We start from the raw sequence: 56,271 nt of genomic DNA, 5'->3' as shown, positions 1-56,271 counted from the left end.
TTGGCGCCCTGAGCTTCCTCGAAGAGCACCGCCGCCCGCGCCCCGAAGAGCAGCATTTCGAGATCACCCTGCAGAACCGCAACGCGACGCTATTCCCTGCCGAGATCTCGGCGGACCGTGCCGATGCGGAAAACGCGCTTTATGTCTTCTACATTCGCGACATCTCGAACTGGAAGGAAGCCGAGGAACAGCTGACCGACGCACGCGACCGTGCACTGGCCGGCGAACGCACGAAGTCGGAATTCCTCGCGGTGATGAGCCACGAGATGCGCACCCCGCTGAACGGTCTTCTTGGCGCGATGCAATTAATGCGCGACCACAGCCTGTCGGCCCGGCAGACCGATCTGCTCGACCGCATGCAAAGCTCGGGCCGGCTGCTGCTGGAACTGGTCAACGACGTGCTTGACCTCGCGAAGTTCGAGGCTGGCAAGATGAAGGCCGACGAGGCGCCCTTCTCGATAAACCGTCTGCTCAGCGGGCTGGTCGAAACCGCGCAGCCTCTGGCGCAGACCTATGGCAACGAATTGCACTGGCGCTGGTGCGGCCCCGAAGGCGATGGCGCCATCGGCGATGCGCGGCGACTGCGGCAGGTGCTGCTGAACCTTGTCGGCAACGCGTTGAAATTCACCCGCGACGGCTCTGTCGAGATCGAGGTCGAATACCTCGATGCGGCCCGCTCCGAAGTGGAGTTCCGGGTGATCGACAACGGTATCGGCATCGCCGAGAAGGACCTCGCGCGTATCTTTCAGGACTTCGAGACGCTGGATTCCTCCTATGCGCGTGAATCCGGCGGCACCGGCCTTGGCCTTGGGATCGCCCGGCGCTTCATGCGCCTGATGGGCGGCGAGATCGGCGCCGAGAGCGAACCCGGCGAGGGCAGCCTGTTCTGGATCCGCGTGCCGCTCGAACCGGCGCCCGAATACGATGCCGACCCCGAAGAGCCCAGCACCTGCCCCGACAAGCCGCAGCGCCCGCTTGACGTGCTGCTGGTCGAGGACAACGAGATCAACCGCTTCATCGTGCGCGAAATGCTCGAAACCGAGGGGCACACGGTCAGCATCGCAGAAAACGGCCAGACCGGTGTGGATTGCGCCGCGCTGCGCCGGTTCGATGTGATCTTGATGGACATTTCGATGCCGGTGATGGACGGCACCACTGCCACCAGCCACATCCGCAGTTCCGGCGGCGCCTCTGCCGAGGTGCCGATCATTGCCCTCACCGCTCACGCGTTGCCCGAGGAACGCGCGCGCTTCCACAAGGTCGGCATGACCGCCTGCCTGACAAAGCCGATCGACAGGCCTTTGCTGATGCGCACGCTCGCCGAGGTGACGGGCAGCGACAATGAAACCGACGTGCCCTGCGATCCCGACATTTCTGCACCGGCTCCAGCCAAACTGCAGCAAGAAGCTCCCGCAAACTCCGAGATCGCACCAAAGCCCGCCGCTCCGGCGGCGCAGCCAGCGACCGACCTGCTCGACGAGGCGCGGCTCAATGCCTTCCTGACCGAGATTCCCCGTGCCGCTGCGGGCAAGCTGCTGGATCGTTTCTTCGCCGAAATGGACCAGACCATCGAAGCGCTGGCCGAAACCGCACCCGACGATCCCGATCTTGCGCCGGTCGCGCACCAATGCGCCGGGTCCTGCGGCCCCTTCGGCGTCGAGGCGCTGCGCCGCGCGCTTGGCCGTGTCGAGACGCAGGTGAAGATGGGAGAGCAGCCCACGCCCGAGGAATTGGCCGCGCTGCGCACGCTCTGGCGCGACAGCCGGGCGGCGCTGGAGGCGCGGCTGGAAGCCGCCTGACACCGCCGCGACGACCGCACAGCACAGCAAATGCGGCGGCCATTGGGCCGCCGCATTTCTTTTTCGCCTCAATCGCTTAAGCTCAATAATCCGACTCACCGGAGCCGCTGTTTCGGCGTCTTGGCGGGTCGCCCCGCGCTGAACCCTACCCGGACGGATAGGGCTCTCACCGCTTGCCCCATTCTCCTCCCCTCCGGAGCGGAGGACAGCCCCCACCCTGCCCCGCTACAAGAGGGCATGGGCCGGTGGTTGCCCAGTGATCTGTTTAACGAGTTTTCACCCGGTCCTGTTCGCAGAGAAGGTTGTTCGAAGATGCCCCGTTTTTCCGTCGTCATTCCCTGCTTCAACGCCGCAGACACCATCGCGGACACGCTCGACAGCCTTCTGGCTCAGACCGAGGGCGATTGGGAGGCGCTGATCATCGACGACGGGTCGACCGATGACACCCGCTTGATCGTCGCCGCGATGGCCGGGATCGACTTGCGGTTTCGCCTGATGAAGAACAGCGGCGTCGGCCCCAGCGCGGCGCGCAACATGGCGCTGGCCGAGGCCGATGGCGAGATCATCGCCTTCCTCGACGCCGACGACACCTGGCATCCGGAAAAGCTTGAACGTCTCGACGCGGTTTTCGACGACGAGGGCATCGACGCCTGCCACGCCCGTGTGGCGATGTACCACGGCCAGAAACGCATCGGCCTTTCGGTCAAGCCCGAAGCGTCACTTACGGTCGACGCGCTGCTGAGCGACGATCCCGTGTGCACCCTCTCGAACGTGGCGATCCGCCTCGAGAGCTTCCTGTCCAGCGGCGGGTTCAACACCGACATGGTGCACAATGCCGACCTTGAGTGGCTGATCCGTCTGGTCGGCGATGGCGCCTCGGTCATTGGTCTGGATGAAGTGCTGGTCGACTACCGCTGCTCGGCCAACAGCCTTTCGACCGACCTCGAAGGCATGGCCGCAGGCCGCTCGGTCGCATTGACCAGTGCCGCGCGCTACGGCGTCCGCAGCGATGCGCGGATCGAGGCCAGCTACATGCGGCAACTGGCGGGCCGCGCCCTGCGTATGGGTGCCCCGGGCCTTCAGACGCTGCGCCTCGGTCTTTACTGCTGCGCCGCCTGCCCCTCGGGCTGGTTTTCGAATCCGTTCTCCGGCGTGCGGGTGCTGACCGGCGCGCTCATCGCCTCGCTGCTGCCGCGCTCGCTGCGCTGCGCGCTTCTCTCGCGCTGAGCGACGGAGCCTCGCCAATGCCCTGCGCCTCGATCATCGTTCCGGCCCACAACGCCGCCGACAGGCTGGAGCCCACGCTCCGCAGCCTCTGCGCGCAAAGCCGTCCCGATCTCGAGATCATCGTGGTCGACGACGGCTCGACCGATGGCACCGCCGATTTGGCCGACTCGCTCGGCGATCTGCGGATTCGCGTGCTGCGCCAACGCAGCCGCGGAATGGCTGGCGCCCGCAACAGCGGCATCGCCGCCGCCCGCGGCAGCTACATCGGCTTTTGCAATGCGGGCGATCTGTGGAATCCGACCAAATTGGCCGAACATGTGCTGCAGTTCGAAACCAACCCCGGCCTCGGCCTGAGCTATGCGGGGTTTGAACTGCTTGACGCGTGCGGTGCGCCGACCGGCATGAAGAACATGCCGCCGCTGCGCGGCACAGGCGCGGCGCGGGTGTTCCGGCGCAACCCGGTGGGCAATGGCTCGACCGCCATGTTCCGCCGCGCGGCGCTCTGCGGTCTGGCTTTCCGGCCCCCGCAAGAGACCGAGCGCGACTGGTGGTTCGACGAGACCTTCCGCCAGTGTGACGACATCGAATGCTGGCTGCGCTTCGCGCTGACCACGGACTGGGAGATCGCTGGCATCCCCGGCGTGCTCAGCCGCTGCCGTGTCCCCGCGGGGACAAGCGCCGCCTGCACCGACAAGCATCTTGCCGCATGGGAGCGCATGGTGGCCAAGCTTGCGGTGCTGGATCGTCACTTTTTTGGCCGTCATCTGCGCAGCGCCCGCGCCTATCAGTACCGTCACCTCGCCCACCACGCGCTTGGCCGCAAGGACAGGTCTGGGGCCGCGGCACTGCTGCGCAGCGCGCTTTCGGTCTCTGCGGCCCCCCTGTTGGAAGAGCCGCGCCGCACACTCGCGATGGCCAGCCGGGTCCTACGCCTGTCGCTGACGACCTCGAATTCCGCCGTCTGCAGCCGTGATCCCGCGTCTCGGCGCGGCACGTCTGTCTGATACACCCTTCGCCTGGAGACCAGCCAATGCTTCGCATAGCCCATCTTCATGACGATCGCGCCGGCACCGGGCTTGCCCGCTATCTTGCGTTTCTGAAAAGTGATGCTGCGCTCGGCGCAATGGCCGACCAGCAAGTGGTTCAGGTTTCGCGCTATGCTGCCGGCGCCACGCGTCTGGAGGCGGACGTGATCGTCTCGCATCTGCCGCTGTCGTGGCGCAGCCTGCCCGGGCTGATGGCTCTGCGCGCGCGCCATCCCGGCGCCATGCTTGTCCACATCGAGCACGACCATTGCGAGGGTCTGCTGGCCGCCAACACCCGGCGCCGTGGCCGCCTGCGGGCCTCGCTGCGCAGCGCGTTCTCGATGTTCGACCAAGTCGTCGCGGTCAGTCAGGCGCAGGCGCGCTGGATGCGCCGCCATGCGCTGGTGCCGGTCAGCCAGCTTTCGGTGATCCCGCCGTGCAGCGACATGTCGCGGCTGACGGCTCTGCCCTCCCCCGTCGGCCCGGTGCGCCGCATCGGTGCGATCGGAACCCTGCACCGGCAAAAGGGCTACGACATCTTGATCCAGGCCTTCTCCGAGGTCTCGGCCCGGGATGCGCGGCTCGACATTTACGGCACTGGCCCGCAGCGCGCAGAACTGCGCGCGCTGGCGCGGTACGATCCACGCATCACCCTGCATGGCTGGGTGCCGGTGCGGACCGCGCTGCGCCTCTCCGACGCCATCGCGATGCCCTCCCGCTGGGAGCCCTATGGCCTCATCGCCCAAGAGGCGCAGGTCGCAGGGCGTCAGGTTCTGCTTTCCGGGCGCGATGGGCTGGCCGAGCAGATGAGCGCCGAGACGATCGAAGTGGCCGACCTTTCGGTGCCCGCGTGGAGCCGCGCGCTGAGCGATGTGCTCGGAGCCCCAGCCAGCGCCGCGCGGCTGCCAAGCGAGCTGCCGCATGAGGCGACGGTGCTGGGATGGCAGGCGCTGCTGGCGCGCCTGCAATCGCGCCAGACGGGCTCTGCCTCGCGCTTCGCCACGATCTGAGCGAGACCGCCCGGCTACACCCCGGGCTCGGAACACAGCTGTTGCTGCCGCCGCCCTTGCGCCAGAAGCCAATCGCGCAGGGCGCGGCCCTTGGGTTTCTCCAGCGAGGCACGATCCCACGCCAGCCCGTAGGGCACCGCAAGCGGCATGCGCAGATCGAAGGGCACAACCAGCCGCCCATTTGCCAGCTCTTCGCCAATCATCCCCAGCTGCCCCAGCACAAAGCCGCGCCCGGACACCGCGGCGTCGATGGCACTGGACGACAGCGCAAAGGTCAGGCCGGGCCGCGCCGAGGACGGCGGCGGCCGCAGACCGCAATGCACCGCCCATTCGCTCCACCCCGGCACCTGATGAGCGGCGAAACTCTCGGTCCAAACGATCTCGAGCAGCGGAAACTCAAAGATATCCTCTGGCTGCTGCAGATCGCGTCCGGCCAGCAGCGCGGGGGCGCAGGCGGGCACGATGCGGTCGGTGAACAACTCGGCGTAGTGCTCATGCGGGGGCTGGTCATCGAAGTAGAGGCGGAAATCGACATTGTCGCGATGCAAATCGGGCTCGATCTCGGTGCCCATCAGACGCACCGGCGCGCCGGGGTTGGCCGCCGTCCATTCGAACAGCCGCGGGCCGAGCCATTTGTTGGTGACCGTCGTCAGCGAGCTGATCACGAACCCAAGGCCATTGCGCGCCCGCGCCAGCGCGGCGCCGGCGTGGTCAAGCTGGGCAAAGCCCTTGCTTAGCTCGGCATGGTAAATCCGCCCCCAGCTGGTCAGTTCAAGCTGTCGCCCGCGCCGTTCCAGCAAGGCCAGACCAAGATGCTCTTCTAGCCGCCGGACCTGCTGGCTCACCGCGCCTGACGATACGCCAAGTTCCTGCGCTGCGCGCCCCACAGAGCCGCAACGGCCTACCGCCTCGAACGCCTGCATGGCACGAAGATGGGGCAGCGGTCGCATCGGGGTCCTTTCCAAGTGGCGCGGCGAGTGAACCACGTGCCCCCGGCCTTGCCAAGCCGTGGTGGTCCGCGCTCAGATCAGAGCAGGAAGTCGTCTTCTTCGAGATCCTCCTCAGACGACACCGCAAGTGCCTGTGCGTCGCCGTCGATATCGAAACTGAGCGTCGCCGTGCCATCCTCCTGCGAGAGTGCCGCCATGAGCGCGGCGCCGTCTTGCCATGCGCCGATCTGCGACAGGTCGATCTGATCGCCCTGCGTGAAATCGGTGATGGTGACGTCGCCCGCCACGGCCCCAAGCCCAAAGACATCCGCGCCGTCGCCGCCGGTGAGCGTATCGTCTCCGCCGCCCCCGATCAGCGTCTCGGCCCCGTCGCCACCTTGCAGATGCTCGTCGGCTTCAGTGCCAGTCAGCTGCAGATGCGCCGCGCCATCGCCATCCAGCGTCCAGACGCTGCCCGGCTGCGTCACGCTGACGTCGGCGATCTCGCCCTGAAGCGCACTGTCGCCGCGCCCGCCGAGCAGGTTGCTCAGCCGCGCGCTCCCTGTAGGCACCACGCCATCGCCCTCGGCAATCTGCGCACCGTCTTTTTCGACATACATGTGGCCGCCCGCATCCACGCCGACCGTCCAATCGGCCGTCTCGCCCGCGGTGATGGCCTCTTCGGCGACAACGTAATGCGTGCTGCCGCCTTGGCTGACGGAAAAGACCACGGCATCGCTTGGGCCCAACTGGCCAAAGGCGATGCGATCCTCCCCGGCACCGCCGAATTCGAACACCTGCTGGCCCCGCGCCTCGGTGATGTCGTCAAAGCGCAAGGTGGCCGAAAACTCGAAAGCCCCGTCGATCTGCGGCAGGATGCCATCGGCTTCGGCATCCTCTTCTGCGTGGGGCTTTGTGTCGGTAGCAGGCTCATCCGCCGTGTCATCAGGCGCAACCTCGGTGGCGCCGGCTTCGGGCGTCCAGACGGAGCTGCCTTGTGTCACCGAGACCCCGGTCATCTCGCCGTGCAAAGATCGGCTGCCCTCTCCGCCAAGAAGGTTGCTCAGCCGAGCGGTGTTTGCGGGCACAACGCCATCGCCCTCGGCAATCTGCACACCATCCTTTTCCACATACATAAAGCCACTGGCGTCGACGCCGACCATCCAGTCGGCGGTCTGGCCTTGGGTGATCGCATCTTCAGCGACGATCAGCGCCGTCACCCCATCCTGCACGATCTCGAAGAGCACAGCGCTGCTTGGGCCCAGCTGGCCAAAGGTGATGCGGTCTTCTCCGTCGCCGCCGAATTCGAACACGCGCTGGTCGCGAGCCTCTGTGATGTCGTCGAAACGGAGCGTCGCCGCGAACTCAAAGGCACCGTCGATCTGCGGCAAAGCGCCTGCGTCACCGCCGGGCGCGTCTGCTCCGGTGTCGGCCCCGCCACCGCCCGTGTCGGTTCCACCGGTGTCCGTACCTGAGCCTGTTCCGGGATCGGTGCCGGCATCCGTTCCTGTGCCAGAGCCTGTATCCGCGCCGGTTTCGGCATCACCTGCCGCGCCCGCCTCCTCGCCGTCGGACGTCCATACCTCGTTCCCCTGCGCGATCGAGACGTCGGCAATCTCGCCGATCAGCGCCGCGTCGCCCGATCCGCCAAGTTGATTGTCGAGCCGCTCGGCATCGGAAGGCACAACCCCGTCACCCTCGGCGACCTGCACGCCATCCTTGTCGATATACATAAAGCCGGTGTCATCGACGCCGACGGTCCAGACCGCCGTCTCGCCTTCGGAGAGCGCCTCTTCGGCCACCACCATCCACGTGGCATCGTCTTGAATGATCTCGAAGATCACGGCGCTGCTGGGGCCAAGCTGGCCAAAGCTGATCCGATCCTCGCCGGCGCCGCCAAATTCAAAGACCCGCTGCACCTGCGCGCCCGACAGGTCGTCAAAGCGGATGCTGGCCTCGAACTCGAACGCGCCGTCGATCTGCGGCAAGTCCGCGGCGGGCGCTGTGTCGTCTGTTCCGCCCGTTTCGGTACCGCCGGTATCCGTTTCGCCAGTTTCCGACCCGCCGCTGCCCGTGCCCCCCGCCTCGGTCTCTCCGCCTTCAGAATCGGTGCTTGCCGTGCCTTCGCCGTCCGCCGCCGGGACCGCCGCGGGGATGCCGAGCGCCTCGAGCTGTGCCGCCGAGGCGACCTGCGCGGCAAGCACGCCAACCAGCGTCAGCGACACGCCACCGGGAAAGCCCAGCACCGCATCGCCTGTGCCATCGCCAAGCGTGTCGGTGACAGTGACGTCGCCGGTATCCACCGGCGCGCCGTCATCACCGGTCAGGCCCGAGACGTCGAGCAGATCATTCTCGGCGTAACTCCCGCCCCCCAGATCGGTGGGCGCCGCAAAATCGGTCACCGCATCGCGTCCGCCACCGTCGACCAGCACCAGCGTGTCGACGCCCGCGCCCAACATGATGGTTTCGATCTCCTCGTAGATCAGCGTGGAGGTGCCGTCGGAGACGTTGCCGATGCCCGGGGTCACATTTCTCAGATCGACGCGCAGCGCGTCGGTGACCGCAGACAGATCGAGCGTGTCGCCGACGGTTTCATCGACCCCTTCGGCATCAACCGTATCGTTGCCGAAGTCGTTCTCGATGTGGAAGGTGTCGTCACCCCAGCCGCCCCAGTAGTAGTCGTCGCCGGTGCCGCCCCATAGCTCATCATCGTCGTAGGAGCCGCGCATCCAGTCGTTGCCCGCGCCGCCGATCAGCGTGTCGTTGCCCTCGTTGCCCTCGAGCGTGTCGTCGCCATCGCCGCCGCTGACGTAGTCGTCGCCGTGCTGGCCATAGAGTGAGTCGCTGCCCGCGCCACCGATCAGCGAATCGCCGCCCTCATTGCCGGAGATCGAGTCGTCGCCAGCGCCGCCGATCACCGTGTCGGCGCCCGCGCCCGCATAGATCGTGTCATTGCCTGCACCGCCGGTGATGAAATCATCGCCCGCATGGCCGAGCAGGCTGTCGCCGCCTGCGCCGCCGTCCAGCGCGTCATCTTCAGCGCCGCCCCCCAGCGTGTCCTGCCCGGCGCTGCCGGTCACCGCCGCAAAGAAACTCCACTCGGTGCTGCCGCCAAGCTGCGCGTCGAAGGCGGCCGGGGCGGTGGCATCGCCGACCATGAAACTGCCGCCGCCGTGGTTGAGAAACAGCACGAGATTGGCCTGATCGAACTCGATGCCGAATTCTTCGGGCAAGGCAGACAGATCAAGCGTGTGCCCGCCCGAGGCTTCGGAGATGCCGGCCCAGAAGGCCGGGTCATTCCAGTTGTCGCGCGTCACTGCATAGGTCGTCATACCAAATACCCTTCACACAGCCCCGCACATAGGCGCAGCCAACACCACCCAAACGGGTCTGCGCCGGAAATCGTCTCTGGTTAGGGAGAGTTTGAGGCAACTTTTGGGCAGCCCGATCCCAGCGGTACCGCCCTACGCGCCGATCGGCATCTCTGCGCAAGAAATCTGCAAAAACAGCAATTTACTGAGAAAGATCGTCGTGCCCGGCCCCGACGGTTCGGCGGGGCCAGTGCGCTGTCAGACGGTGCCCTTGCTGCGCTCGAGCATGCTGCGCAGGTCCTCGGCCTCGTGCCGCGCTTCGCGCAGGCCTTCCATCGCCGCTGAAAGCTCGGCTTCGGTCTGGGCCAGTTGATTGGTCAGTTCGGCCTCGCGCTGCTGCAGGTAGGTGATGGCCTGATCACGGGTCTCTTCGGCCTCGTGCAGTTCCTTGCTCATCTTCTCAAGCTGGTCGACGTCGGCCTGCGCCACCCGCTTGAAGCGGTGCACCAGCCAGTTGGCGAACCAACCCAAGCAGAATGCCACGAAGAGAATGATCGCCGTGGCAATCACGAATTCCGTCCGGTTCATTCCTCTGCCCCTTCCTGCGGTTCCTGACCGTCTTGCCCTGCCTCGTCCGGCGCCGCCTCTGCCTGAGCGGCGTCCTGACCTTGCGTTTCGTCCTGCGCCTGCTCTGCGCCGTCGGCCTGCGTGTCCGCCGTGTCGCCGTCCGTTTCGCCATCAGCCGGCGCATCCTCGGTCGGCTCAGGTGGGATCAGCTTGAATTCGATCCGGCGGTTTGCCTCGCGGCCTTCTTCTGTACTGTTATCCGCAATCGGCGTGGTTTCGCCATAGCCTTTGACGCGATAGCTGGAGGTCAGCACACGGCGGTTGCGCAGCGCGTCGAGCACCGATTGCGCCCGGTCGCGGCTCAGCGCCTCGTTCATCGACTCGCGGCCCTGACTGTCGGTGTGGCCCTGAATTTCCAGTGGGATGTCGCCGCAGATCTTCAGAAGCTCGGCAAGCTCATCCATGATGTCCTTGGCCGAGGCATCAAGGTTGGCCGAGCCCGGCTCAAAGCTGATCTTGCGGTCGCCGATGATCTCGACGATCTGCGCCTCGCATTCCTCCGGCGTCGGGATCGCCAAGGCCGGGTCCAGCTTTTCCAGATAGGTCACATCGATCTCAAAGTCGCTACCATCGCCCAGCTTCTCGGCCAGCAGCGCCGAGATCTCGGCATTGGCGTCCGGGTTGCCGGTGTCGCCCGAGATACGGACCAGATCAGGCGTGATGCGCAGGGCGCCATTGCTGAGTTCGCCCATCGCTTCAAGCCCGGCCAGAACGCGGGTCGCCCATCCGGTCGGCAGCCCCTCGGCGACACGGGCGGCGGTATAGACCTTGTCCGAACCGAAGAGCGCTTTGGCCAGACTGTCCGCCGTCTCGCGCGAGAGGTCGGAATTGATCCGTCCGCGCAATTGCACCGCGCCCTGCGGCGAGAGCGTGGCGGTGAACTCGGGCGGCCCCTGATCGCCTGCTTCGGGTGTTTCGGGCAGCGTTGCATGCAGCGCAAAGACCTGCGGCAGATCGGTGTCGAGCTCGCCAACCACCTTGTCAAAGAGTTGCTGCTCGGTGCCTTCGGGCGCGGCCAGCGCCACATCCGCGTTGGAGAACGTCACCGACCCGCCGCCAAGCTCGGCCAGCGCGCGGATGCCCATAGCGGTGGCGTCGCCCCAGCGGCGCGATGGCACGCCCAGACCGATGCGGCACTGCGCCTGACCATCAAACCCCGCGACCTTGGCCGCCTCCAGAATCTTCGTGCGCGCCTCTTCGGTATCGGCGGAACAGGCATCGAAGCGGATGCCCTCGTCATCCATCACGAAGCGCAAAGTGAAGGGGGTGATCACCGGACGCGGCGCGGAAAGATCGAGGCTCAGGTCCACCGCATCGGGCACCCGGCGGCGCAGGTCGCGTTCGATCTCGCGTTTGTCGGCCTCGCTGTCGGTCATTGCCTTGATGTGCACCCGCCCCGCCGAGACGGAGACCTTGGAGCGCGGCAACTCCTCGAGCACGCGACCGGCAAAATCGACCGCCGGTTTCCAGCCGTCCGGCGGCGGGAAATCGGCCTCTTCCAGCAGATCAGACACCTGCTGCTGGCTGGACACCATGCCCGACATGATCTCAAGCAGGCGCGCGCGGTCAGTCTCGGTTGGCACCAATCCGATGATCGAGATGCCGGCGTCGTTGCGCAATATCTCCATGGAGAAGCGCGGCGCTTCGATCGCCTCGGCATCGGCCACCAGCATCTGGTCGATCACCCGGGCCGAATCCACCACCGAGCCTGCCACGGTCATCGCGCGGAACCGCGCGGCTTCGTCGGGTGCGGTGCCGATGAGAAACACCTGCAAGCCATTTACATCGACCTCGGCCCAGTCCTGCCCATCGCGGATGAGCGCGTTGGCGACATCTTGCCGCGAGGCGGTCTCGACCATCTGCATCGAGAAGAACGCCGTGCCGGCGCAGAGCGCCGCTGCGGCGACAAATGCGGTGGCCGGAATGAGATAGCCGGAAAGGCGCATCACAGCGTCCCTTTCTTGATCATTTTTTCAACTCTGATACGCCCCGGTCCCGGTCGGCGCAATCACGCCAAGAGAGCGACGGCGAAAAACAGCACGGGCAGCAATCCGGCGTCGCGGTTGGACCGGAACAGCTTGAGCAGCACGTCGTTGTCGTTCACGTCGAGCTTGCGCATCTGCCAAACCATGTGCCAGCCAAAGGCCCAGGGCCCCGCGATCATCAGCACCAGCTGCCCGATCTCGCCGTGCGGCGCGGCCAGCACCACCGCAACGCCCAGCAGCGCCACGGAAATGGTCATGAACCCCGCCAGCATCTTCGGTGTGCGCTCGTCGCCGAACAGCCGCGCGGTGGATTTCACCCCGATCAGCGCGTCGTCTTCCTTGTCCTGATGGGCGTAGATCGTGTCGTAGAACAACGTCCAGGCCATCCCCGCAAAGTAGAGCGCCACCGCGGGCCACCCGAGGCTGCCGCTGTGGGCCGTCCATGCCAGCAGCGCGCCCCAGTTGAACGCGATGCCAAGGAACACCTGCGGCCACCACGTGAAGCGCTTGGCGAACGGGTAGATCGCCACCGGCCCCAGCGACAGCACGCCAAGAAGGATGGCCATCGGCGGGAAGGTCAGCAGGATCGCAAAGGAGATGAGGCATTGGATCACCGCCCATGCCAGCGCCTGTTTGGCGCTCACCTGCCCCGAAGGGATCGGGCGCGAGGCGGTGCGCGCGACGCTGCCGTCGATATCCCGGTCGGTGATGTCGTTCCACGTGCAGCCCGCGCCACGCATCAAGATCGCGCCGATGCCACAGCCGACGAAGATCCACAGGTCGAACCATGAAGCGTTGCCATCGGCCACCATCGACAGCAGCAGGCCCCACCAACACGGCAGCAGCAGCAGCCACGTCCCGATGGGTCGGTCGGCGCGCGACAGGCGCAGGTAGGGTCGGGTCCACGCCGGGGCGCGGTGGTCCACCCAATTTCCGCGTACCGCGTCGGACACCTGTCCTGAGGGATCTGGCGCTGCGCCGGGATGGGTCATATGGTCCGCCTCATGAATGCAAAGGTTCGTCTGTATGTAGATCACCCGCTGGGCGCGGGACAACCGGTCGCTCTCGAGCGGGAGCAGGCCCATTATCTCTTTTCCGTGATGCGGCTGCCACAGGGCGCTGCCGTGGCGCTGTTCAACGGACGCGACGGCGCATGGCGTGCCGAGGTCACCGAGACGGGAAAACGTGGCGGTACGCTGGTTTGCACCGAGCAGATTCAGCCGCAGGGCACGCCTCCCGATCTTTGGCTGCTGTTTGCGCCGATCAAAAAGGCGCGCACAGATTTCATTGTCGAAAAGGCGGTGGAACTGGGCGTGCGCCGCATCGTGCCGGTGCAGACCGCCTTCACCAACTCCGAAAGGATTCGCCAGGATCGGCTGCAAGCGCACGCGGTCGAGGCCGCCGAACAATGCGGCGCCACCTTCGTGCCCGAGGTCAGCGAGCTGCAAAAGCTGGCACCGCTGCTGGCCGACTGGGATGACCGCCGGTTGCTGTTCTGCGACGAGGCCGCCGTGGGTGCCGGCACTGACTATGCGGCGGCGCTGTCCCGTGCATCCGGGCCTTGGGCGGTGCTGATCGGCCCCGAGGGCGGCTTTTCCGATGCCGAACGCGCAAAGCTTCATGACATGGAACAGGCCACATCTATCGCGCTCGGCCCGCGCATCCTGCGCGCCGATACGGCGGCAGTGGCGGCGCTGACGCTCTGGCAGGCACACTGCGGAGACTGGCGATGATCCGTCCCGCCCTGCCCTCGGACGCGCCCGCGATCGAGCGGTTCCTCGCGCAGCATGCCGAAACCTCGATGTTCCTGCGCAGCAACCTCGCGGCGCATGGGCTGGAGGGCGGCGAGCACCCGCACGCCACACGCTGCTATCTCTGGCCCGCCTCTGGCCCGATCCGCGCGGTGTTCGGACGCACCAAGAGCGGCTTCTTGCTGTGTCAGGCCCCGGATGCGCCCGACACTGTCTTTGCCGCCTATGCCGAGGCGCTTGGCGCGCGCGCCATCGCCGCCATCACCGGACCGCCAGAGGCCTCCGCCCGGCTGATCGCCGCGCTGGGGCTGCCCGATGCGGCCTTCCGCCTGCACCACGTCGAGCCCCTGTACACGCTTGAGCTTGCGGGGCTGCCCGACTGCGATGCGCGCTGCCGGACGCCGGAGGCGGCGGATGTGCCGCTGCTGCGCGACTGGTTTTTCGACTACGCCGCCGAGATCGGCATTGGCGGCACCGATCCCGCAGCACACGTGACGGCCGCGCAACGCGCCGCGGGCTGCGTCGGCGATGATGCGACGCGGCTGCTGATCGAAGACGGTGCGCCGGTGGCCATGTGTGCCTTCAACGCGCAGGTCGACGGCATCGGACAGATCGGCGGGGTGTTTGTGCCTCCGGCGCTGCGCAATGGCGGACGCGGGCGCCGCGCGGTCCACGCGATGCTGCTTGAGGCGCGTCGCAAGGGGCTACGCCGCGCCGTTCTGTTTGCCAACAACCCCGCTGCAGCGCGCGCCTACGAGGGCATCGGATTTGCCCATATCGGCGGCTATCGCGTCGCTGTGCTGAAATCCCCCGCATCTGCACGGTCAGCCGCATGAGTTTCCTACGCCCCGAAGCGAAAGCCACGCTGATGCGCTGGCGCGAGGTACTGGCCGGGCTGGGCGTTTTTGCGCTTGGCCTCTATTGGGCGCTGTTTCCGGGCGGCCTGCTGATGTGGATCGGCTGGGCGGTCATGGCGATCGCGCTGGCGCTGATCTTTGCCGGGGTACAGCGCGCGCGCTTCCGCACCGGCACCGACGGGCCCGGCGTGGTGCGGGTCATTGAGGGGCGGATCAGCTATTTCGGCCCGCTGACCGGCGGTTTTGCCGATCTCGACAGCCTGACCGCGCTGACCCTCGATCCGCGCGCGAAACCGCCGCACTGGCTGCTGCGCAGCGAAGATGGCACTACGCTGGCGATCCCGCTCACCGCAGAGGGGGCCGATCAACTTTTCGATGTCTTCGCGCGGCTGCCCGGCCTGCAAACCGAGCGCATGCTGCAGAAAATGCAGGCGGACGGGTCTGCGCCAGTGACCATCTGGCAGCGCGCCAGCGCACAAAAACCCGCCCTCCGTCTGCATTGACAAGGGCTGCGGTTGCGCCCATCCCTGACCCTCGAGACCCAAGGCCAAGCAAGATCGGAGCCCAGACATGTCCATTCCCCAGTCCGGCGGCGGGCCGATCGAGCATCACGCACAGCTTGGCGAGTACCTTGAGGCCGGTTGCAAGCCCAAAGACGACTGGCGCATCGGCACCGAGCACGAGAAATTCGGCTATCTGACCGACACCCATGCACCGCTGCCCTACGAGGGGGAGCGCTCGATCCGCGCCGTGCTGGAAGGTCTGCGCGACCGCCACGGCTGGGCCGAGGTCAACGAGGGCGGCAACCTCATCGGGCTGACCAAGGATGGCGCGAACGTCTCGCTGGAGCCGGGCGGCGCGCTGGAGCTTTCCGGCGCCCCGCTCGAGACCATCCACCAGACCTGCGACGAGGTGAACGAGCACCTGCGCGAGGTGAAGGGCATTGCCGACGAGATCGGCGTGGGCTTCATCGGCCTCGGTGCCGCGCCCGAATGGACGCATGAAGAAATGCCCCTCATGCCCAAGGGCCGCTACAAGCTGATGGATGCCTACATGGGCAAGGTCGGCACCACTGGCAAAACCATGATGCGGCGTACCTGCACGGTGCAGGTGAACCTCGACTTCGGCTCCGAGGCCGACATGATCAAGAAGATGCGCGTGGCGCTGGCGCTACAGCCCGTCGCCACCGCGCTCTTTGCCAACTCGCCCTTCCTCGAAGGCAAGCCGAACGGCATGAAGAGCTACCGCTCCTACGTCTGGCGCAACCTCGACGCGGCACGCACCGGCATGCTGCCCTTCGTCTTCGACGAGAGCTTCGGCTTCGAAAGCTACGTGGAATACGCGCTGGATGTGCCCATGTACTTCGTCTACCGGGATGGCAAGTACATCGACGCGCTCGGCCAGTCCTTCCGCGATTTCATGGCGGGCCGGCTGCCCGCCCTGCCCGGCGAAAAACCGACGCTGTCCGACTGGGCGGATCATCTGACCACGCTCTTCCCCGAGGCGCGGATGAAGAAGTTCATCGAGATGCGCGGCGCCGACGGCGGTCCGTGGCGCCGGCTGTGCGCCCTGCCCGCCTTCTGGGTCGGGCTGACCTACGATCAGGGCGCGCTCGACGCCGCGTGGGACCTGGTCAAAGGCTGGGACAACGAAACTCGCGAAGCAATGCGCGTCGCCGCCGGCAATGATGCGCTGCAGGCCGAGGTGAACGGCATCCGCATGCATGATCTGGCGCGCGAGGTGCTGAAAATCGCCGAGGCTGGCCTCGTGTCCCGCGCCCGCCCGGGCGCCGGCGGGCTGCTGCCGGACGAGACGCATTTCCTCAACGCGCTGAAGGAAAGCGTCGAGAGCGGCAGTGTGCAAGCCGACGAAATGCTCGATCTCTACAACGGCGAATGGGGCGGTGATCTGTCGAAGATCTACGGCGCCTACAGCTACTGATGTGAATGGCAGGCCGGTTCCTTCCGGCCCGTGCCACATGCGGAGGACACGACTGAGCCGCCAGTCGGGCGGGCCGCGCGTCTTATAAAGCTGTCTGGGGAATGCCGCTGGTAGTTCCTCGGCGCCACGCACTGGGTGGGGGCTGAAACGGCGCGACGCCGAGGGAAGCCATATGCAGCTACAAGTACGGTATCGGCTTGAAATCTGGCGAGACTAAGGTGCGGTTACGGCGATCTTGCAGCAGGCCGGATGAATGCTCCGCGATCGGCGAAACTTTGCCCACATCCATCCGCGGCAGAAGGCGCGCACCACCTGACGCACCGACACCCAACCGAAGCGGTTGGTATTTCGAGCATATTTTTGGGGAAGGGTACCTCGGCGCCGCGCACTGAGCGGGGGCTGAAGAGCGCGGCGCCGAGGGAAGCTATCTGAAGCTACGCCCTCAATCTCGACCTGCAATTTGTCCAAAATAGGCCTGTCTCGCGGCATTCGCGGGGCAAATCTTGCTAGCGCCCCCCTCTCGCGGGTCCAGCCACCCGCGCACCGCACTGCGCCGGCGCAGGGGCGACGACGGGCAAGACCGAAAGACGAAACATGACGCCGCCTTTGGGCTGGGCGATGTCGACGGCGCGGCTGCGCACCATGCCAAGAGCGGCTTGGTCCTTGTCGCGCTTACGGCTGGGGCAAGAAACTGGCGCAACAAAGACGCTGTCGGGGCGCCAGAGCGCGCGTTGCCGCCCCACGACCCTAGGTCGACGGGTGGCGCGGCATGCTGATGTCGAGGATGTTCTCTGCACCGCATCGGCGGTAGTGAACCGCTGCCGCCAGCCTGCGGATCAGGTACCAGCCAAACCCGCCCTCCGGCACATCGCCGTCATGCCCAAGCGGGCGTAGCCGCCCCTCCGGCAAAACCAGCCCCGGCATTGCGGCGCCATTGTCCCGCAACTGCAGCGTCACCCGGCTTCGGCTCAGGATGACGCACAGGCGCACCGGCCCGGACGAGATATTCGGATAGGCGTGCTCGACCACATTGTTCAGCGCCTCGGCGAGCACCAGCTCGATCCCGTGACGCACGTCTGCGGAGAGACCATGCCGGGCAAGCAGCGCCGCCACCTCGGCCAGCGCCGCACGCACCTCTGCCGGGGTTGCGCGCAGATGAAACGTCTTGCGTCGCACCTCGGGGGGCTTGTGCGCACGTTCTGTCAGGCCGGTCATGCCACCACCCCCAAAGCCGCGTCAGCCGCCCGCGTCCTTGACCGCAGGTCTGGCATCGCCCTCCTCCTCCGGCTTGGCCTCTGCCTCGGCGACGGTCGGATAGAGCGCAAAGATCGTGTCCATGCGGGTCAGGCGAAACACCTTGTCGACCATCGGCCGAAGCCCGGCGAGATCGAGCCGGCATCCCGGCTGCAGTGTCTTCATGGTGGCAACGATGGCGCCGAGGCCGCTGGAATCGATGAATTCGACACTGCTGAGATCGAGGATCACGCGACTTGCGTCAGGCGGAAGGTGGGCGCGCATGGCATCCTTGAACTGGATCGCGACGGCGGCGTCGATTCGAGCCTCGTCGACCCGGATGACCTGCGGATCGGTTCCGCGGGTGCTGAGCTTCATTGGCATCCTCCGTTTGGCAGTCCCGGCGCGCTTCGCTGATTGTTCCGCGGCCCTGCGTCACGAGCCGGCTTTCTTGCCCGCCCGATGAAGCCACGGCGCCTCAACGCGGCACGCGCACCCCGGCGACGCAGCCCCCGGCGACGCAGCCGCCCCGCGCGCTGCCGGGCCGCGATTGCCGCAGCGTCTGCAAGTGCCCATATCTTCAGCACGCTAGACGGCAATCATTACTATTCGGTATTCAGAGGCCGTGTCTTTGGGAGGAGAGAGCATGAAGGACGTAGTCATCACCGGTGCCGCACGCACGGCCATGGGCGGATTTCAGGGCGCGCTTTCGGCGCTCTCGGCCGCCGAACTGGGCGGTGCGGCGCTGCGGGCGGCCCTGTCCGAGGCGGGGCGACCACAGGTGGACGAACTGCTGATGGGCTGCGTCTTGCCCGCCGGACAGGGACAGGCCCCCGCCCGGCAGGCAGGCTTCAAGGCCGGTCTCGGCGACGAGGTGCCCGCCACCACGCTCAACAAGATGTGCGGCTCGGGGATGAAGGCCGCGATGATGGGCTGGGATCGGCTGGCGCTTGGCCATGCGCAGACCATTGCGGTCGGCGGCATGGAGAGCATGAGCAACGCCCCCTACCTGCTGCCACAGATGCGCGGTGGCGCACGGCTGGGGCATGGCGCGACGGTTGATCACATGTTCCTCGACGGGCTTGAAGACGCCTACGACAAGGGCCGGCTGATGGGCACCTTTGCCGAGGATTGCGCCGAGACGTTCCAGTTCACCCGAGAGGCACAGGACCAATATGCGCTGGCGTCGCTGTCCAATGCCCTCGACGCCGAGCGCAGCGGCGCTTTCGAAAGCGAGATCACCCCCGTCACCGTGCATGCGCGCACCGGCGAAGAGGTGATCACCCGCGACGAGCAACCCGCCCGCGCACGCCCCGAGAAAATTCCTCACCTGAAACCGGCATTCCGCAAGGACGGCACAGTGACCGCCGCCAACTCCAGTTCGATCTCTGACGGCGCAGCGGCCTTGGTCCTGACGACGCTTGATGTGGCCGCGCAGACCGGCGTCACCCCGCGGGCAAGAATCCTCGGCCACGCCAGCCATGCGCAGGCCCCCGGCCTTTTCCCTACCGCACCGATTCCCGCTGCGCGCAAAGTGCTGGACCGTGTGGGCTGGAAAATCTCGGACGTCGATTTGTGGGAGGTCAACGAGGCCTTTGCCGTGGTGCCCATGGCCTTCATGCACGAGATGGGCCTGCCGCGCGACGTGGTGAACGTCAACGGCGGCGCCTGCGCGCTTGGTCACCCGATCGGCGCCTCCGGAGCGCGGATCATGGTGACGCTGCTCAACGCGCTGGAAACCCGCGGCCTGAAGCGGGGCGTTGCCGCCATCTGCATCGGTGGCGGCGAAGGCACGGCAATCGCCATCGAGCGGCTCTGAGCCGCTTGCCGCCCCAGCCCACGCCCGCGGCGGCCTTGCGGCGGCGCCCGGCATTTGCCATGAGCCGCGCATGAGCTCTGACTACAATCCGCCGCAGGGAGAGATCCCCGTCCTTCACGTCGATCACGAGATTCTCGTGGTCGACAAGCCCGCAGGGCTGCTCTCCGTGCCCGGCAAGGGACCGGAACTGGCAGACTGCCTGATCGAACGGCTGAAGGTTGCCTTTCCGCAGGTGCTGCTGGTGCACCGGCTCGACCGCGACACCTCGGGCGTCATGGTCTTTGCCCTCACCCCGCACGCACAGCGCCATATCGGCCTGCAGTTCGAGCATCGGCGCACCAAGAAGACCTACCTTGCACGCGTTGCGGGACGGCTTGAGCCAAAGCACGGGCATATCGATCTGCCGCTGATCGTCGACTGGCCGAACCGCCCCAAGCAGATGGTCTGCCACGAGACCGGCAAACCGGCGCAAACCGACTGGCGGGTGATCAAGGCCAGCGATACGGAAACCCGCGTGCATCTGCTGCCGCGCACCGGGCGCAGCCACCAGCTGCGGGTGCATATGCTGGCGCAGGGGCACCCGATTCTCGGCGATCCGTTCTACGCGCCCGAAACCGCCGACCAATACCCGCGTATGATGTTGCACGCGGAAGAGCTTCGGCTGCGCCATCCCGACGGCGGCATGGGCCACAGCTTCCGCGCGCCCGCGCCGTTCTAACGCGCGCCCTTCACCTGCGCGCCATATTTCCGACGGGCTTGCACCGGCGGAATGGAGTCACTCGGCGGCGACTCGCTGCTCGCGATGACCGATGGCGGCCAGTTCCGCGATGACCCCGCGCAGCAGCCGCCGGAAGGCGTGGAAATCGCCGCTCGGGCGCACCTGCGCCTCATCCATGTAGAGTGCCCGGTCAATCTCGATCTGGATCGCGTGCTGGCGGCGCGACGGTCGCCCGTAGTGCATGGTGGTGAACGCCCCGGCGAACGGCGCATTGCGCGCCACCTGAAGCCCGGCACGCCGGAACGCCTGCTCGACCAGTTCGACGACCTCCGGCGCGGCAGAGGCGCCGAATCTGTCACCCAGAACGATCTCAGGCCGCCGCGCGCCACGGCGCAGCACACTCTCTACCGCCTCGTGCGGCATCGAATGGCAATCGATCAGGATCGCCTCGCCATAGGCGCTCTTGGCCGAATCGAGCAGCGCCTGCAGGCGCGTGTGGTAAGGTTTCCAATAAAGACCGATGCGCCGCTCAGCCTCGGCCAGCGGCAGCTTGCCGCAATAGATCGCACGACCGTTGGCCACCACCCGTGGGACCACGCCAAGGCCGGAGGCGACTCGCGGGTTGTGTCCGGCCCTGCGCACGCCTTCGATCAGCGCCGGGTCCAGTTCGTCAGAAGCGCGGTTGAGGTCGATGAACGCCCGTGGCGCCCCCGCCCGCAGCAGCGGCGCCCCAAATTGTGGAGCACAATCAAAGAGACGGTCGACGAACGCATCTTCGGACGAGCGAATCTGCCGTTCGTCCAGCACGGTGCCGCGCAGAAAGCTCCACGGATAATCGCGCCCGGAGTGCGGAGACGCGAAAACCACCGCGGAACTGGGCGTTTCGGGCAGATCGAGATGATAAGCGACTTTGGGCATCTGGGCTCCTTGCAGGAATAAGATAGCCTGAATCTTATTTCTCCCAAAAGCCCTTGATCCCCCCTCCGACTCCTTTTATAGAGCGCTCCACCGGCGCAGTTCACTGCGGCACTCGAAAGAGGGACGCGGCCAGAACGACAAGAAAAGCGCAGGCCATACGGGCGGTTAGCTCAGCGGTAGAGCACTACGTTGACATCGTAGGGGCCACTGGTTCGATCCCAGTACCGCCCACCATGGAATTCATCGCCTCGAACCACGGTTCGGGGAAAACGCAACGCCAGGCGCTCGCGCGCCGCGAAAGAGGAGAGACTTGATATGAAAGTCGCTAACTCGCTCCGCTCGCTCAAACAGCGCCATCGCGACTGCCGCGTTGTGCGTCGCAAGGGCCGTGTTTATGTGATCAACAAAACCCAGCGTCGTTTCAAAGCTCGTCAGGGCTGATCGAAACCGCAGGATTTGATCCGGCTGAGGGCCGCCCGTCAGGGTGGCCTTTTTGCTTTGGGACAATGCTTTCGGACCATCGTCCCTCCCCGCACAATGCAGAAGGCCCTGCGCTTATCGCACAGGGCCTTTTGAGTTAAGCCGCGAAGCGAGCGGATCAGAGTTGCGGCACTTCAAGCGCGGCACCGGCTTTGCGCGCCTCCTGCATGAAGGCTCGAATCAATTCCGGCGATTTTTCGCCCGGAGCCGTTTCAACGCCGCTCGAAAGATCGACCTGTCGGGCGCCGGTCATGCGCACCGCCTGCGCGACGTTCTCTGCGGTCAGCCCACCTGCCAGAATCCACGGCACCGGCCAGCGGCGACCGGCGATAAGCCGCCAGTCGAAGGCCAGCCCGTTGCCACCCGGCAGCGGACCGTCCTTCGGCGCCTTGGCGTCCACCAGCAACATGTCGGCGACCCGGCCATAGGCTTCGAGCGCAGGAAGGTCGTCTTCCGACGCGACACCCACCGCCTTCATCACCGGCAGGCCAAAGCGCTCGCGAATCTCTGCCACGCGCGCGACGCTTTCCTTGCCGTGCAGTTGCAGAATATCGAGCGGCACATTGTCGGTGATCTCTGTCAGCAGCGCGTCGTCGGCATCGACCACCAGCGCCACCTTCGCCAGCCCCACGGGGGCCGACAGCGCCAATTCCCGCGCCTGCGCAACTGTCACCGCGCGCGGACTCTTGGGAAAGAACACAAAGCCTGCGTATCGCCCGCCAGCCTCGGCCACCGCCGCCACGTCGGCGGGCGTGCGCAGCCCGCAGATTTTGACCTGAATATCCATGCACCCCATGCCCTCTGCAGCGTCGCCTACTGTAGATATTGTCTCACCGCCAGAACGCAAGCAACGAGGGGAGCCGAAGCCCCCCCTCACCCACCTTATCCGGCAGGATCACTCAATACGCGGATGCGGCCCTCTGGCGCCCCTGTGGCGGCCTGGTCGTGGCTCAGGCGCTCTGGTCGAGGATCGCCAGAACTTCGTCCTTGTCCTTGTCGCGCTCGTCCTGCGTCTTCTTCAGCTGGCGTTCGAGGCGCTTCACCTCGGTCTTGCGCTGCGCCGCCACCGCCCGGTGCTTGTGCTCGCGCAGCCACTCCCAGACGAAGCCGATCAGCAGGCCCGCGACGATGCCGCCGAAGATCACGATGAACACCGGCACGGTCACCGTGTACTGGAAGTTCAGCAGTTCAGCCATTTCCACCGGCAGCAGGTTCAGCGTCGCCGGGCCACGGTTGGCCAGAGCCACACAGATCAGCACAATGGCCAGCACGGCCCAAAAGGCATAGCGAATGTATTTCATCGAGGTCACTTCCCGTTCAGTCGGTCCCGCAAGAGCTTGCCGGTCTTGAAGAACGGCACGCATTTCTCCTCGACGTCAACGGCTTCGCCCGTGCGGGGGTTCCGGCCCTGTCTAGCGTCCCGCTGCTTGACGGAAAAGGCACCAAAGCCGCGCAACTCGACGCGATTGCCATGCGCCATCGCCGCGGTGATTTCCTCGAAGATCGTGTTCACGATCCGCTCGACGTCCCGTTGGTAGAGATGCGGGTTCTCCTCCGCGATCTTCTGGATCAATTCCGATCTGATCATCCTCGCCCATCCCTATATCGCATTTTCCGCGCTCCCTCTGTTGTACGACCTTTGCCGGGCGCACGCCAAACGGAAAGCGCGATAATCGCAGAAAAATCCATGAAAAGCAGCGTATTGCGCGGCTTCATGCCGGTCCTGGGGCGGTGAAGCTCACGCCAAGCGCAATTGCTGCGCCGCGGCTATCCCAAAGAATAGGCGGCGATTCGGCCTATCGTCCGGGCCGAATCCAAGCTCTTGCAGGTTAGTAGAGCGCGTCGATTTCCGCCGCGACCATCTGTTCGAGCCGCCACAGCTCCGCGTCATGCAGCCCGTGGGTGGCCAGCGATGTCACCGTACGATGCAGGTATTCGACGTTCGAGCCCGCATGACCACAGGCGCGGGCAATGATCCCCGCGGTCTCTTCGAGCGACAGGTCGGTACGCAACTGGTTGCCGCGCGGCGGCGCATAGAAGGTCAGCGCGCGCACCGGCCCCTCGGCGGTGTCCACCGGGATCCAGCTGTAGCTGTCGGACAGCTCGGCATAGGGCATTTCGCGGCGCACCAGCGCCTCGGTGGCCGCCAGCACCTCGGTCTCTGCCACCTCGTGCAGCAGCGCGGTGCAATCGCCACCGGGCATCAGCGCCATCATCAGCCCCGGCGCGTCGGGCGTGCCGCGCCACGAGGTCAGTTCAATGCAGAAGGCGCGGTGCCAGCCGACCGCGCGGCCACGCCGCTCAGCCGCCGGCGTGAACTCCGGCTTCCACAGTAAAGATCCGTAGGCGAACACCTGCAGCGGCCCGTCCGGACGCTGCGCGAGAATCTCTTTCGCCTTTCTGGCGATGCCGGCCTCGTCGAGCCGGCTCCAGCCCCAGAGTTCGGCGTCGTCGGTTTCGGGGACCTCGCGAAAGACCCGGTTCACGTGGTCTTCGGTCAGGTGCAGCGCGGCGGAGGGAGGCATATCGTTTGACATGCGCGCATGTCTTCACGGCTGCGGCGCAAGCGCAAGGCGCGAACGGGGGCTGCACATCTCTCTGTGCAGCCATGCGCGAAGGCTGAGGGCCACGCAAAAGAAATGGGCCCCGGTTTCCCGGGGCCCTTCTAATCGTGCAAGCGCAGGACTTACTCGTCGCGCTTCAGAGCTGCGCCGAGGATGTCGCCCAGCGATGCGCCGGAGTCGGAGGAACCGTACTGTTCCACGGCCTCTTTCTCTTCGGCGATTTCGCGTGCCTTGATCGACAGGCCCAGACGACGGGTCTTGCTGTCGATGTTGGTGACGCGGACGTCGAGCTTGTCGCCGACCGAGAAGCGCTCGGGGCGCTGCTCTGCGCGGTCACGCGACAGGTCGGAGCGGCGGATGAAGGACTTCATGCCTTCGTATTCCACCTCGATGCCGCCATCTTCGATCGCGGTCACTTCGACGGTCACGATCGAGCCGCGCTTCACGCCGCCAACCGCGTCAGCGAACTTGTCGCCGCCGAGAGCTTTGATCGAGAGCGAGATACGCTCTTTGTCGGTGTCCACTTCGGTGACAACGGCCTTGACCACGTCGCCCTTGCGGTACTCCTGGATGGCTTCCTCGCCGCGCTGATCCCACGACAGGTCCGACAGGTGAACCATGCCGTCGATCTCGCCGGGCAGGCCGATGAACAGACCGAATTCGGTGATGTTCTTGACCTCGCCCTCGACCTCGGTCCCTTCCGGGTGGGTCTCGGAGAACACTTCCCACGGGTTGCGCATGGTCTGCTTGAGGCCGAGCGACACGCGACGCTTCGCGGGATCGATCTCGAGAACCATGACGTCGACTTCTTGGCTGGTCGACACGATCTTGCCCGGGTGGACGTTCTTCTTGGTCCAGGACATTTCCGACACGTGAACCAGACCTTCGACGCCCGGCTCCAGCTCCACAAAGGCGCCGTAGTCGGTGATGTTGGTCACGCGGCCGGTGTGCACCGAGGCCAGCGGGTACTTGACCGCCACCAGATCCCACGGGTCTTCCTGCAGCTGCTTCATGCCGAGGCTGATACGGTGGGTCTCTTTGTTGATCTTGATGACCTGGACCTTGACGGTCTCGCCGATCGACAGGATCTCGGACGGGTGGTTCACACGGCGCCATGCCATGTCGGTGACGTGCAGCAGGCCGTCGACGCCGCCCAGGTCAACGAACGCACCGTATTCGGTGATGTTCTTGACCACGCCGTCGACCGTCTGGCCTTCGGTGAGGTTGGCGATGACTTCCGCACGCTGTTCGGCGCGCGATTCCTCGAGGATCGCACGGCGCGAGACAACGATGTTGCCACGGCGACGGTCCATCTTGAGGATCTGGAACGGCTGCTTGAGACCCATGAGCGGGCCTGCGTCGCGCACGGGGCGCACGTCGACTTGGCTGCCGGGCAGGAAGGCCACAGCGCCGCCGAGGTCGACGGTGAAGCCACCCTTGACGCGGCCGAAGATCGCGCCTTCGACGCGGGCGTCGTCGGCATAGGCCTTCTCAAGACGGTCCCATGCCTCTTCGCGGCGGGCCATCTCGCGGCTGATCACGGCTTCGCCGCGGGCGTTTTCTGCTGCGCGCAGGTAAACCTCGACTTCGTCGCCCACGGTGATTTCGGGGGCTTCGCCGGGGTTTGCGAATTCTTTCAGCTCAACGCGGCCTTCCATCTTGTAGCCGACGTCGATGATGGCTTGGCCCGCTTCAATTGCGATGACCTTGCCTTTAACAACGGATCCCTCTTCGGGGGTGTCCATTTCGAAGCTTTCGTTAAGGAGGGCTTCGAATTCCTCCATGGTTGCGTTTGCCATGTGGCGTATATGTCCTTTACATCGGTTTTGCTGGCCGGGTGGTTGTCTCCACCGGTCTTCGGATTGGTCTTTCGGGCGATCCGCATATGACAAAGAGGGCCGGTTACCCGACCCTGCCCGTCTTTGGTCCGCGGCGTGCAATGCCTTGCTTGACGCGCGCGATATAGCCACTGCACCACCTCAGATCAAGCAAAAAGCCCCCCGCGCGCCTGCGCGCCGCACCGTCAAGCGCGGCCCGTTGCTTCTTCTCTTTACAAATACGCCGGGGGAGACCGCGCCCTGCGCGGTCGGGGGCAGCGCCCCCAAATTGGCCCTGACCAGCAAAAGCCGCGCGACATCAGTGCACTGCCTCTCCCCCTCCGCCGCCAAGCCATGCTACATCGCCAGCGACCAGCCGGAGACAGCCATGCGTGCGCCCAACCTTCCCCTCACCCGCGATCTCGTCCTCATCGGCGGCGGACACACGCATGCACTGCTGCTGCGCATGTGGGGTATGGACCCGCTGCCCGGTGCCCGCGTCACGCTGATCAATCCCGGCCCGACCGCGCCCTACTCGGGGATGCTGCCGGGGTTTGTCGCCGGGCATTACGACCGCGACGACCTCGACATCGATCTGGTGAAACTGGCCCGCTTCGCCGGCGCGCGTGTGGTGCTCGGCGCGGTGACCGGACTCGACCGCGCGGCGCGGCAGGTGCAGGTGGCGGGGCGCGCGCCAATTGGTTTCGACGTGGCCTCGGTGAACATCGGCATCACGTCGGCCATGCCCGACCTGCCGGGGTTTGCCGAACACGCGCTGCCCGCCAAACCGCTCGGCCCCTTTGCTTCGGCTTGGGAGAGCTACCGGGACGGCGACGGGCCTGCGTCGGTGGCGGTGATCGGCGGCGGCGTTGCCGGGGCGGAACTGGCCTGCGCCATGGCATTCGCCCTTGGCCAGCGCGGGCGCCCCACACAGGTGCATCTTGTCGAACGCAGCACCGCGCTCACCGCGCTGCGCCCGCCCGCCGCCGCGAAGGCCCGCGCCGCGCTCGCCGCGCAGGGCGTCACGCTGCACGAAGACGCGGAGGTCACCGAGGTCACCGCCAACGGCCTGCGCCTCGCAGATGGCACCGAGCTCACCGCCGAGTTCATCACCGGCGCAGCCGGCGCGCGCGCTCAGGGCTGGCTGCGGGAAACTGGGCTTCAACTGCAAGACGGGTTCATCGAGGTCAGCCCCATCCTGCAAAGCTCGGACCCGATGATCTTCGCGGCCGGTGACTGCGCACATCTCACCGAAACCCCGCGCCCCAAGGCGGGTGTCTTCGCCGTGCGCGAGGCCCCCATTTTGCTGCACAACCTGCGCGCTGCGCTGGAAGGCCGCGATGATCTGCGCCCCTACAAGCCGCAGCGCGACTATCTCAAGCTGATCTCCCTCGGACGCAAATCGGCGCTGGCCGACAAGGCCGGGCTGGCACTTTCCGGCCCGCTGATGTGGCGCTGGAAGGATCACATCGACCGCAAGTTCATGCGCAAGTTCGGCGAGTTGCCGCAGATGCCCGCGCCAGCCCTGCCGCGCCACCATGCGGCGGGCATGGAAGAGGCGCTTGGCAGCAAACCCATGTGCGGCGGGTGCGGTGCCAAGGTCGGGCGCGATGCGCTGGCCTCGGCGCTCTCGACCCTGCCCGCGCCCCGCCGCACCGATATCACCGCCCTGCCCGGCGACGACGCGGCCCTGCTGCTCACCGGAGGCGCGCGGCAGGTGATGACCGTCGACCACCTGCGCGCCTTCGTCGAGGACCCGGAGATCATGGCGCGGATCACCAGTGTGCACGCACTTGGCGATATCTGGGCCATGGGCGCGGCGCCGCAGGCCGCGGTGGCCAGCCTCACCCTGCCCCGCATGTCCGAAGCGCTGGCCGAACGCACGCTCACCGAATGCCTCGGCGCGATCACCGAGATCCTGCGCGCCGAGGGGGCCGAACTGGTTGGCGGGCATTCCGCCATGGGCGATGAACTGAGCATCGGTCTTACGATCACCGGACTGCCCGAGGCCGATCCGATCACGCTTGCGGGCGCACGCCCCGGCGATCGTCTGATCCTGACCAAGCCGATCGGCACCGGCGTCATCATGGCCGCCGAAATGGCCGGCGCGGCAAAAGGCGCATGGGTCGCCGCCGCGCTTGCGCATATGACAACGCCGCAGGGCAAGGCCGCCGCTATTCTGCGCGGCGCCAATGCGATGACCGATGTGACCGGCTTCGGCCTCGCCGGGCACCTGCAGAACATCTGCGCCGCCTCGGACGTCGGCGCGCGACTTGCGGTGGAGCGGGTTCCGCTGCTCCCGGGCGCAGAGGTGCTCTCTGCCGCCGGTCACGCCTCGACACTCTACCCCAAGAACCGCGCCGCGCTGCCATTCCAACCGATGGGGCCGAAACCCGACCTCATGTTCGACCCGCAGACCGCGGGCGGCCTGCTGGCCGCGGTCTCAGGCGATATCGGCGGCGTGCTGGCGGAACTCCGCGCCGCAGGCTTCCCCGCAGTCGAGATCGGCGAGATCACCGAGCGCGCAGGTCAGATCGAAATGGTCTGAAGCCGCGCGGCCATGCGATCGGCCAGCGCGTCCAGCGCCGCGTCGTCGAGCGCGGGCGTTTCGAACCGCTCGAGCACCTTCGGCGTCATCGCCCGCATCGATTTCTCATAGGCCGGATCATAGTGATCTGCCGCCAACGAGGCACAGAGGTCAAGCCGCTCGCCCGCGTCGATCATGGCCTCCCAGCGATCCACCAACTCATGGCCCCGGTGATAGCGCAGCGGCGAGAGCTTGTCCTTCAGTGCCGCGCCGTCAGAGAGGATGTCGTCGTAGGCCACATCCAGATAGGCCGCGCGCGCCGCAAGCGGCGCCACAACCTCGACCCAGGGCGCTTGCTTCATCGCCTCCCAGATCGCCGGCGGGATCAGCACCTGGCCGATCTTGCTGCTTTCGGCCTCTACCAGCACCGGCCGCGCCGGATCGAGCCCATCAAGCGCTTGCACCAGATCTGTCTCGAACCACTTCTGGCTTGGCTGCCCGCCCGGCATGTCGCCAAGCAGTGAGCCGCGGTGCCGCGCCAGCCCTTCAAGATCGATCACCTGCACGCCGCGCGCCGCCAGCTTCGGCAAGAGCGCCGTCTTGGCGGTGCCGGTATAGCCGCCCAGTTGAATCAGCTTCACCGGCAACGCGGAGTCGTAGAGCGCTTCGGTCACCAACCGTCGGTAGGTGCGATAGCCCCCTTCGACCGCCTCGGCCCGCCAGCCGATCTGCTGCAGCATCCAAGCGAACGAGCCCGAACGCTGCCCACCGCGCCAGCAATAGACCAACGGCTTCCACCCACCTTCATGGTGCGCCAGCGGCCCTTCGATATGCGCTGCCGCGTTGCGAAACACCAACGCCGCGCCAAGCTTGCGGGCGAGGAAGGGCGATTGCTGCTTGTATATGGTGCCGACCCGCGCCCGCTCTTCATTGTCGAGCACCGGAAGGCTGATGGCGCCGGGCACGTGGTCCTCGGCAAACTCGGCGGGGCTGCGCACGTCGATGACGGTGTCGCAGCCATGGCGGAGAAACTCGGAAAGCTGGGTCATCTTGCGCGGCATGCCGCAGTTGGTAGCGCGCTGCGGTCAGTGAAGAAAGCGCGATTTGAGATGCCGCGACGAGAAGTGAATTTTTTCGTCAAAAGGCTCTGGACACTCCCCGAGACCTCGACTAAACCCCGCCTCACCCGAGGGGCAGCGCCCTTCACCCAGTGCCCGGGTAGCTCAGGGGTAGAGCAGTGGATTGAAAATCCTCGTGTCGGTGGTTCGATTCCGCCCCCGGGCACCACTTATCTCACTGAGATTGTTGGTTTAGCGTGCAGCTACACAGCCTTCTGAGGCTGGGGTAGTTTTGGGCGATTTCCGATAAGCCCCGCTCTGCTTTCCGGATGTCACCGCAGCCTCCCTGACCAACTCGCTACATGCCATAGCCTCGAGGTCGCAACGTCATTGCGAACAGTTGACCGGTGGCGCGATCTGATGTCGTCCTTCCAACTCAGCGACAACGCGCTTGCCTCATTGCGCGCAGGCCCCGCGCATCCATAATCCGACACAAACGCGCCCTAAGGCCTTTCCCGATCGAAGGTGAAATCACCGCGCGCAATGTGGCGAAGATAGTCGCACGCGTCCTCGCGCTGATTGAGATGGGCCCAGGCACGGGCGGCAAAGGTGTCGGGCTTGAAGAACAGGATCGAAGCATTGACCTCGTCGTGCTGCACGATGCGGTCCATATCGATGGACGCCATGACCGCCTCCCGGTCAACGGAAGACAGGCTCATGATCTGGTGGTTGTAAGCGAGGTATTCGCTCGTCGCGAGGCAAACGCCGCTTGGGCAGGGCAGCGCATCATGTGCGGCATGCGCAAGCTCATGCACCACGACGCTGTCGAAGAAGCGCTGCGTGGCAAGGTTCGAGAACAAGCTCTGCTCCTTGCGCTGCACCTCAAGGCGCTGCGGGGACAGGATTTCGATCAGGTCCTGCCCACAGTGATACAGCCCGAGGCAACCATCGCCGAGGCCCTCGTCGACGACACGGATCGTGACCTCGCGCGTCAGCGGCAAGCCACACCGAGCGAGTTGCTGCGCGGCTTGCTCGGCGATACTGCAGACGCGCTCCTCAACCGCCGCATCGGCAGCTAGCGTCGTGACCGGCACACCGTCGCACGCGACCTCCGCTCTCACTGCCGGGCAGGAGACCACAAGACACCCCACGAAGATCGCGCGCGTGATGAACATCTGCGGATATTAGCAAACTTGGTCAGTGCGTCGAGGGTAGCGGTGACCCCGCTGCGCTTCAAGGGCAGCGCAAGTTTCGCGCCCCACTTGAGCCAGTTGACACAGCGAGCGGCCAATGGGCTTTCGGAAGACGGTTCGAGTCCGCCCGCGCAGCAGCGCCTCACCTCGCTTTTCGCACCACTGCGACGCAGTCGTTCGCACTCACAGCCGTGGCGCAGTTCAGGCCGCCCCCCCCGAGCTTAGCTGCACTGCCGTCCTGCCGTTTTTTGATACGTCAGAGTGCGTCAGCCGCGTCTCCTGTCGGATTCTCCGGCCATTCATGGCGCGATACTTGCCAACTAAGACAGGTTTTCTTACCGTCTCGTTGGACGGAACAAATTTCTCACTGCGACATATATTGATTTTTATTGTGATTTTGCTTGGCACCTCCGGCTGCGACCGAGGTGCGCTTGCCTTTTACCGGAGCTCTCATGCGCCTCAGACTTTTTACGGATCCTGATTACGCCTCCCCTGTAAACCAAATGCACTGCGCCATGCTTGTCCCCTTCTTGGGAAAGGAGGAGGCCGCGTTCTGGTCGGGCGGCACCGATGTCTTCGACAGCTACAAGGCCAACGGTCCGGGGTACTTCGAACTCACCGACAAGATCGAAGACGCGCACTATGCCGTTCTGCCCAGCACGTGGCATCGCTACCTTTCTGACGGCACCACCGAGATTGCCCTGCGCTTCGCGCAGATGGCCGCGGATGCGGGCAAGCAGGTGATCGTCTTTCATGAGCGCGACTACGACTACAAGTTCCCAACCCCAAACGCTCTGCTGTTCACACCGACGATCGAATCCATGCGCCAGCCCAATGAGTTTGGCCTGCCCGCATGGGTCCCCGACCATATGGCTGGCCCGGCCCCGCAGCGGGAGAAACAAGACACGCCGTCCATCGGATTTTGCGGACATGTCGTAAGACCCAAACCCAAGTCCCGGATGATCCAGATGGCCCGCACCTCGGTGCCGCAGCTTTCGAAACGTCGCATGAGCGGCTACTCTGCCTCGCTGCGCAACAATTTCCGCCACAAGTTCCTGCGTGCAAAAGCCGTGCAGACGCTGCTCGACACGCCGGGCGTCGACACCAATTTCGTGCTCCGCGGGGACTTTTTCGCCGGGGCCGACAAGAAATCCAGCACCAGCGAAAAGACCGAAGCGCGGCAGTCCGCTCTTGAGGTGTTTCTCGGCAATCTGCGCGACAGTGACTACAGCCTCTGCGTCCGCGGCATCGGCAACTATTCCCTGCGCTTCTATGAGATCCTCGCCGCTGGCAGGGTCCCTCTCTTTTTAGACACCGGATGCCTGCTACCCTTTGACGGGCTGATCGATTGGAAAAAGGAACTGATCTGGGTGCCCGAAGACCAGCACGGGCGCGCCGGGGACATCCTTCTGGCGCACCACAAGGGGCTCAGCGCCGAGCAATTCGTCGACGCCCAGAAACGGATGCGCGAACTATGGGAAGAATGGCTCTCGCCGGATGGGTTCTTCCGCAATTTCTATCGCCATTTCCAACCCGCCTGAGGTTGGCCGCCACGTCGCCTAGCACAGCGCACACCCATCAAAGCCCAGCCTTGAAGGCAAAGCTCTGAAAGGCGCGCCGTGCCGCGCTAACCGCGTCACCCCTTGGCTGCGAGACCTCCGGCCCGGATCTCGGTCAGCGTGCGATACGGCGTCAGCGCTTCGGCAGCGATATCGAGTTCCAGCACCGCGCCATGCGGCGCCGTGCGGGCACGCTCGAAGGCAGCGGCGAACTCTTCGGTCCGGCTCACCCGCTCGCCATGCAGCCCGTAGGCCCGCCCGAGCGCGGCGAAATTGGGATTGACGATGGAGGTGCCGCTGACACGCTCGGGGAACTCTCGCTCCTGATGGGCGCGGATCGTGCCGTAGGTGCCATTGTTGAGCACCAGCACGATCACCGCCGCCCCGGCCTGCCGCGCCGCCGAAAGCTCCTGCCCGGTCATCTGGAAATCGCCGTCCCCAGCGAAGCAGATCACCGTGGCCTTGGGCCGCGCCAGCTTGGCGGCCACCGCAGCGGGCACACCATAGCCCATGGCCCCCGATTGCGGCGACAACATCCGCATGCCGGGCCGGAAGCGGAAGAACCGCGTCGGCCAGACGGTGAAATTGCCCGCGCCATTGGTCAGCACCAGATCGGACCCGAGCACCTCGCGCATGTGGCTGCAGACCGCCACCATATCAACCGGCCCGGGCTGCGCGGGCGCCTTGTCGATGAACCCCAGATAGGCGGCACGCGCCTCGGCCCGCCATGCCGTCCACGCGCCAGACACCTGCGCGGGCAGGGCCTGCACAAAGCGTCCGGGATCGGCGTGAACGCCCAAGACCGGCTGGTATACCTTGCCGATCTCGCGGTCGGAGCCATGCACGTGGATGATCTTCTGCTGCGGCACCGGCACCTCGAGCAGCGTGTAGCCATCTGTCATGTTTTCGCCGAACCGCGTCCCGAGCGCGAGGATCACATCGGCGTCGCGCAGCAGCGCCTTGGTCGACGCGGTCATGCCCACCCCGGCGTCGCCGCAGAAGCACGCAGAAGCGCTGTCGACCTGATCCTGATAGCGGAAGGAGGTGATGATCGGGATGTCGGACGCCTCGGCAAAGCCCTGCAGCGCGGCCCGCGACGGCCCGTCCCATTGCGCGCCGCCCAGCACGATCAGCGGTCGCTGCGCCTGCTGCAATAGCGAGATGGTTTCCGCAACGGCGTCGGCCGACGGCTCGGCGGGGAAGATCTTTGCCGGCCCGGTCAGCGCCGGGGTCTCGGTCTGCGCCATCAGCACGTCTTCGGGCAGCGCGACCACCACCGGCCCGGGGCGGCCAGAGGTGGCGGTGATCCACGCTCGCGAGAGAATTTCGGGGATGCGCTCGACCTGCTCGATCTCGGTCGCCCATTTCGCCATCGGCCCAAAGACCGCACGGTAGTCAAGTTCCTGAAACGCCTCGCGCTCTTTCATGTCGGTGGCCACCTGGCCCACCAGCAAAATCATCGGAACGCTGTCCTGCATCGCCGTGTGCACGCCGATCGAGGCGTTGGTGGCACCGGGTCCGCGCGTCACCATGCAGATGCCCGGATCGCCGGTCAGCTTGCCGTGCGCCGCCGCCATGAAGGCCGCGCCCCCTTCCTGACGGCACAGCACGAAGTCGAGCTTCCCGCCCGTGTCGTGCATTGCGTCGAGCACCGCCAGATAACTCTCGCCCGGCACCCCGAAGGCGCGCGTTGCCCCCAGCGCCATCAGGCAGTCCACCACCAGTTCTCCGCCGTTGCGCATCATCATCCCGCTCCCTGCCAGTCTGTGCTTTGCGATTTGTGCGCGTCGACACGTTGGGATGCAAGCGCGGCGAGGAGCATTCCGACCCCGGAAGTTTCCCGACGCGCCAGAACGCTTTGTTAAGACCCGACCTGTAGTTCTCGAACCCGTTCAGAGGCCGGTTTCGGCATCGACACGGCGCGCGGGGCAGCCCCCCCCTTGCCTCCGCGCGCCGGCCTCGCCGCCGGCGTCGGCCTCTGGACAAAGGTTTGGCGCTCAGGCGGCGGGCAGCTTCGGCGTCTCCGCCGAACCCGGCGCCCCTGCGGGAAAGGACCGACTTCGCGATGACAGAGCTACACAGCCACGTGCTCGACCCCGGACGCAACCGCAATGGCGAGGACCCGCTTGTGCCTTTCCTGCTTGGGGCACGGCACGCGCCGGTCTCGATCTCGGTGCGTGACGTGCTGCGGCTGGACGCGCACCGGTTGCAGATCCTTCTGGTGGCGCAAAAGCAATGGCAGAGCGAACAGCTGCCATTCACCCTGACGGAAATCACCGAGTCCTTCCGTAGCGGGCTGGAACGGCTGGGCCTGTCACCCACACATTTCGATCCCCCCGCTCAATCCCAGTCACACACCGCCAGTTTCACACCCGGCAGCACCATGGCCGGCAAGGAGGCAGAGCAATGACAACAAAGGTCCTCGCGATCGACGATTCCCGCACGATCCGCAACCTGCTGCGCGTCTCGCTCGAGGGCGCGGGATTCGAGTTTCATTCAGCCTGCGACGGCGTCGAGGGGGTCGAGCAGTTCGCCGAGGTCGAACCCGATGTGGTGATCACCGACATCAACATGCCCAATCTCGATGGTTTCGGGGTGATCGAAGAGCTGCGCAACGGTTCCAACCGCACGACAGTGCCCATCATCGTGCTGACCACCGAGAGCGGCGCCGACCTCAAGGCGCGGGCGCGGACTGCCGGGGCCACCGGCTGGATCGTCAAACCCTTCGACGACGCGTCATTGGTGTCGGTGCTGCGCCGGCTCACCGGGCACATGGTCTAGGAGGCGCAGATGTCTGGAAATTCCATCCGCGATACCTTCTTCGAGGAATGCGAGGAGCTGCTCGAAGCGCTGGTCGAGGGGCTCTCCTCGATGGAACAAGACCCCGAGGACATGGACGTGGTCAACGCCGTGTTCCGCGCGGTGCATTCGATCAAAGGCGGCGCCGGTGCCTTTGCGCTCGACCGGCTGGTGAGCTTTGCCCACACCTTCGAGACGGTGATGGACAAGGTGCGCAGCCACGAACTAAAGGTCACCGAGGAGCTCATGCACCTCTTCCACCGCTCGGGCGACCAATTGGCCGATCTTGTCGAGGCGGCACGTGACGGCCGCGAACCCAACGCCGAGTCAGAGGCGACAATCCTCAAGGAATTGGATGGTCATCTCGGCGAGGCCGACAAAGACGACAGCTTCAGTTTCGATGCCGTCACACTAGACTTTGGCGCCGCCCCAATGGAACCTGACGACGCGTCCGATGCAACGGACGACCCCGAAGGTGAAACTGGCGCGCTGCGCAGGTTTCGTATCGCTTTCAAGCCAACGCCCGCGCTCTACGCCAACGGCCACGAACCCTTGCTGATCTTCGACGCGCTGGCCGAATTGGGCGAGCTTCAAGTTACCGCAGATCTGTCGGCGCTGCCCGAATTCGATGCCTTCGATCCCAGCGGCGCGGTTTTGGCCTGGACCATTTTGCTCGAAACCGCCGAGCCCGAAACCGTGCTGCACGAGATCTTCGAATTCGTCGAGTCGCTCTGCGACCTCGACATCCGGGAAACCGACGGCCCTCTCGCCGACACACCCGCCCCCGCAGCGCCAAGCCCATCCGCCAGCTCTGGCGCCACGGTGCCGCCCGTCGCAGACTCCGGCCCCGGCGCGGCGGACGCTTCGGAAGCGCGCACCCTCGATCCAAGGGGCGAGGCGCGCGGCCCCCGCCCGACGCTGCGCGTCGACCTTGAACGGGTCGATAGGCTGATCAACACCGTGGGGGAACTGATCATCAACCAAGCGATGATCTCACAGCGCATCGAAGAGCTGGACATCCCCGCCGTGGCGCATCTGACCAACGAACTCGAAGCCTACAAACTTCTGGCGCGCGACATTCAGGAAGGTGTCATGGCAATCCGGGCGCAGCCCGTGAAACCGCTCTTCCAGCGCATGTCGCGCATTGTCCGCGAGGCGGCCGAGGCGACCGGCAAGAAGGCGCGTCTGGTCACGGTTGGCGACTCCACGGAAGTCGACAAGACGGTGATCGAACGGCTCGCCGACCCGCTCACGCATATGGTACGCAACGCCGTCGATCACGGTCTGGAAAAAACCGAACGCCGCGCCGAGGCGGGCAAGGAAGCGATTGGGACGATCCGGCTCACCGCCTCACACCGTTCGGGCAGCGTTTTTATCGAAATTGCAGACGACGGTGCCGGGCTCAATCGCGCCCGCATTCTCGAGAAGGCCATCGAGAAAGGCCTTGTCCTGCCGGAAGCAGAGCTCTCCGAGCCCGAAATCGACAACCTGCTCTTTCTGCCCGGCTTTTCTACTGCGAGCGAAGTCTCGAACTTGTCAGGGCGCGGCGTCGGCATGGATGTGGTCAAGAATGCGGTCGCCGCACTCGGCGGGCGGGTGTCGATCACCTCGACCCCCGGTGCAGGCACCACCTTTACCATTGTCTTGCCGCTCACGCTGGCGGTGATGGACGGTTTCGTGATCTCGGTCGCGGACCAGACAATGGTGATCCCCATCGCCTCGATCATCGAGACCATTCGGCCCAGCCAGCGCGATCTACACGCGGTTGGCACGAAAGGCATGGTGATCCTCGTGCGCGGGGCCTACGTGCCGGTGGTCGACGTGGCATTCAATCTGGGCCTCGCCACGCATCGAAAAGCGGCGGGAGAAGGTGTGCTCCTGCTTGTCAGCACAGAAAGCCAGGGGCTGACCGCGCTGCGGGTCGAGGCAATCCACGACCAGCGTCAGGTGGTTATCAAAAGCCTCGAGAGCAATTATGCCGCGATCCCCGGCGTATCCGCTGCCACCATCCTCGGCGACGGCAAGATCGCCCTCATCCTCGACCCGGAGGAGGTGGTAAAACTACAGCCCGCCGCCCCTTATTTCCCCGCCATCACCCCCCCGAAACTGGAGCTCCGCCATGCTTGACGCCGACGAGGGACCGACCGAAACGCAATTCGAATTCATCACCTTCTCGGCCGGGAACCAGAGTTTCTGCCTAGAGATCATGCAAATACGCGAGATTCGCCGTTGGACGCCGGTCACCAAGCTTCCACATACGCCGGAGGATGTGCTCGGCGTGATGAACTTGCGCGGTGCGGTGATCCCGATCTTCGATCTCTCCGCCCGCTTCGGGCTGGGTGAGACGCCCGACAATGAGCGGAACGTGGTGATCGTTGCCGCCGCTGGCGGGACCACGATTGGCCTGCTCGTCGAGTCGGTCTCCGAGATCCTTTCGGTGGCAAAATCCTCAATACAAGAAACCCCAGACATGAAATCCGACGCGGCCCGCCAGGCCATTCTTGGCGTGATTTCGGTGGGGGAAACCATGGTCCGGGTGGTCAACCTCGATGCCGTACTCGACCAAGACGGGGGGGCCGCCGCATGACCTTGGCTGCCGCCGACGCCATGCCAGAAGAATTCGCATTCTCCGACGCGGATTTTGAAGCGCTGGCCCGGCTTGCAAAGGCAGAGTTCGGACTGAGCCTCGCGGGCAGCAAGAAACCTCTGGTTTATTCGCGCCTCGCACGGAGGCTTCGCGCCCGCGGCCTGTCTTCGTTCCACGATTACATGGCGCTCGTGGAGCGCGGCGACGAAACTGACGAACGGATGGAACTGGTCTCGGCGCTCACAACCAACGTCACGAGTTTCTTTCGCGAGAAGCATCATTTCGATACGCTCAAGCAGGCGCTGCTGCCCGAATTGGCTCGGCAGAGCCGTATCCGCGTCTGGTCCGCTGGTTGCTCTTCAGGACCAGAACCTTTTTCGATCGCGATGACACTGCTGGACGCCCTGCCGCCGGGCGCTCGGGATTTGCGCATCCTCGCCACAGATATCGATCCCGCGATCCTGCGCCGCGCCCGAAAAGGCTGCTATTCGATCGAAGACTGCGAAAGCATCCCGCCGCCCTTCCGAAGCCGCTGGATGATCGAAACCCAACAGCACCCCGGTCACGTCGAGGTCAGTGCCGAATTGAAGTCCCTGATCAGCTTCGCAGAGCTCAACCTCATATGCGAATGGCCATTCAAGGGCCCCTTCGACGCGATCTTCTGTCGAAATGTGGCGATCTATTTCGATCAAGAAACCCAGCAGCGGCTTTGGGCGCGGTTCGCCGCCATGCTGCGTGCGGGAGGCTATCTGTTCATCGGCCACTCCGAACGGCTCTCCGGCCCTGCCGCGAGCGAGTTTGCCACCGCCGGCGTGACGACCTACCGCAAGCGGGTGCCACCCGCTCCGACTCTTCAGACCTAGGAGAAGAAGATGAGCTTAAAGGATTCTCTGCGGATCATGGTGGTTGACGACATGGCCACCAGCCGCGGTCTGATCACCCAAGCCCTCGACGAGATCGGCATCGGCAACTATGTCACCGAAAATGACGGTGCCAAGGCGCTCTCACGGCTCGCGGCAAGTCCCGTGCATCTGGTCCTTTCCGATTTCAACATGCCAAATATGGACGGTCTTGCCCTGCTGAAAGCAGTTCGCCAAAACCGCGCGACGCAGAAGATCGGCTTCATACTCGTCACCGGCAAACCGACCCCCGACATGGTGGCGCAGGCGAAGAAGTTGGGTCTCAATAATATGATCAAGAAACCATTCACGTCGATCGCCATGAAGCAATGCATCGAGAGCGTAGTGGGGCGGCTCTGATCAATGACCATGCCCGGCGCCCCCCTCACCGCCAAGGAAGCCACATGGCTGCTGTCGCGCGAGATCCGCCACCTGCAGCAGAGGCTGGAACGGCTCGAGCACGGCATGGAGCATCTCTACTCCGGCAGCTCCGACGCCCGCCTCGGCTCTGTGGCGATCACCGCCTTTCAGGAGCTGGATGTGCTCGCCCAATCTACTGATGCTCTGGCCGGTTATGTGGAACGTCTCGCACGGCAACTCGACGGCGACGCCGCGCTCGATCTGAAGGATGCACTGAGCAGCATCCCCCTACGAGAGCTTGCGGCCCGGCTGGGGGGTGCCAAGAACGAGACGCTGAAACCAAACGCGCCGGAAATGTTCTGACTGCGATGCATCAGGCCACGCATCGCGCGACAGCGGATGCGGCGGGGGGGCGGCCTTTAGACGGTGGTCCGGTGAGCCGCACGTGACGGCCACGCGAGCAAACCAACGACGGCACAAAACGGCTGCTCGCGCACTGCCAACCGAAATCGAGGGCCATGGAGGTCAAGACAGATGTCAAAGATATCCCTGATCCTGGCCCATGCCGACCTAGGCCTGCGGCGTAAACTCTCCGCAGGGCTGCGCACCTCCGACACAATCGACCTGATCGCCGAGACGCATGATCTGATGACAACCTACACCGAGGTCGAAGAGCGCGAGCCAATGGCGGTTCTGATCGGCGAGGGGCTGGCGGTGCAGCCCGAGTTCGAAGTCATGCGCGCATTGTTCGCCGAGCTCGACGTACGATGGCTGGTGATAAAGGCCCGCAGCGCGCCGCGCCCCGGTGCCCCAGCAAGCCCTTGGGACAAACGATCGGATTTGTTTGCCATCGATCCCGACGTTCCGCCGGACCACCTCGTCACTGCGCTGCGCACGCTGACGCGCACCACGCGCCGGGTCGGGCCGCCGGTTGCGCCGCAGGTCCCGCGCGAACCCCCGCCCGCGCCAAGCGGCACGCCGAGCAATCGCTTCATCCTGCTGGGTGCGTCTACCGGCGGGGTCGATGCTCTTCTGACGGTTCTGTCGGCGTTCCCGCCGGATTGCCCGCCAACTTTCATCGTTCAGCACACCGGCGGCGGCTTCGGTGACAGCCTGACGCGGCTGCTCGACCGGCAATGCGCCGCGCAGGTGCGTCCTGCGCGCGACGGCGAGCGTGTCGCGCATGGTCAGGTGGTGCTGGCCGCCGGCAGCCGGGCACATCTGCATCTGGCGGGCGGCACCCCGATGCGCATTTCCCTGCGCGCCGGTGAGCCGATTTCGGGCCATATGCCCTCCGTCGACGCGCTGTTCACTTCAGCACTGCCCGGCGCGCCGCGCGCTGTGGCGGCCTTGCTCACCGGAATGGGCCGGGACGGCGCGCAGGGGATGAAAGCCCTGCACGAGGCTGGGGCCATCACCATCGCGCAGGACGAGGCAAGCTGCATCGTCTATGGCATGCCCCGCGCGGCCCGCGAACTTGGCGCCGCGCAATCAATCCTGCCGTTGCCGGACATCGGCCCGGCGCTGCTGCGCGCTTGCGCCAACGCGGTTCCGGCCACCCCACACAGAGGAAGGAGTCCCGCAAGATGAGCGATCCCGCCGAAAAGCTGGTGAACGTGATCCAAGGAGAATACCGGATCTCGTCTGCCCCGTCGGAGGTGCTTTCGACGGTGCTCGGGTCCTGCGTCGCGGTTTGCCTGACCGATCCGGAGGCGCGGGTCGGCGGTATGAACCATTTCCTGTTGCCACAACGCGCCGGAAAAGAGGGGGAGAATGTGCGCTATGGCGCTTATTCGATGGAACTGCTGATCAACGGTCTGCTGAAGCGCGGAGCCCGTAAAACAAGGCTGACGGCCAAGCTGTTCGGCGGCGCCAACATGATCAGCCAGTTGCGCGACATCGGCAGCTCGAACGTGCAGTTCGCCAAGGAGTTTTTACAAAATGAGGCCATCCCCCTCGCGTCCGAGAGCACTGGGGGCACCTCGGCCCGGCGCATCCGGTTCTGGGCCACCGACGGGCGGGTCAAGCAGTTCATCGTGCCCGGCGAGATCGAGAACGTTGCCCCCGTCGCTCCCCCCAAGCCACCGCAAACCGAGATCACCCTCTTCTGAGCGACCAACAGAGCGAAATCAGTTGGGGTCGATTTCCTGGAACGCGTTGCGCAGCGCTTCGGACCAGTCGTGGCTCATCTTCTGAAAAGCCTCGTCCGTCGGTTCGATCCGCCGCCGCCGCGTCACCGCCAGCGCATCGCGCTCAATCACCGCAAAGTCCAGCGGCATACCCACGCTGAGGTTCGAACGCAGGGTGGAATCCATCGAAAGCAGCACAGCCTTTTCAGCGTCGGCAAGCGTTGTGTCCGCCGAGATCACCCGGTCGAGGATCGGCTTGCCGTATTTATGCTCGCCGATTTGCAGGAAGGGCGTGTCTGGCGTGGCCTCGATGAAATTCCCCTCTGGGTAGACAAGGAACATGCGCATGGGCCCCCCCTTGCGCTGACCGGCGACGATCATCGAGGCAGAGGCGCTCTGGTTCATCCGCTCCATCTTGCCCGACACCTCGGACCGCACGTCCGACAACGTCGCCCCGACGATCTCGGCCACCTGCAGCATGCCGTTGGCGCGCAGGATAGACCGCTCTGAATCGGGATCGTCGTTGGCTTCGTTGAGGCGGGCGATGACGGTCTGGGTGATCGACAGAGACCCGGCGGTCATGATCCCGATCGCCCGCTCTCCGGGGGTCTCGAAGAGGAACATCTTGCGGTAGGTCGCGATATTGTCGAGACCCGCATTGGTGCGCGTGTCAGACAGCAGGACAACGCCCGCATCCAACAGCAATCCGACGCAATATGTCATCTGTTCCCGAGTCCCTTGAAGGCTAGCAGCGCACCGATATAGCTCTCTCAGCCTAGCCGGGCAATCCTGAACGAACGGATAGGTCCGTCACTCATTGCTGCTGCTGTTGTCCTGCGGTGACCACCACTTCCACCTCGAGGTTCTCTTCCGGCGCGGCGCCCTGCACCAATCCGCGGATCGGCGCCGCATCGAGCGCGTCGTAGCCGGAACCAAGCCGCACGTACCGGTCGTCGGGGCAGCATTCGTTGGCCGCGTCGAAACCGACCCAGCCCAGTTCGGGCACCCAGATCTCGGCCCAGGCGTGGCTGGCCTCATGCGGGCTGCCATCCTCGTTCGCCTGCAGATAACCGGTGACGTAGCGCGCCGGCATCTGCGCCACATGCGCCACCGAGATCAGCGCATGCGCATGATCCTGACAAACGCCTACGCCCCCCGAAAGCGCCTCGGCGGCGGTGGTGTGCGGCTGCGTTTCGCCCGGCTTATAGGCGATGGCGCCCGACACGGCGTGGCTCAGGGCATGCGCGCGGTCGAGCGCGCTGGCCCCCTCCAAGCCTTTCATCGCCACCGCTGACAGCGCTTTCAGTTCGGCGTCGGCCTCGACCTGCCGGGTCGGGCGCAGGTAGGCCGACGGTGGCACCCGCTCGCGATGATCGCGCAGCACGCCGAAGAGATCGGTGGTCTCGACCTCGCCCAGCACTTCGACGGTCAGTTCGGTCAGCGGCCCGCGCCATGTGGCAAGGCGGATCATGTCCCCCGCGCCATCGACAAATTCAGCTCCGGTCTGTGCGCCTTCGGACGTGACCTCCCACGACAGCACGCGCTGACCCGCGCTCGACGCGGGCCACAGCTTTTGCGACTGGACGATGCCGCGCACCGGCGCATCAAAGCGATATCGGGTGATATGGCGGACGGAGAGTCTCATGCCGGCATCCCACTCAGATAGACATTGTGCACGGTTGTCGCGACCTCGGCGTTGCGGGTCAGGAACCGGGCAAGGAACTCGTGCAGCCCCTCTTCGAAGATATCGTCCACCGTGGCCCCGCGCAAATCGTCGAGCAGCTTGTGCGCCACCTCCTGCGCCTCGGTGCCGGTCTGGTAGTTCTCGGCCAGATCATCGAGATGCTCGCAATACCATTGCACGCAGGCGCGCAGCGAGCGCGGGAAACGGCGGTTGAGGATCAGCAGATGGGCAATCTTGGCTGCGGTGATCTCGCCCTGATAGCTCCAGTTGAAGGCCCGCTGCGCGGTCATCGACTGCAGCAGCAGCGCCCATTGGCTCTGATCCAGACCGGACCCGACGTAGTTCACCGACGGCAACAGCACGTAGTACTTCACGTCGATCAGCCGGGCGGTGTTGTCGGCCCGCTCTATGGTGGTGCCGATGCCCATGAAGTCATAACCATCGTTGCGCAGTTGCGTCGACATGATGGCGCCACGGATCAGTTGGCAGGCGCGCAGGGTCCATTCGCACAGGTCGGTGACCATCAGCTTGCTGCGCTCGGTGCGCTGCAGTTGCTTCAGTTCCTGAAACGCCGAGTTGATCGCATCCCACGCCGGGGCGGTCAGCGCCGTGCGCACCACACGCGCGTTTTCGCGCGCCGCAGAAAGGCATGAAAACACCGAACTGGGATTGTCGGCATCGAAGAACAGGAACGTCTCGATATTGCGCTGGTTGGTGTCTTTGTACTTCTCGATAAACGGATCGAGGGTCCCCTTCGCCAGAAGCACCGCTTCCCAGTCGTTGCGATAGCCGCCCGAGGCGTTGGGCAGCAGCGCATTGCGCGCGCCGACCTCCAGAAGACGGGCGGTGGTTTCGGCGCGCTCGATGTAGCGGGCCATCCAGTAGAGGTGATCTGCAGTCCGGCTCAGCATGTCGTCACTCCGCCAATACCCAGGTGTCCTTGACCCCGCCGCCCTGCGACGAGTTCACCACGAGCGACCCTTCGGTCAGCGCCACGCGGGTCAGCCCGCCGGGCACGAGCTCGATGTTCTCGCCAACAAGGCAATAGGGCCGCAGGTCGACGTGGCGCGGCGCGATGCCTTCCTCGACGAAGGTCGGACAGGCCGACAACGCCAGTGTCGGCTGGGCGATGTAGTTTTCGGGGTGCTTGCGGATCTTGGCGGCAAAGGCCTCGATGGTCGACTTGTCGGACTTCGGCCCCACGAGCATGCCGTAGCCGCCCGAACCGTGCACTTCCTTCACCACCAATTCCGAAAGGTTCTCGAGCACGTATTTGCAGTCGTCCGGTTTGGCGCATTGCCATGTCGGCACGTTTTCGAGGATCGGCTCTTCGCCAAGGTAGAAACGGATCATCTCGGGCACGAAGGTGTAGATTGCCTTGTCGTCGGCCACGCCCGCGCCGGGGGCCGAACAGATGGTGACGCCGCCGGAGCGGTAGACGCTCATCAACCCCGGCACACCCAGCATCGAGTCGGGCCGGAAGCACAGCGGATCGATGAACGCATCGTCGATCCGGCGATAGATCACGTCGACCTTCTTGGGACCTTCGGTGGTCTTCATCCAGACGAAGTCACCCTCGACAAAGAGGTCCTGCCCCTCGACCAGTTCCACGCCCATCAGATCGGCAAGGAAGCTGTGCTCGTAATAGGCCGAGTTGAACTGACCCGGGGTAAGGATCACCACATTCGGCTCGCCCTGACACTTCTGCGGCGCGACCGAGGCCAGCGTCTTGCGCAGCAGCCCGGCGTAGCCGTCGACCGGGCGGATACGGTTTTCCATGAACAATTGCGGGAACATCCGCATCATGATCTCGCGGTTCTGCAGCATGTAGCTGACGCCCGAGGGCGTGCGGCAGTTGTCCTCAAGAACGTAGAACTGATCGGGCCCGGTGCGCACCAGATCGACGCCGACGATGTGGCTGAACACACCGCGCGGCGGGCGGAAGCCGATGGCGGCCTTCTCGAACGCCTCGTTGTTGGTGACCAGATGTTCGGGGATTCGGCCCGCCCGGATAATCTCGCGGCGGTCATATACATCGGCCAGAAAGGCGTTCAGCGCCGCCGCCCTCTGCCGCACGCCGCGATCCATCTTGCGCCATTCCAGCGCCGTCAGCACACGCGGAAACATATCGAACGGGATCAGCCGTTCCGGGTCTCCACCCTCGCCATAAACGGCGAATGTGATCCCCACCCGCCTGAACAGCGCCTCCGCCTCGCTTTGCTTTAGGCTGCGCAGTTCGGTCGGCATCGACCGATACCATTTCTCTAAATTCTGATAGGCCGGGCGAACCTCTTCGCCGCTCAACATCTCATTGAAAATCGCTGGCTTCGTGGCGCTCATGACAATCCCTTCGCTCTGAGGCTCACGTTCCATGTTTCCCGACCGGAGGAAAAGCCCCTCGTATCGAAAAACGACTTTCCCGCCGAAATGGTTGCCCAAAAAAAGAGCGATTTCCCCATCTCGAATCCAGACGCCGCACCTATTCGCTTAGCTTAGAACAATTTCGGCCAGAAATCGCACTAAAAAAGCACAACAATTGAGCACACCATGGGCAATCCGCCCCCAAATTAAGCACGGCAGCTCGACACGCCACCCCAGCCCCGCAAGCCTGTGGCGCGCCGCCGCACCTTGGGTATCTCGAAAGGGCGCTCGATAAAACGGCGCAGCAACGGGGAGTTGCAGCGGCCAAAGCCCGACAAAAGGGCTGCCGCCTGCAGCACAACGATAATCGAAGCGGAGGAGGACCCGCGAAGATATCCGGCCATCAAAGAGCCGAGCGTCGCGGGACCCCAGAGTCCGCTCTCTAGGGATGTTGAACATGATCAAAACAATGAAATTTTCCTCCGTGGCGGCGCTCGCCATGATCTCGGCCGGTGCGGTTTCGGCGCAGGAAGCCAATTGCCCGATCCAAGTGGGCGTGCTGCACTCGCTCTCTGGCACCATGGCGATTTCCGAGACCACCCTGAAAGACACCATGCTGATGCTCATCGAAAAGCAGAACGAGGCCGGTGGCCTGCTGGGCTGCGAGCTTGAAGCGGTGGTGAAGGACCCTGCCTCGGACTGGCCGCTGTTTGCCGAAAAGGCGCGCGAGTTGATCTCCAACGACGAGGTCGACGTGATTTTCGGCTCTTGGACCTCCGCCTCGCGCAAGGCCGTGCTGCCGGTGATCGAAGAGCTGAACGCGCTCTACTTCTACCCGGTGCAATACGAGGGTGAAGAAAGCTCGAAGAACGTCTTCTACACCGGCGCCGCGCCGAACCAGCAGGCGATCCCGGCCACCGACTACTTCCTCGACGAACTGGGAGTCGAGAAGTTCGCCCTGCTCGGCACCGACTACGTCTACCCGCGCACCACGAACCGCATCCTCGAGGCCTACCTCAAGGACAAGGGCATCGCGGAAGAAGACATCTTCGTCAACTACACCCCCTTCGGCCACTCCGACTGGTCGACCATCGTCTCCGACGTGGTCGCGCTCGGCGCGGACGGCAAGCAGGTCGGCGTGATCTCGACGATCAACGGCGACGCCAACATCGGTTTCTACAAAGAACTGGCGGCGCAGGGCGTCTCGGCAGACGACATCCCCGTGGTGGCCTTCTCGGTGGGCGAAGAAGAGCTCTCGGGCCTCGACACTTCCAACCTCGTCGGCCACCTCGCCGCGTGGAACTACTTCATGACCGCCGACACCGCCGAGAACGACGAGTTCATCGCCCAGTGGCATGAGTTCATCGGCGACGAGGCCCGCGTCACCAACGACCCGATGGAGGCCCATTACATCGGCTTCAACATGTGGGTGAACGCGGTCGAAGCGGCCGAAACCACCGATGTCGACGCCGTGCGCGAAGCAATGTGGGGGCAGGAATACCCGAACCTGACCGGCGGCACCGCCGTGATGGGCGTGAACCACCACCTCTCGAAGCCGGTGCTGATCGGCGAGATCCGCGAAGACGGCATGTTCGACATCATCTCGGAAACCGATCCGGTTCCGGGCGATGCATGGACCGACTACCTGCCCGACTCCGCGGTTCTGACCTCCGATTGGAAAGACCTCGAGTGCGGCATGTACAACACCGACACCGAAAGCTGTGTGCAGATCCAGTCGAACTACTGATCTGACGCCGTGAAGTCGGCGGGCGCGCCCTTTTATCCGCGCGCCCGCCGCATCCGTTTCCGACTTTCCGTAGCTTATCCGGGGGCCGTCCATGCCGCGCGCGCTTCTGCCTGTCCTTGCGCTCCTGCTTTGCCTGATCACCGCCCCCATCGCGGCGCTGGCACAGCAGACGGGCCTCACGGCGATCCTGCAGCAATATTCCGACGAGGTCGCCAGTCCCGGTCGCCAGACCGTGGGCGAGCTTATCGCCGCCCTCGTCGACACAGGCGATCCCGCCGTGCCCGACTTCCTGCAGGCGTGGGCTGACCGCGACGTCTATCAGCGCGAAAGCGATGGCCAGTTCTTCTACGCCGAAGAAGAAGGCGACGCCTACGCGCTCACCGACATCGCCACCGGCGCGCCCGCCGGGACGGCGCCGGACGACGCGATGGACCAGATCCGCCCCAACGGCGGTGTGCGCCGGGTGATCGCCAGCGCGCTGGTGCAGTTCCAACTGTCTGACCCGGACATCAACAACCGCATCGCCGCGCTCGACTCGATCGCCCGCAGCCCGTCCGCGGACCAGATCGAACCGCTGCGCGCCTCCATCGAAACCGAAGAAGACCCCGGCGTTCTGGCCCGCAAGCGCCGCCTCGACGGCATGCTCACCGCCAGTTTCGGCGCCACGCCCGAGGCGCGCATCGAAGCCATCGCGGCGCTCTCGTCAGAGCTCAGCGTCGATGTGCGCGCCGTGCTCAACCAGATCCTCACCACCCGCGCCGGCGTCGCGAAGAGCCTGCCCGAAGACGCCAACATCGCCCGCGAACTGATCCCCGGCGAACACCTGACCGAGGCGGAGGCTTATGCCCGTCTCGTCGATGCCGATCTTGCGCAGCCGGTCCAGAGCCGCGAGCAGATCAAGGCCGCGCTCACCGCCAATATCGACGGCGGCACCGTTGCTGGCGTGCCGGTGGGGCAGCTTGGCACCGAGGCCGGACGCGAGCGCGCCTATGCCGCGCTGGCCGAAGCGGGCAGCGTGCCGCCGCGGGTCACCGACGCGGACCGCGAGGCCGCTCTTGCCTCCCACGTGTTCTACGAGGAATACACCGAGGACGATCCCGCCATCACCGCCGCCGCTGAAGACGCGCTGCAAAGCGTACGCACCCGCGTGGGCCTGTGGCAGACGGTGGACTTCGGGCTCGACTCTCTGTCGCTTGCCTCGATCTACTTCCTCGCCGCCATCGGCCTTGCCATCACCTTTGGCGTGATGGGGGTGATCAACATGGCCCACGGCGAGTTCATCATGATGGGCGCCTACACCGGCTACGTGGTGCAGCAAATCATCCCCGACTACACGCTGTCGCTGATCGTTGCGCTGCCGCTGGCCTTCGCGATCACCTTCGCCGCCGGCGTGGCGATGGAGCGGCTGGTCATCCGCTGGCTTTACCACCGCCCGCTGGAAACGCTGCTCGCGACCTTCGGCATCTCGATCGCGCTGCAGCAGCTGGCAAAGAACATCTTCGGCACGCAGGCCCGCCCGCTCACCTCGCCGCATTGGCTCGACGGCGCGTGGATCATCAATGACGTCGCTGGCATCGCCAACATCCGTATCGCAATCTTCGTGCTGGCTCTGGTGTTCCTGTGCCTGATCCTGTTCATCCTCAACAAGACCCGCATCGGCCTCGAGGTGCGCGCGGTCACCCAGAACCCCGGCATGGCCGCCTCGATGGGCATCAATCCCGACAAGATCAACATGCTGACCTTCGGCCTCGGCTCGGGCATCGCCGGCATCGCCGGCATCGCCATCGGCCTCTACGCGCAGGTCACCTCCGAGATGGGCGCCAACTACATTGTGCAGAGCTTCATGACCGTGGTCGTCGGCGGCGTCGGCAACGTCTGGGGCACGCTGGCGGGCGCCGCGCTGATCGGCGTTCTGCAAAAGGGCATCGAGTGGATGAACCCCAGCAACACGCTGGCGGCGCAGACCTACATGATCCTTTTCATCATCCTCTTCATCCAGTTCCGCCCCAAGGGCATCGTCGCCCTCAAGGGCCGCGCGGCGGGAGATTGATCATGGCCATGCCGACCGCGCCCAACCACGTCCCCGCGCACACCGCCCCGCTCGGGCGCACCTGCGGACAGACCAAAGCCGCGCCGCGCCCGCCGCTTCGTCTAGATCCAAATATCCCGGGGGAGAGCCGCGCCGCGGCTCGGGGGCAGCGCCCCCTCCCCCTCCTGACCAAGGGAGCCGCCGCATGACCAGCTTCTTCGCGCAGAACAAGTCCGTCGCATGGTTCCTGCTCGCTCTCGCGCTCTTCGTGGTGCTGGTGACGGTGCTGGCGCCCGCGACGGGCACCGGGTTCCTTTCGACCTCCTTCGTGAAAACGCTGGGCAAGACCCTGTGCCTGATGCTGGTTGCGGTGGCGATGGACGTGGTCTGGGGCTACACCGGCATCCTCAGCCTCGGGCACATGGCCTTCTTCGGGCTCGGGGGCTACATGATCGGCATGTGGCTGATGTACGCCCGCACCGAGCTGATCATCGCCGAGAGCCTGCGCGCCGCACCTATCCCGCCCACCCCCGAGGAAATCCACGACGCCATCGGCCAGCAGATCTTTGGCGTGGTCGGCAGCGCCGAATTTCCGTGGCTCTGGGGCTTTGCGCATAGTCTGACGCTGCAACTGCTGCTGGTGGTGCTGGTGCCGGGGGTGCTGGCGCTGGTCTTCGGCTGGCTGGCCTTCCGCAGCCGCGTCACCGGCGTTTACCTGTCGATCCTGACGCAGGCGATGACGCTGGCGCTGTCGCTCTACCTGTTCCAGAACGAGGCCGGGCTGCGCGGCAACAACGGGCTTTCCGGCCTGCAGAATTTGCCGGGGCTCGACGCGGTGCCGCAGGCGACGATCTCGATCTGGTTCTTCTGGGCCTCGGCGGCGGCACTTGGCCTTGGCTATCTGCTGTTTGCCTGGGTGGTGTCGGGCAAGATGGGATCGGTGATCCGCGGCATCCGCGACAATGAAAACCGGGTGCGCTTCCTTGGCTACCATGTGGAGAGCTACAAGCTTTTCATCTTCACCCTCACGGGCATCGTCTCGGGCCTTGCCGGGGCGCTGTATTACCCGCAGGCGGGCATCATCAACCCCGCCGAGATCGCCCCCATCGCTTCGATCTACCTCGCGGTCTGGGTCGCCATCGGCGGGCGCGGGCGGCTCTACGGCGCGGCGCTCGGCGCTGCCGTGGTCTCGCTGCTGTCGAGCTGGTTCACCGGCGGTGGCGCGCCCAACGTCAACCTTGGCTTCTACACAATCAACTGGACCGACTGGTGGCTGGTGCTGCTGGGGCTGAGCTTTGTGGCTGTCACCCTGCTTGCCCCCAAGGGCATCGGCGGCATCTTCGATCTGTTCACCCGCCGCCACCCGGTGCCCGAGCGCGTGGGCGACTTCGGCCCCGACATGGGCGCGCATCGCACCTCCGAGGGGGAGGAAGAGAAATGAACACCCTGCTCGAGATGTCCGGCGTCTCCGTCAGCTTCGACGGCTTCAAGGCAATCAACAACCTTTCCTTCCGCATTGGCGAGCCGGAACTGCGGGCGATCATCGGCCCCAACGGCGCGGGCAAGACCACCTTCATGGACATCATCACCGGCAAGACCCGCCCCGACGAGGGCCGTGTGCTGTGGGGCGAAAAATCCGTCTCGCTGCTGAAGATGAGCGAAAGCCAGATCGCCCGCTCGGGCGTCGGGCGCAAATTCCAGAAGCCCACCGTCTTCGAGGCGCAGACCGTGCGCGAGAATCTCGCCATGGCGCTGAAGAACAAACGTGGCCCGTTCGATGTGCTGTTTTACAGCAAGACGAAGGCCGGGGCCGAGCGGATCGACGAGATCGCCGCGGAGATCGGCCTCACAGACCAGCTCACCCGGATCGCGGGAGAGTTGAGCCACGGGCAAAAGCAATGGCTGGAGATCGGCATGCTGTTGGCGCAGGACCCGCGGCTGCTGCTGGTCGACGAGCCCGCCGCAGGCATGACCCCGGCCGAGCGCGAGCACACAACCGACCTGCTGCGCCGCGCGGCAAAGAAACACGCGGTGGTGGTGGTCGAACACGACATGGAGTTCGTGCGGCGGCTCGATTGCAAGGTGACGGTGCTCTGCGAAGGATCGGTGCTGGCCGAGGGCTCGCTGGATCACGTCACCGCCAATCAGGACGTCATCGACGTCTACCTCGGACGATAACCGGAATTTGTGACGGAGGGCCGGAGATGCTGAAGGTCGACAACCTCACCCTGCACTACGGGCAGAGCCAGATCCTGCATGGGATCAGCCTTGCGGCGCAGCCCGGCAAGGTCACCGCAGTGATGGGCACCAACGGCGTGGGCAAGACCTCGCTGCTGAAGGCCATCGCCGGGCGGCACCCCTATTCGGGCGGAAGCATCACGCTCGACGGCAAGCCGCTCGACCATCTCAACGCCTATCAGGCCGCGCGGGCGGGCATCGCCTACGTGCCGCAGGGGCGCGAGATCTTCCCACTGATGACCGTGCAGGAGAACCTCGAGTCCGGCTTTGCCTGCCTCGAGCGGTCCGAGCGCGGCGTGCCGGCGCATATCTTCGAGCTCTTCCCCATTCTCAAGGACTTCCTGCAGCGCCGCGGCGGCGACCTGTCGGGCGGGCAGCAGCAGCAGCTTGCCATCGCCCGCGCACTGATCAGCCGCCCGCGCGTGTTGCTGCTCGACGAGCCGACGGAAGGCATCCAGCCCAACATCATCCAGCAGATCGGCCGGGTCATCGCGCAGCTGCGCGATCAGGGCGATATGGCAGTGGTGCTGGTCGAGCAGTATTTCGATTTCACGTGGGGACTTGCCGACAGCTTCTATGCCGTCACCCGGGGCGCTGTGTCGCTTTCCGGACAGTCCGGAGAGATCGATCGCGACGCATTGCTCGAAAAAGTCTCGATCTGACCCGGAAACCTCTTAAGTTGCTGCGTTGCGGCGTCTTTTTTCCTTGCTTAAAGCGCTTTGAGCCCCAAGTCTCCCCGCAGGAGATTGTTGACATGCATATGTTGGTGAAGGGGTTTTCGAGGGAGGAGCGCATTCTGCGCCGCAGCGCCGACGCGTGCGGCGGCACCCCCCTCAGATTGCAAAGTAAGCGCCCGGCTCAATCACATGAGCCGCCCCTTCTGCCCGCTGGTTCAAAGACCGACAACAGGAGGACACCATGACATCCATCAAACGCCGCATTCTCGGCGGCACCGCCATGACCTTGGCGCTGACCGCCGGCATGGCGCAGGCGGACACCATCCGCTTCTGGACCATCGAAGAGCAGCCCGAGCGACTTGCCAAGCAAGAAGCCATGGCGCAGGCCTTCACCGAGGAAACCGGCCATGAGGTCGAGGTGATCCCGGTCACCGAAAGCGAGATGGGCACCCGCGCCACCGCCGCCTATGCCGCTGGCGATATGCCCGATGTCATCTACCACCCGCTGTCCTACGCCCTGCCGTGGGCCGAGGCGGGCATCCTCGACCCCGACGCGGCGACCGACATCATCGAGGACCTGGGCGGCGCCACCTTCGCCCCCGGCGCGCTGCAAATGGCCGAGTTCGACGACGGCTTCGCCTCGGTGCCCGCCGACGGCTGGACGCAGATGATCATCTACCGCAAGGACCTGTTCGACGAGGCCGGGCTGGAGCCGCCAACCAGCTATGCCAACGTTCAGGCTGCGCTCGATGCGCTGCACAACCCGCCCGAGATGTACGGTTTCGTTGCCGCCACGAAGGTCGACGAGGCTTTCATGAGTCAGGTTCTGGAGCATGTCTTCCTTGCCAATGGCGTGTCGCCGGTCGGTCAGGACGGGTTTGCCGAGCTTGACGAGGCGGCGACCACCGAAGTGCTCGACTTCTACAAGGCCATCGCCAAAGCCTCACCGCCGGGCGATCTTTACTGGGATCAGGCGCGCACGATCTATTTCTCGGGCAACACCGCGATGACCATCTGGTCACCCTTCATTCTTGACGAACTGGCCGGCCTGCGCGACAGCGCGCCGCCCACCATCAACGACGATCCGACCTCGGCGGAACTGGCCTCGATGACCGGTATCGTCACCAACTTCTCGGGCCCGTCGAACCCCGATGGCGCGGCCTTCGCCGAGCTGAACTTTCTCGGCGTGACCGGCGATGCGAACACCGACGTCGCCGAGGATTTCGTGAAGTTCTCGATGGATCAGGGCTATCTCGACACGCTGGCCATCGCCCCGGAAGGCAAGTTCCCCGTCCGCCGCGGCACCGACGATGATCCCGAGATGTTCGTCAACGAATGGTCCGAGCTGCCGGTCGGCGTCGACCGTCAGGGATCGCTTGGCGAGCTTTACGGCGAGGACACGGTCGACGAACTTGTCGCCGGCCTCGACGTGGCGCAGCGCTGGGGCGCCGACGTCGGCCAGATGGCGCTCGCCTCGAAGATGGTCAACAGCCAAGCGGTGAACCGCGTGGTCCGCGCCTTTATCGACGATCAGATCGACGCCGCCGAGGCGGTCAGCCAGCTCAACGAAGAGCTGAGCGCGATCCAGTAAACTGCTGATACAGCGGGGCGCTTTCCTGGCGCCCCGCGTTTTTCGACGTGTAAGACCGGAGGGTGTCCATGATGGAACCCGTTCCACCGAAGGGCATGGGCCCGCTCGCCCGCCGCGAGGCGCGGCTCGCCTGGGGCCTGCTCTTTCCCACCCTCGCCGCCGTGGCGCTGGTGGTGATCCTGCCGCTGCTCGCGGTGTTCTGGATCGCCTTCAAACCCATCGGCCTCGCCGAACTGCGCCCGCCCGCCCCGGTGGTGCGCGAGGACATTCGCGGCGATCTCGACGAGGGCGACCCCGACGCCTACTTGCGCTACCGCCTGCGCAACTCGTCGCAGGATCAGGCGATCACCGGCGTCACCCTGACCGACACCTGGCCCGAGGGGCTGACCGCCACCGAGATGGACCCGCGCTGCACGCTCGACGGCGCCAGGCTCAGCTGCGATCTCGGCGATTGGGAGGGTGGTTTCCGCGACCAGATCCGCATCCCCGTGGCGGCAGAACCCAGCTATTTCGAGGGCCCGGACGTGGAAGAAACCGAGCCGGTGATCACCGGCAAGGCCAACAACGTTCTGACCTCCTTCTCGAGCTTCACGCTGGAGAACTTTGCCCGCATCTTCGACGGCTCAGAGTTCTGGTCGGTGCTCGGCGTCACCATCTTCTACACCGTCTTCGGCACCGCTGGCGCGCTGATCATGGGGCTTTTTGCTGCGTTGCTGCTCGACAAGAGCTTTCGCGGTCAGGGCATCCTGCGCGGCCTTTACCTGTTTCCCTACGTGGCACCGGTGATCGCCGTGGCCTTTGCGTGGATCTTGCTTTTCGATCCCTACTCCGGCTCGGCCAACGCGCTGCTGATGCAGATGGGCGTGACCTCTCAGGCCATCAATTTCTTTGGCGAGCGGCCTCTGGCTCTGATCATGGTGACGCTCTTCGAGGTCTGGCGCTACTTCCCGCTGTCGTTCCTCTTCATCCTCGCGCGGATGCAGTCGATCGACACCGACATGTACGAGGCCGCGGACATGGACGGGGCCTCCCCGTTCCAGAAGTTCCGCTATCTGTCTTTGCCTCAGCTTCTGGGGATCCTCTCGGTTCTGTTCCTGCTGCGCTTTATCTGGACCTTCAACAAGTTCGACGACATCTTCCTGCTCACCGGCGGCAACGCTGGCACCCGCGTGCTGACGGTGAACGTCTATGAGCAGGCCTTCGCCCTGTCGAACATCGGCGCGGGCGCGGCGGTGGCGGTGGTGATCTTCCTGTCCCTGATCGTCTTCTCGCTGTTCTTCTTCCGCGTGATGAGCCGGGAGGAGGGTCTGTGATGCGCGTTTTTGAAACCGTCCCGCCGGTGACCTGTGCCGGACCGGGGGCCAGCCCCCGGACCCCCGGGATATTTTTCTCTAGACGAAGCAGGGGGAAGCAATGAAGCCGCTGCGTTTCGGATATATCACCGGGCCGCTGCTGGGCGCGCTCTGGTGCTTCGTGATCGCCACCACCGTGGCGGTCGCCATGAGTTTCGCCACCGGCGCGGGCTTTCGCCCGGTTTGGCTGGCGCTGCCGCTGGGGGCGCTGATGGGGCTGGCCTGCCTGCGCTGGGGCGGGCACGGACGGCCCGTGCTGCCTGCGGCGCTGGGGCTGGCGATGCTGGGCCTCGCGGCGCTGACCGGGCTGGCACCGCTGGCGATCGATCCCGCGGCCTCGGAGCTCGCGCAGTGGACGGGGCTGATCGCCGCGGTGGGGTTCACCGCGCTGGGGATGTGGAAGATCCTCGACAAGACGCCCGAAGGCGGGCTCACGCGCCATGTGTTCGAGGCAGCGATGATCCGCTTCCTCACCGGCTTCGGTTACATCTTCTTCACCGCGATTGTGGTCATCCCGTTCTACGTGATGGTGATGACCTCGCTGAAGAACCAAGCGGCACTGGTGCAGAACCCGCTGGATTTCTCGCTCGATCTGGACCAAGGGCTAGGCCTCTTCCGCTCCTACGTCGAGCTGATGCGCGACTATAACTTCGGCAGCTACCTCTGGACGTCGTTTTACGTCTCGGTGCTGACCGTGCTGATCACGCTGGCCTTCGCCATTCCCGGCGCCTACGCCGTGGCGCGGCTGCGCTTTCGAGGGCAGAAGCTGTTCTCGCGTTCGATCCTGCTGATCTACATGGTGCCGATGATCGTGCTGGCGCTGCCGATCTACATCGCCTTCTCGATGACAGGACTGCGCAACACCATCTTTGGCATCGTGCTGATCTACCCGGTCACCACCATCCCCGTGGCGCTCTACATGCTGCAGGGCTATTTCCGCGGCCTGCCCTCGGAGGTCGAGGAGGCCGGGCTGATGGACGGGCTGTCGCGGCTGAAGGTGATCTGGAAGATCACCCTGCCGCTGTCGCTGCCGGCGCTGGCGTCGGTGTCGCTCTACGTCTTCATGATCGCGTGGAACGAGTTCCTGCTGGCCTTCATGCTTCTGGATGACCCGAACAAGTTCACCCTGACCCGCGGCATCGCCTCGCTGAACTCCTCGGAAGTGCCGCGCCAGCACCTGATGGCGGGCTCGGTGATCGCCACGGTGCCGATCATGGTGCTGTTTCTGGGACTCGAGCGGTTCATGACCAAGGGGCTGACCGCAGGCTCGGTGAAAGGATGAGCGGCGCCGCGGCGCCCTCCGCAAGACTGATGAGGAAAGACTGACATGGCTGGCATCGAGCTAAAATCCGTCGAGAAATGGTACGGCGACGCGCAGGTGATCAAAGGCGTGGACCTCGCCGTCGAGGAAGGTGAGTTCATCATCTTCGTCGGCCCTTCGGGCTGCGGCAAATCCACACTGCTGCGGAT

At 65.1% G+C, this 56,271-nt stretch carries 51 protein-coding genes and 2 tRNA genes (2 of these 53 running past the window's edge); 33 read left to right on the top strand and 20 right to left on the bottom strand.

The window, feature by feature from the left end:
• The 4 genes from ACXAJT_RS09030 to ACXAJT_RS09015 all read left to right on the top strand — a co-directional run.
• A protein-coding gene (locus ACXAJT_RS09030) for an ATP-binding protein (RefSeq protein ID WP_475234629.1) crosses the window boundary here: on the top strand, nt 1–1,799 show its 3' portion. Its footprint begins 856 nt before the window's first position; 1,799 of the gene's 2,655 nt are visible here — the last part of the coding sequence; its start codon lies beyond the left edge, outside the window; its stop codon occupies nt 1,797–1,799.
• Between the two features lie 312 nt (nt 1,800–2,111).
• Nucleotides 2,112–3,026 carry a glycosyltransferase family 2 protein gene (locus ACXAJT_RS09025; protein ID WP_475234628.1) on the top strand — a complete coding sequence of 305 codons (915 nt, stop codon included), beginning with the start codon at nt 2,112–2,114 and terminating at the stop codon, nt 3,024–3,026.
• A 17-nt stretch (nt 3,027–3,043) separates the two neighbouring features.
• On the top strand, nt 3,044–4,030 hold the full coding sequence (locus ACXAJT_RS09020) for a glycosyltransferase family 2 protein (RefSeq protein ID WP_475234626.1): 987 nt from the start codon (nt 3,044–3,046) through the stop codon (nt 4,028–4,030).
• A 26-nt stretch (nt 4,031–4,056) separates the two neighbouring features.
• Nucleotides 4,057–5,061, top strand: coding sequence for a glycosyltransferase family 4 protein (locus ACXAJT_RS09015; protein ID WP_475234625.1), 1,005 nt, complete (start codon nt 4,057–4,059; stop codon nt 5,059–5,061).
• 14 nt (nt 5,062–5,075) lie between these two features.
• Here ACXAJT_RS09015 and ACXAJT_RS09010 read toward each other — a convergent pair whose 3' ends face one another.
• From ACXAJT_RS09010 to ubiA, 5 genes are all read right to left on the bottom strand, one after another.
• Entirely contained in the window at nt 5,076–6,011 is a 936-nt protein-coding gene (locus tag ACXAJT_RS09010; protein ID WP_475234624.1) for a LysR family transcriptional regulator, read from the bottom strand.
• 77 nt (nt 6,012–6,088) lie between these two features.
• A complete protein-coding gene (locus ACXAJT_RS09005) occupies nt 6,089–9,322 on the bottom strand; it encodes a calcium-binding protein (protein ID WP_475234622.1) in 3,234 nt (1,077 codons plus the stop codon).
• 237 nt (nt 9,323–9,559) lie between these two features.
• Nucleotides 9,560–9,889 carry a hypothetical protein gene (locus tag ACXAJT_RS09000; RefSeq protein ID WP_475234621.1) on the bottom strand — a complete coding sequence of 110 codons (330 nt, stop codon included), beginning with the start codon at nt 9,887–9,889 and terminating at the stop codon, nt 9,560–9,562.
• Entirely contained in the window at nt 9,886–11,874 is a 1,989-nt protein-coding gene (locus ACXAJT_RS08995; RefSeq protein WP_475234620.1) for an OmpA family protein, read from the bottom strand. The genes ACXAJT_RS09000 and ACXAJT_RS08995 overlap by 4 nt, the downstream gene beginning before the upstream one ends.
• A 62-nt stretch (nt 11,875–11,936) precedes the next feature.
• Entirely contained in the window at nt 11,937–12,905 is a 969-nt protein-coding gene (gene ubiA / locus ACXAJT_RS08990) for a 4-hydroxybenzoate octaprenyltransferase (protein ID WP_475234619.1), read from the bottom strand.
• Nucleotides 12,906–12,917: 12 nt separating this feature from the next.
• Between ubiA and ACXAJT_RS08985 the strand changes: the two genes are divergently transcribed.
• From ACXAJT_RS08985 to ACXAJT_RS08970, 4 genes are all read left to right on the top strand, one after another.
• Complete coding sequence (locus tag ACXAJT_RS08985) at nt 12,918–13,646, top strand: 16S rRNA (uracil(1498)-N(3))-methyltransferase (RefSeq protein ID WP_475234880.1); 729 nt, start codon at nt 12,918–12,920, stop codon at nt 13,644–13,646.
• The gene (locus ACXAJT_RS08980) at nt 13,643–14,500 is read left to right on the top strand and encodes a GNAT family N-acetyltransferase (RefSeq protein WP_475234618.1); all 858 of its coding nucleotides are present in this window, start codon (nt 13,643–13,645) and stop codon (nt 14,498–14,500) included. Before ACXAJT_RS08985 ends, ACXAJT_RS08980 begins: the two co-directional genes overlap by 4 nt.
• Entirely contained in the window at nt 14,497–15,024 is a 528-nt protein-coding gene (locus tag ACXAJT_RS08975) for a hypothetical protein (RefSeq protein WP_475234617.1), read from the top strand. The genes ACXAJT_RS08980 and ACXAJT_RS08975 overlap by 4 nt, the downstream gene beginning before the upstream one ends.
• A gap of 67 nt (nt 15,025–15,091) precedes the next feature.
• Nucleotides 15,092–16,462, top strand: a complete 1,371-nt coding sequence (locus tag ACXAJT_RS08970) for a glutamate--cysteine ligase (RefSeq protein WP_475234616.1) — start codon at nt 15,092–15,094, stop codon at nt 16,460–16,462.
• A gap of 747 nt (nt 16,463–17,209) precedes the next feature.
• Here ACXAJT_RS08970 and ACXAJT_RS08965 read toward each other — a convergent pair.
• Both ACXAJT_RS08965 and ACXAJT_RS08960 read right to left on the bottom strand, forming a co-directional pair.
• Entirely contained in the window at nt 17,210–17,677 is a 468-nt protein-coding gene (locus ACXAJT_RS08965) for an ATP-binding protein (protein WP_475234615.1), read from the bottom strand.
• 21 nt (nt 17,678–17,698) lie between these two features.
• Nucleotides 17,699–18,073, bottom strand: a complete 375-nt coding sequence (locus ACXAJT_RS08960) for an STAS domain-containing protein (protein WP_475234614.1) — start codon at nt 18,071–18,073, stop codon at nt 17,699–17,701.
• A gap of 268 nt (nt 18,074–18,341) precedes the next feature.
• Here ACXAJT_RS08960 and ACXAJT_RS08955 point away from each other — a divergent pair, with 268 nt between their 5' ends.
• Entirely contained in the window at nt 18,342–19,514 is a 1,173-nt protein-coding gene (locus tag ACXAJT_RS08955; RefSeq protein WP_475234613.1) for a thiolase family protein, read from the top strand.
• Nucleotides 19,515–19,584: 70 nt separating this feature from the next.
• Nucleotides 19,585–20,232 carry a pseudouridine synthase gene (locus ACXAJT_RS08950; protein WP_475234611.1) on the top strand — a complete coding sequence of 216 codons (648 nt, stop codon included), beginning with the start codon at nt 19,585–19,587 and terminating at the stop codon, nt 20,230–20,232.
• Nucleotides 20,233–20,289: 57 nt separating this feature from the next.
• Here ACXAJT_RS08950 and ACXAJT_RS08945 read toward each other — a convergent pair whose 3' ends face one another.
• Nucleotides 20,290–21,150: an N-formylglutamate amidohydrolase gene (locus tag ACXAJT_RS08945; RefSeq protein WP_475234610.1), complete on the bottom strand. Its 861-nt coding sequence runs from the start codon at nt 21,148–21,150 to the stop codon at nt 20,290–20,292.
• A gap of 159 nt (nt 21,151–21,309) precedes the next feature.
• Here ACXAJT_RS08945 and ACXAJT_RS08940 point away from each other — a divergent pair.
• Nucleotides 21,310–21,384, top strand: a tRNA-Val gene (locus ACXAJT_RS08940).
• 81 nt (nt 21,385–21,465) lie between these two features.
• Nucleotides 21,466–21,591, top strand: a complete 126-nt coding sequence (gene ykgO / locus ACXAJT_RS08935; RefSeq protein WP_008884645.1) for a type B 50S ribosomal protein L36 — start codon at nt 21,466–21,468, stop codon at nt 21,589–21,591.
• A 157-nt stretch (nt 21,592–21,748) separates the two neighbouring features.
• Here the strand turns inward: ykgO and ACXAJT_RS08930 are convergent, their stop codons facing one another.
• The 5 genes from ACXAJT_RS08930 to rpsA all read right to left on the bottom strand — a co-directional run bounded on the left by ACXAJT_RS08930 (nt 21,749) and on the right by rpsA (nt 25,993).
• Nucleotides 21,749–22,417 carry a phosphoribosylanthranilate isomerase gene (locus ACXAJT_RS08930; RefSeq protein WP_475234609.1) on the bottom strand — a complete coding sequence of 223 codons (669 nt, stop codon included), beginning with the start codon at nt 22,415–22,417 and terminating at the stop codon, nt 21,749–21,751.
• Nucleotides 22,418–22,580: 163 nt separating this feature from the next.
• Entirely contained in the window at nt 22,581–22,931 is a 351-nt protein-coding gene (locus ACXAJT_RS08925) for a lipopolysaccharide assembly protein LapA domain-containing protein (RefSeq protein WP_475234608.1), read from the bottom strand.
• A gap of 5 nt (nt 22,932–22,936) precedes the next feature.
• Nucleotides 22,937–23,218, bottom strand: a complete 282-nt coding sequence (gene ihfB, locus ACXAJT_RS08920) for an integration host factor subunit beta (RefSeq protein WP_066107709.1) — start codon at nt 23,216–23,218, stop codon at nt 22,937–22,939.
• Nucleotides 23,219–23,459: 241 nt separating this feature from the next.
• Entirely contained in the window at nt 23,460–24,167 is a 708-nt protein-coding gene (locus ACXAJT_RS08915; RefSeq protein WP_475234607.1) for a gamma-glutamylcyclotransferase, read from the bottom strand.
• Nucleotides 24,168–24,316: 149 nt separating this feature from the next.
• Complete coding sequence (gene rpsA, locus ACXAJT_RS08910; protein WP_475234606.1) at nt 24,317–25,993, bottom strand: 30S ribosomal protein S1; 1,677 nt, start codon at nt 25,991–25,993, stop codon at nt 24,317–24,319.
• A gap of 406 nt (nt 25,994–26,399) precedes the next feature.
• Between rpsA and selD the strand changes: the two genes are divergently transcribed.
• On the top strand, nt 26,400–28,559 hold the full coding sequence (gene selD, locus ACXAJT_RS08905; RefSeq protein ID WP_475234605.1) for a selenide, water dikinase SelD: 2,160 nt from the start codon (nt 26,400–26,402) through the stop codon (nt 28,557–28,559).
• Here selD and mnmH read toward each other — a convergent pair.
• Nucleotides 28,541–29,587 (bottom strand): tRNA 2-selenouridine(34) synthase MnmH, encoded by a 1,047-nt coding sequence (gene mnmH, locus ACXAJT_RS08900; protein WP_475234604.1) that lies wholly within the window; start codon nt 29,585–29,587, stop codon nt 28,541–28,543. The two genes, selD and mnmH, sit on opposite strands and share 19 nt — an antisense overlap.
• Nucleotides 29,588–29,750: 163 nt before the next feature.
• Here mnmH and ACXAJT_RS08895 point away from each other — a divergent pair.
• Nucleotides 29,751–29,825 (top strand) — tRNA-Phe (locus ACXAJT_RS08895).
• 274 nt (nt 29,826–30,099) lie between these two features.
• Here ACXAJT_RS08895 and ACXAJT_RS08890 read toward each other — a convergent pair.
• Nucleotides 30,100–30,771 (bottom strand): DUF6639 family protein, encoded by a 672-nt coding sequence (locus tag ACXAJT_RS08890; protein ID WP_475234603.1) that lies wholly within the window; start codon nt 30,769–30,771, stop codon nt 30,100–30,102.
• Nucleotides 30,772–31,304: 533 nt separating this feature from the next.
• Here ACXAJT_RS08890 and ACXAJT_RS08885 point away from each other — a divergent pair.
• Entirely contained in the window at nt 31,305–32,330 is a 1,026-nt protein-coding gene (locus ACXAJT_RS08885) for an exostosin domain-containing protein (RefSeq protein ID WP_475234602.1), read from the top strand.
• Between the two features lie 95 nt (nt 32,331–32,425).
• On the opposite strand, the gene ACXAJT_RS08880 is transcribed toward ACXAJT_RS08885, so the two are convergent.
• Nucleotides 32,426–34,093, bottom strand: coding sequence for a thiamine pyrophosphate-dependent enzyme (locus ACXAJT_RS08880; protein WP_475234601.1), 1,668 nt, complete (start codon nt 34,091–34,093; stop codon nt 32,426–32,428).
• Nucleotides 34,094–34,413: 320 nt separating this feature from the next.
• Here ACXAJT_RS08880 and ACXAJT_RS08875 point away from each other — a divergent pair, with 320 nt between their 5' ends.
• The 9 genes from ACXAJT_RS08875 (at nt 34,414) to ACXAJT_RS08835 (ending at nt 41,104) form a co-directional block, all read left to right on the top strand.
• Entirely contained in the window at nt 34,414–34,758 is a 345-nt protein-coding gene (locus ACXAJT_RS08875; protein WP_475234600.1) for a hypothetical protein, read from the top strand.
• A complete protein-coding gene (locus ACXAJT_RS08870; protein ID WP_475234599.1) occupies nt 34,755–35,129 on the top strand; it encodes a response regulator in 375 nt (124 codons plus the stop codon). Before ACXAJT_RS08875 ends, ACXAJT_RS08870 begins: the two co-directional genes overlap by 4 nt.
• Nucleotides 35,130–35,138: 9 nt before the next feature.
• The gene (locus ACXAJT_RS08865; protein WP_475234598.1) at nt 35,139–37,274 is read left to right on the top strand and encodes a chemotaxis protein CheA; all 2,136 of its coding nucleotides are present in this window, start codon (nt 35,139–35,141) and stop codon (nt 37,272–37,274) included.
• Complete coding sequence (locus tag ACXAJT_RS08860; RefSeq protein ID WP_475234597.1) at nt 37,267–37,734, top strand: chemotaxis protein CheW; 468 nt, start codon at nt 37,267–37,269, stop codon at nt 37,732–37,734. The genes ACXAJT_RS08865 and ACXAJT_RS08860 overlap by 8 nt, the downstream gene beginning before the upstream one ends.
• Entirely contained in the window at nt 37,731–38,597 is an 867-nt protein-coding gene (locus tag ACXAJT_RS08855; protein ID WP_475234596.1) for a CheR family methyltransferase, read from the top strand. The genes ACXAJT_RS08860 and ACXAJT_RS08855 overlap by 4 nt, the downstream gene beginning before the upstream one ends.
• A gap of 9 nt (nt 38,598–38,606) precedes the next feature.
• Complete coding sequence (locus ACXAJT_RS08850; protein ID WP_475234595.1) at nt 38,607–38,993, top strand: response regulator; 387 nt, start codon at nt 38,607–38,609, stop codon at nt 38,991–38,993.
• A gap of 9 nt (nt 38,994–39,002) precedes the next feature.
• On the top strand, nt 39,003–39,356 hold the full coding sequence (locus ACXAJT_RS08845) for a chemotaxis protein (RefSeq protein ID WP_475234594.1): 354 nt from the start codon (nt 39,003–39,005) through the stop codon (nt 39,354–39,356).
• Between the two features lie 171 nt (nt 39,357–39,527).
• Nucleotides 39,528–40,583, top strand: a complete 1,056-nt coding sequence (locus ACXAJT_RS08840; protein ID WP_475234593.1) for a CheB methylesterase domain-containing protein — start codon at nt 39,528–39,530, stop codon at nt 40,581–40,583.
• The gene (locus ACXAJT_RS08835; RefSeq protein WP_475234592.1) at nt 40,580–41,104 is read left to right on the top strand and encodes a chemotaxis protein CheD; all 525 of its coding nucleotides are present in this window, start codon (nt 40,580–40,582) and stop codon (nt 41,102–41,104) included. The genes ACXAJT_RS08840 and ACXAJT_RS08835 overlap by 4 nt, the downstream gene beginning before the upstream one ends.
• 18 nt (nt 41,105–41,122) lie before the next feature.
• Here ACXAJT_RS08835 and ACXAJT_RS08830 read toward each other — a convergent pair whose 3' ends face one another.
• The 4 genes from ACXAJT_RS08830 to ACXAJT_RS08815 all read right to left on the bottom strand — a co-directional run bounded on the left by ACXAJT_RS08830 (nt 41,123) and on the right by ACXAJT_RS08815 (nt 45,146).
• Nucleotides 41,123–41,845 carry a proteasome-type protease gene (locus tag ACXAJT_RS08830; RefSeq protein ID WP_475234591.1) on the bottom strand — a complete coding sequence of 241 codons (723 nt, stop codon included), beginning with the start codon at nt 41,843–41,845 and terminating at the stop codon, nt 41,123–41,125.
• Between the two features lie 91 nt (nt 41,846–41,936).
• Nucleotides 41,937–42,767 carry a transglutaminase family protein gene (locus ACXAJT_RS08825; protein ID WP_475234590.1) on the bottom strand — a complete coding sequence of 277 codons (831 nt, stop codon included), beginning with the start codon at nt 42,765–42,767 and terminating at the stop codon, nt 41,937–41,939.
• Nucleotides 42,764–43,717, bottom strand: coding sequence for an alpha-E domain-containing protein (locus tag ACXAJT_RS08820; RefSeq protein ID WP_475234589.1), 954 nt, complete (start codon nt 43,715–43,717; stop codon nt 42,764–42,766). The genes ACXAJT_RS08825 and ACXAJT_RS08820 overlap by 4 nt, the downstream gene beginning before the upstream one ends.
• Nucleotides 43,718–43,721: 4 nt before the next feature.
• Nucleotides 43,722–45,146: a circularly permuted type 2 ATP-grasp protein gene (locus ACXAJT_RS08815; RefSeq protein WP_475234588.1), complete on the bottom strand. Its 1,425-nt coding sequence runs from the start codon at nt 45,144–45,146 to the stop codon at nt 43,722–43,724.
• A 478-nt stretch (nt 45,147–45,624) separates the two neighbouring features.
• Between ACXAJT_RS08815 and urtA the strand changes: the two genes are divergently transcribed.
• The 9 genes from urtA to ACXAJT_RS08770 all read left to right on the top strand — a co-directional run.
• A complete protein-coding gene (gene urtA, locus ACXAJT_RS08810; protein ID WP_475234587.1) occupies nt 45,625–46,914 on the top strand; it encodes an urea ABC transporter substrate-binding protein in 1,290 nt (429 codons plus the stop codon).
• Between the two features lie 91 nt (nt 46,915–47,005).
• Complete coding sequence (gene urtB, locus ACXAJT_RS08805) at nt 47,006–48,964, top strand: urea ABC transporter permease subunit UrtB (RefSeq protein ID WP_475234586.1); 1,959 nt, start codon at nt 47,006–47,008, stop codon at nt 48,962–48,964.
• 184 nt (nt 48,965–49,148) lie between these two features.
• Nucleotides 49,149–50,384, top strand: coding sequence for an urea ABC transporter permease subunit UrtC (gene urtC / locus ACXAJT_RS08800; RefSeq protein ID WP_475234585.1), 1,236 nt, complete (start codon nt 49,149–49,151; stop codon nt 50,382–50,384).
• The gene (urtD, locus tag ACXAJT_RS08795) at nt 50,381–51,121 is read left to right on the top strand and encodes an urea ABC transporter ATP-binding protein UrtD (protein ID WP_475234583.1); all 741 of its coding nucleotides are present in this window, start codon (nt 50,381–50,383) and stop codon (nt 51,119–51,121) included. The genes urtC and urtD overlap by 4 nt, the downstream gene beginning before the upstream one ends.
• A gap of 26 nt (nt 51,122–51,147) precedes the next feature.
• The gene (urtE, locus tag ACXAJT_RS08790) at nt 51,148–51,843 is read left to right on the top strand and encodes an urea ABC transporter ATP-binding subunit UrtE (protein ID WP_475234582.1); all 696 of its coding nucleotides are present in this window, start codon (nt 51,148–51,150) and stop codon (nt 51,841–51,843) included.
• Between the two features lie 256 nt (nt 51,844–52,099).
• Nucleotides 52,100–53,449 carry an ABC transporter substrate-binding protein gene (locus ACXAJT_RS08785; protein WP_475234581.1) on the top strand — a complete coding sequence of 450 codons (1,350 nt, stop codon included), beginning with the start codon at nt 52,100–52,102 and terminating at the stop codon, nt 53,447–53,449.
• 68 nt (nt 53,450–53,517) lie between these two features.
• Entirely contained in the window at nt 53,518–54,762 is a 1,245-nt protein-coding gene (locus ACXAJT_RS08780) for a carbohydrate ABC transporter permease (protein WP_475234580.1), read from the top strand.
• Nucleotides 54,763–54,862: 100 nt separating this feature from the next.
• Nucleotides 54,863–56,083, top strand: coding sequence for a carbohydrate ABC transporter permease (locus ACXAJT_RS08775; RefSeq protein ID WP_475234579.1), 1,221 nt, complete (start codon nt 54,863–54,865; stop codon nt 56,081–56,083).
• Between the two features lie 45 nt (nt 56,084–56,128).
• Nucleotides 56,129–56,271 carry the start of an ABC transporter ATP-binding protein gene (locus ACXAJT_RS08770; protein WP_475234578.1) on the top strand. The gene runs 883 nt beyond the window's last position, so the window shows 143 of its 1,026 coding nt (coding positions 1–143); its start codon is at nt 56,129–56,131; the stop codon falls past the right edge of the window.

The sequence above is a fragment of the Salipiger sp. ABF4_146 genome, from assembly GCF_056161345.1.
This window is presented reverse-complemented; position numbering and strand designations above follow the sequence as displayed.

What these genes read in the sequence shown, in the direction of transcription:
- urtD (WP_475234583.1), top strand. Translation starts at nt 50,381, where the DNA reads ATGAACACCCTGCTCGAGATGTCCGGCGTCTCCGTCAGCTTCGACGGC.
- ACXAJT_RS08930 (WP_475234609.1), bottom strand. Translation starts at nt 22,417, where the DNA reads ATGGATATTCAGGTCAAAATCTGCGGGCTGCGCACGCCCGCCGACGTG.
- ACXAJT_RS08775 (WP_475234579.1), top strand. Translation starts at nt 54,863, where the DNA reads ATGAAGCCGCTGCGTTTCGGATATATCACCGGGCCGCTGCTGGGCGCG.
- ACXAJT_RS08880 (WP_475234601.1), bottom strand. Translation starts at nt 34,093, where the DNA reads ATGATGCGCAACGGCGGAGAACTGGTGGTGGACTGCCTGATGGCGCTG.
- ACXAJT_RS08970 (WP_475234616.1), top strand. Translation starts at nt 15,092, where the DNA reads ATGTCCATTCCCCAGTCCGGCGGCGGGCCGATCGAGCATCACGCACAG.
- ykgO (WP_008884645.1), top strand. Translation starts at nt 21,466, where the DNA reads ATGAAAGTCGCTAACTCGCTCCGCTCGCTCAAACAGCGCCATCGCGAC.
- ACXAJT_RS08860 (WP_475234597.1), top strand. Translation starts at nt 37,267, where the DNA reads ATGCTTGACGCCGACGAGGGACCGACCGAAACGCAATTCGAATTCATC.
- ACXAJT_RS08815 (WP_475234588.1), bottom strand. Translation starts at nt 45,146, where the DNA reads ATGAGCGCCACGAAGCCAGCGATTTTCAATGAGATGTTGAGCGGCGAA.
- ACXAJT_RS08980 (WP_475234618.1), top strand. Translation starts at nt 13,643, where the DNA reads ATGATCCGTCCCGCCCTGCCCTCGGACGCGCCCGCGATCGAGCGGTTC.
- urtE (WP_475234582.1), top strand. Translation starts at nt 51,148, where the DNA reads ATGCTGAAGGTCGACAACCTCACCCTGCACTACGGGCAGAGCCAGATC.
- ACXAJT_RS09015 (WP_475234625.1), top strand. Translation starts at nt 4,057, where the DNA reads ATGCTTCGCATAGCCCATCTTCATGACGATCGCGCCGGCACCGGGCTT.
- ACXAJT_RS09010 (WP_475234624.1), bottom strand. Translation starts at nt 6,011, where the DNA reads ATGCGACCGCTGCCCCATCTTCGTGCCATGCAGGCGTTCGAGGCGGTA.
- ACXAJT_RS09005 (WP_475234622.1), bottom strand. Translation starts at nt 9,322, where the DNA reads ATGACGACCTATGCAGTGACGCGCGACAACTGGAATGACCCGGCCTTC.
- ACXAJT_RS08995 (WP_475234620.1), bottom strand. Translation starts at nt 11,874, where the DNA reads ATGCGCCTTTCCGGCTATCTCATTCCGGCCACCGCATTTGTCGCCGCA.
- selD (WP_475234605.1), top strand. Translation starts at nt 26,400, where the DNA reads ATGCGTGCGCCCAACCTTCCCCTCACCCGCGATCTCGTCCTCATCGGC.
- ACXAJT_RS08855 (WP_475234596.1), top strand. Translation starts at nt 37,731, where the DNA reads ATGACCTTGGCTGCCGCCGACGCCATGCCAGAAGAATTCGCATTCTCC.
- ACXAJT_RS08840 (WP_475234593.1), top strand. Translation starts at nt 39,528, where the DNA reads ATGTCAAAGATATCCCTGATCCTGGCCCATGCCGACCTAGGCCTGCGG.
- ACXAJT_RS08960 (WP_475234614.1), bottom strand. Translation starts at nt 18,073, where the DNA reads ATGAAGCTCAGCACCCGCGGAACCGATCCGCAGGTCATCCGGGTCGAC.
- ACXAJT_RS08945 (WP_475234610.1), bottom strand. Translation starts at nt 21,150, where the DNA reads ATGCCCAAAGTCGCTTATCATCTCGATCTGCCCGAAACGCCCAGTTCC.
- ACXAJT_RS08950 (WP_475234611.1), top strand. Translation starts at nt 19,585, where the DNA reads ATGAGCTCTGACTACAATCCGCCGCAGGGAGAGATCCCCGTCCTTCAC.
- ACXAJT_RS08870 (WP_475234599.1), top strand. Translation starts at nt 34,755, where the DNA reads ATGACAACAAAGGTCCTCGCGATCGACGATTCCCGCACGATCCGCAAC.
- ACXAJT_RS08830 (WP_475234591.1), bottom strand. Translation starts at nt 41,845, where the DNA reads ATGACATATTGCGTCGGATTGCTGTTGGATGCGGGCGTTGTCCTGCTG.
- urtA (WP_475234587.1), top strand. Translation starts at nt 45,625, where the DNA reads ATGATCAAAACAATGAAATTTTCCTCCGTGGCGGCGCTCGCCATGATC.
- mnmH (WP_475234604.1), bottom strand. Translation starts at nt 29,587, where the DNA reads ATGACCCAGCTTTCCGAGTTTCTCCGCCATGGCTGCGACACCGTCATC.
- ACXAJT_RS08875 (WP_475234600.1), top strand. Translation starts at nt 34,414, where the DNA reads ATGACAGAGCTACACAGCCACGTGCTCGACCCCGGACGCAACCGCAAT.
- ACXAJT_RS08825 (WP_475234590.1), bottom strand. Translation starts at nt 42,767, where the DNA reads ATGAGACTCTCCGTCCGCCATATCACCCGATATCGCTTTGATGCGCCG.
- ACXAJT_RS08975 (WP_475234617.1), top strand. Translation starts at nt 14,497, where the DNA reads ATGAGTTTCCTACGCCCCGAAGCGAAAGCCACGCTGATGCGCTGGCGC.
- ACXAJT_RS08885 (WP_475234602.1), top strand. Translation starts at nt 31,305, where the DNA reads ATGCTTGTCCCCTTCTTGGGAAAGGAGGAGGCCGCGTTCTGGTCGGGC.
- ACXAJT_RS08780 (WP_475234580.1), top strand. Translation starts at nt 53,518, where the DNA reads ATGATGGAACCCGTTCCACCGAAGGGCATGGGCCCGCTCGCCCGCCGC.
- ACXAJT_RS08915 (WP_475234607.1), bottom strand. Translation starts at nt 24,167, where the DNA reads ATGTCAAACGATATGCCTCCCTCCGCCGCGCTGCACCTGACCGAAGAC.
- ACXAJT_RS08865 (WP_475234598.1), top strand. Translation starts at nt 35,139, where the DNA reads ATGTCTGGAAATTCCATCCGCGATACCTTCTTCGAGGAATGCGAGGAG.
- ACXAJT_RS09025 (WP_475234628.1), top strand. Translation starts at nt 2,112, where the DNA reads ATGCCCCGTTTTTCCGTCGTCATTCCCTGCTTCAACGCCGCAGACACC.
- ACXAJT_RS08965 (WP_475234615.1), bottom strand. Translation starts at nt 17,677, where the DNA reads ATGACCGGCCTGACAGAACGTGCGCACAAGCCCCCCGAGGTGCGACGC.
- ACXAJT_RS08850 (WP_475234595.1), top strand. Translation starts at nt 38,607, where the DNA reads ATGAGCTTAAAGGATTCTCTGCGGATCATGGTGGTTGACGACATGGCC.
- urtB (WP_475234586.1), top strand. Translation starts at nt 47,006, where the DNA reads ATGCCGCGCGCGCTTCTGCCTGTCCTTGCGCTCCTGCTTTGCCTGATC.
- ACXAJT_RS08925 (WP_475234608.1), bottom strand. Translation starts at nt 22,931, where the DNA reads ATGAAATACATTCGCTATGCCTTTTGGGCCGTGCTGGCCATTGTGCTG.
- ACXAJT_RS08820 (WP_475234589.1), bottom strand. Translation starts at nt 43,717, where the DNA reads ATGCTGAGCCGGACTGCAGATCACCTCTACTGGATGGCCCGCTACATC.
- urtC (WP_475234585.1), top strand. Translation starts at nt 49,149, where the DNA reads ATGACCAGCTTCTTCGCGCAGAACAAGTCCGTCGCATGGTTCCTGCTC.
- ACXAJT_RS08890 (WP_475234603.1), bottom strand. Translation starts at nt 30,771, where the DNA reads ATGTTCATCACGCGCGCGATCTTCGTGGGGTGTCTTGTGGTCTCCTGC.
- ACXAJT_RS09020 (WP_475234626.1), top strand. Translation starts at nt 3,044, where the DNA reads ATGCCCTGCGCCTCGATCATCGTTCCGGCCCACAACGCCGCCGACAGG.
- ACXAJT_RS09000 (WP_475234621.1), bottom strand. Translation starts at nt 9,889, where the DNA reads ATGAACCGGACGGAATTCGTGATTGCCACGGCGATCATTCTCTTCGTG.
- ACXAJT_RS08785 (WP_475234581.1), top strand. Translation starts at nt 52,100, where the DNA reads ATGACATCCATCAAACGCCGCATTCTCGGCGGCACCGCCATGACCTTG.
- rpsA (WP_475234606.1), bottom strand. Translation starts at nt 25,993, where the DNA reads ATGGCAAACGCAACCATGGAGGAATTCGAAGCCCTCCTTAACGAAAGC.
- ACXAJT_RS08835 (WP_475234592.1), top strand. Translation starts at nt 40,580, where the DNA reads ATGAGCGATCCCGCCGAAAAGCTGGTGAACGTGATCCAAGGAGAATAC.
- ihfB (WP_066107709.1), bottom strand. Translation starts at nt 23,218, where the DNA reads ATGATCAGATCGGAATTGATCCAGAAGATCGCGGAGGAGAACCCGCAT.
- ACXAJT_RS08845 (WP_475234594.1), top strand. Translation starts at nt 39,003, where the DNA reads ATGCCCGGCGCCCCCCTCACCGCCAAGGAAGCCACATGGCTGCTGTCG.
- ACXAJT_RS08955 (WP_475234613.1), top strand. Translation starts at nt 18,342, where the DNA reads ATGAAGGACGTAGTCATCACCGGTGCCGCACGCACGGCCATGGGCGGA.
- ACXAJT_RS08985 (WP_475234880.1), top strand. Translation starts at nt 12,918, where the DNA reads ATGAATGCAAAGGTTCGTCTGTATGTAGATCACCCGCTGGGCGCGGGA.
- ubiA (WP_475234619.1), bottom strand. Translation starts at nt 12,905, where the DNA reads ATGACCCATCCCGGCGCAGCGCCAGATCCCTCAGGACAGGTGTCCGAC.